Consider the following 55951-nt stretch of genomic DNA (forward strand, 5'->3'; position numbering starts at 1 on the left):
AGGATCAAACTCTCCAACAAAAACTTTGTCGAACAGCAATCAACCTGGCAACAAAAGTGTTGCCAAAGGAATCCCAACCAGCCAAACCAAACGGCCTGACCAGTCCGGGGTATAAAACAATTGGCACTGGCTTTACAAGCACCCTGTTGAGTTCTCAAAGAACAACCACACACCAACCAGAAGCACCGCTAACCAGCGGAACCCCCGTTTGGGGCAACCTCTCCAACCTACTCGGTCTTGCTTCCGTCGTCAACCTCGTGTTCGAGGTGATCAACTTGGCTCGACCAGACCCACGCTGACGCTCACCGTTTCCGGTGGTCGCTGCTCTCGTGGGTTTCGGCGGACCGGCCGGCGTCGCTCTCGCGACCACCCGCCCGGCTCCCTGCCGGCTTTCGAACTCTACCCGGTCGGCTTCGCGTTTGCAACTCCGTGTCCCGGAGTGCCGAGCACCGCCCGAATCTCAGTCTGGCTCGGCGTCACCGCCACCAGCCTGGCGCCCGTTCTCGGCCGGTTTGCCCGGCCTCCCGCGTGCAGAGAGAAAGTTACGCGGACCCGCCTCGGAAGGCAAATCAATGATCGTCATTGGGTGAACGTCGGCCGTTTCCGCGGCGAGCCACGGTCGAAGGGGTCGTCCGGTGCGGTGCCGTGCCAGAGTGGTCGGCATGGATGATCCGTCCCCGGTCCCGGCCGTCGCCGAGGACGCTCTGCTCGGCCTCCTGCTGCCGTTCTGGCAGTTGGTGATCGGGGCCGTCGTGCTCGCCGTACTGGTGCTGTCGATCAGGCGCCTGGCCCGGCGCGGCCCCTCCCGGATGACCACCGCTCTCCTGGTCACTGCGGCGGCGATCGCCGGGATCGCCGCCCTGGGCCTGCTCTTCGGGGGCTGACCTCGGGTCAGAGCCGGCGGTTGGCCAGGCTGGGCAGCTCGGCGCGGATCGTCCGCAGGCGCTCCAGGTCGATCTCGGTGACCGCCAGCCCGGGGCCGTCGGCGACCTGGCTCAGCACGGTCCCCCACGGGTCGACCACCATGCTGCGCCCGAAGCAGGTCCGGCCCGGGTCGTGGTCACCTGTCTGTCCGGCCGCCGCCACGAAACACTGGTTCTCGATCGCCCGGGCCCGCAGCAGCACCTCCCAGTGGTCCCGCCCGGTGTGCATCATGAACGCCGCCGGCACCACGAGCAGTTCGGCGCCGCCGTCGGTCGCGAGCTGCCGGTACAGCTCCGGGAACCGCAGGTCGTAACAGATGGACAGACCGACCCGCAGGCCCTCGACGTCGACCACCACGGGCTTCTCGCCCGGCGCGACGGTTGCCGACTCGAGGTAGGAGACGCGGCCGGGGATCTCCACGTCGTACAGGTGGATTTTGCGGTAGGTGGCGGCGAGCGCGCCCTCGCGGTCGAAGACCAGCGAGGTGTTCCAGGTGTGCGCCGGGTCCGGACCGGCCTCGTGGAACGAGCCGGCGATCACCCACATGCCCAGCCGGCGGGCGGTCTCCGCGAAGAACCGCCCCACGGTCCCGTCGACCGGCTCGGCGGGCGGCATCCGGTCGGCGTGACCGAGGTAGTCGACGTACTCCGGAAGGAGGGCGAGATCCGCGCCCGCCGCCGCGGCCCTGACCAGCAGGGCCTCGGCGGCGGCGAGGTTCGCCGCCCGGTCGTCGCGGGCGTTGAGCTGGCAGACGGCGACGCGCATGACCCGAGGGTACGGGCGGAAGCGGGCGCGCGACAGGGCTCAGACGCTGGACAGGACGAGCGCCGCCGCGGCGAAGCCGAGCCCGGCCACCTGTGCCGGCCGGAGCCGTTCCCGGTCGACGGCGAGCGCGAGCAGGACGGTGCTCGCCGGGTAGAGCGAGGCGATGGCGGCCACCACGCTCAGGTGCCCCCGGCCCGCCGCGGCGAGGAACAGCGCGTTCGCGGCGGAGTCGAGCAGGCCGGCGGTCGCGGCCCAGCCGAGGACGCGCCGCCCCAGTCGCAGGCGTGCGCCGGTGCGGACGGCGAGCGCGAGGCCGAACGCGATCGAGCTGACGCGTACCGCCAGAACCGGCCACATGCCGGCCGCCTCGTCGGCCTGGCCGAGCAGCGCGAAGAAGACGCCGAAGAGCAGCCCGGCGGCCAGTGCCATGCCGATCACGCGGCCGGAGACGCGGCGTGTCGCTCCGCGCTCTCCCAGGCTGACCAGGCCGATGGCGACCACGGCGAGCCCGGCGCCGCCGAGCGCTACGGCACCCGGCGAGTGCGCGAGGACCAGGCCGGCGACGATCGGCACGATCGCCGCGGTGATCGCGGTGACCGGCGCGACGACTGCCATCACGCCGGTGGCGAGCGCGCGGTAGAGCAGCATGACGCCGCCCGCGCCGGCTACCCCGGCGAGCAGGCCCCAGCCCAGGTCGAGTGGGCTCGGCGTGCCGGGCACCACGAGGACGAGGACGAGCAGCAGCGGAACGCTGAGGATCTGCGACACCACGGTCACGGCGATCGGGTCGGCGCGCCGGGACGCCTTGCCGCCGGCGAAGTCGGCGGTGCCGAAGGCGAGCGCGGAAACGGCGGCGAGGACAATGGGGAGCACCCCGCAGTCGTACCACAATAGTGACCGTGAAGGACAGTGTGATGACCGAGACCGGTGGACGGGTCGGCGCGGTGACCTCAGCCGTCGCCCGCCAGGTACGTGAGCTGCGAGCGGCGCGGGGCTGGTCGTTCGAGGAGCTGGCCGGCCGGTCCGGGGTCAGCAAGGGCATGCTGGTGCAGATCGAGGGGGCGCGCACCAATCCGAGCATCGGCACGCTCTGCCGGGTCGCCGACGCGTTCGGCGTCAGCATCGCCCGGCTGCTGGAGCCGGCGGAACAGAGCACGGTACGGGTCAGTGCGGCGGACGAGGCGCCGGTGCTGTGGCGCGGCCCGCACGGCGGCCTGGCGCGTCTGCTCAGCGGACTCGGCGAACCCGACCTGGTCGAGCTGTGGGACTGGCGGATGGAACCCGGGGAGGCGTTGCGCTCCTCGGACCACGCCCACGGCACCCGGGAGATCCTGCACGTGCTCGACGGCACCGCGACGGTCACCGTCGACGGTGTCGACCACGAGGTACGCGCCGGTGAGACGGTCGAGTTCCACGCCGACCGGGAGCACGGCTACCGCACTGCCGGTGACGGGCCGGTGCGCCTGATGATGGTGGTGGTCACCCCGTCGGGCGAGTGGGACCGGCGGACCCGTTCACGCGGACCGCGCCCGAGCTGACCCGGGCGCGGTCGCGACGGCGATCAGGCCGATTTCTCCTCGCGGTCCCGCCGGCGCCGGCCGGTGAACTCGCGGGGCACGATCGTCGGGTTGACGTTCTCCAGGACGACCTCGCGGGTGATCAGCACCCGGGCGGCGTCGGGGTTGCTCGGCACCTCGTACATCACGGAGAGGAGCACCTCTTCCATGATCGCCCGCAGGCCGCGGGCGCCGGTGCCGCGGAGCATGGCCTGGTCGGCGATGGCCTCCAGCGCGGGCTGCTCGAACTCCAGCTCGACGCCGTCGAGCTCGAACAGGCGCTGGTACTGCCGGACCAGCGCGTTGCGCGGCTCGGTCAGGATCCGCACCAGGGCCGAGCGGTCGAGGCTGCGCACGTTGGTGATCACCGGAAGCCGGCCGATGAACTCGGGGATGAGCCCGAACTTCAGCATGTCCTCCGGCATGACCTGGCTGAAGATGTCGTCGGTCGACCGCTCGGACACCGACCGGAGCCGCGCGCCGAAGCCGGTGCCGCCGGAGCCGGTGCGGGCCTCGATGATCTGGTCGAGCCCGGCGAACGCGCCACCGCAGATGAACAGCACGTTCGTGGTGTCGATCTGGATGAACTCCTGGTGCGGGTGCTTGCGCCCGCCCTGCGGCGGCACGTTGGCGACGGTGCCCTCGAGCATCTTCAGCAGCGCCTGCTGCACACCCTCCCCGGAGACGTCACGGGTGATCGACGGGTTCTCCGACTTGCGGGCGATCTTGTCGACCTCGTCGATGTAGATGATGCCGGTCTCGGCGCGCTTGATGTCGTAGTCGGCGGCCTGGATCAGCTTCAGCAGGATGTTCTCGACGTCCTCGCCGACGTAGCCCGCCTCGGTGAGCGCGGTGGCGTCCGCGATCGCGAACGGGACGTTGAGCATCCGGGCGAGCGTCTGCGCCAGGTGCGTCTTGCCGCAGCCCGTCGGGCCGAGCAGCAGGATGTTCGACTTGGCCAGCTCGACGCCGTCGGTGCCGGAGCCCGGCGCTCCAGCGGCCTCGGCCTGGATCCGCTTGTAGTGGTTGTAGACCGCGACGGCGAGCGCCTTCTTGGCCTGCTCCTGACCGACGACGTAGTTGTCGAGGAACTGGCAGATCTCCATCGGCTTGGGAAGCTCTTCCCACTTCACCTCGCCGGACTCGGCCAGCTCCTCTTCGATGATCTCGTTGCAGAGGTCGATGCACTCGTCGCAGATGTAGACACCAGGGCCCGCGATGAGCTTCTTGACCTGCTTCTGCGACTTGCCGCAGAACGAGCATTTCAGTAGGTCGCCGCCGTCACCGATCCGTGCCACCTACGTTCTCCCTGCACTCGTCGGCCGGAACGCCGGCCCTGACCTGCGAGCGCCGGAGCGCCCGTCCGTCCTGTCGTCCCACCATGCTGTCGGCTCCACCTGATCCGACCGGCGGAGCGGTACAGACCCGACGTTACCCGGTGGCCGGGTTTTCTCCGACCCCCAAAACGGGTGTGTCAGAGGTCGACCGGGAACGATACCCCGACCGACCTCCGACCACACGTTGCTCAGCCCGCGGCGTGTGACGCCAGCAGACCCTTCTTGCGGCTGGTCAGGATCGTGTCGACCAGCCCGTACTCCTTGGACTCCTCGGCCGTCATGATCTTGTCACGGTCGATGTCCTTGCGGACCTGCTCGATCGGGCGGTTGCAGTGCCGGGAGAGCATGTCCTCCAGCTGCGTCCGCATCCGCAGGATCTCCCGCGCCTGGATCTCGATGTCCGAGCCCTGGCCGTAACCGCCCTCGGTGGCCGGCTGGTGGATGATGATCCGCGAGTTCGGCAGCGCCATCCGCTTGCCCGGGGTGCCGGCCGAAAGCAGCACCGCCGCCGCGCTGGCCGCCTGCCCGAGGCAGACGGTCTGGATGTCCGGCCGGACGTACTGCATGGTGTCGTAGATCGCCGTCATGGCCGTGAAGGAGCCACCGGGCGAGTTGATGTACATGATGATGTCGCGGTCCGGGTCGGTGCCCTCCAGCGTCAGCAGCTGGGCCATCACGTCGTTCGCCGACGCGTCGTCCACCTGCACGCCGAGGAAGATGATCCGGTCCTCGAAGAGCTTGTTGTACGGGTTGGACTCCTTCATCCCGTACGACGTGCGCTCGACGAACGACGGAAGGACGTAGCGGTTGTGCACGGCCGCGAACTGGGGCGGCAGGCTCAGGTCGGTCATCGTCAGCTCCTCGCTCAGCTCAGGGTCCCGGCGCCATCCGGAACCTGGGCGGCTCCGATGATCACCTTGTCGATGAAGCCGTAGTCCATGGCCTCCTGGGCGGTGAACCAACGGTCGCGGTCCGAGTCGGCCTCGATCTGCTCCTGGGACTGGCCGGTGTGGAACGCGACCCGCTCCTGGAACATCCGCTTGGTGTAGAGCATCTGCTCGGCCTGGATCGCGATGTCCGACGCGGTGCCGCCGAGACCGCCCGAGGGCTGGTGCATCATGATCCGCGCGTGCGGCAGGGCGTAGCGCTTGCCCTTGGTGCCGGCGCAGAGCAGCAGCTGGCCCATGGAGGCCGCCATGCCCATCGCCACTGTCGAGACGTCGTTGTCGATGTACTGCATGGTGTCGTAGATCGCCATGCCGGAGTAGACCGAGCCACCCGGCGAGTTGATCCAGAGGAAGATGTCGCGGTCCGGGTCCTCCGCGGCGAGCAGCAGGAGCTGCGCGCAGATGCGGTTGGCCACCTGGTCGTTCACCTCGCTGCCGAGGAAGATGATCCGTTCCTTGAGCAACCGGTTGTAGACCGAGTCGTCGAGGTTGCCAATGGAGTCGCCACCGCGGGCCTCGTTCACCCGGAGCGACTTCTTGGGGATGTGCATGTCGGTCATGGCAGCCCTTCGCTCTCCGTACCGTCCTACCCGACACTAACCGCTCAGCCGGGAGGCGTACTCCCGGTCGGGGCACTGTTCGCTCTCAGCGCAGTCACCCGCACGGCGTACCCCGGAAAGGGTTTCGGCCGCCTCCCGGCGCGCAGCGCGGGACGGCGGCCGACACCCCCGATGATCAGTGCTGGTGGTCGTGCTCGGCCTCGTTCTGGGCCCGCAGCGCGTCGAGGGAGACCTCGTTGCCCGCCGAGTCCTTGATCTTGATCTTCTCCATCACCGCGGCGAGCGCCTTGCCCCGGCGGACGTCGCCGAAGACGGCCGCGGCGGCGCCGGAGCGGACCAGCTGGTCGTAGTACTGCTGCGGGGCCATGCCGGCGCGCTGGGCGCGGTGCACGATCTCGTGACCGAACTCGTCGTCGGAGACCTGCACGTCCTCGGCGTCGGCCAGGGTGTCCAGCAGGAGCTGGATCTTGACGCCGTCGGTCGCCGCCTCGGTCAGCTCGGTGTCGATCTGCTCCTCGGTCTTCTCCTCCGCCGCGAGGTATTCCTCCAGGGAGGCGCCGATGCGCTCGAGCTGGTCGACCATCGCGGCCTTGCGGCTCTCGACCTCCTCCTTGACGACGCCCTCGGGCGCCGGCACCTCGGCGGCGGCCACCATCTGCTCCAGGGCCTTGTCACGGGCGGCGTAGATCTGCTCGACCTGCTTGCCCCGGGTGACCCGCTCCCGCAGGTCGCCGCGCAGCTCGTCGATGGTGTCGAACTCGCTCGCCATCTGCGCGAAGTCGTCGTTGAGCTCGGGGAGCTCCTTCTCCTTGACCGTGCGGACGGTCACCGCCACGTCGGCGTCCCGGCCGGCGAAGTCGCCGCCGACGAGCTGCGTGGTGAAGGTGGTGCTGTCGCCGGCGGCCAGGCCGACCAGCGCCTCGTCCAGACCCGGCAGGAGCTGCTTGCTGCCCACCTCGTGCGAGATGTTGCTCGCCGAACCGCCCGGGACCTCCTCGCCGTCGACCGTGGCGTTCAGGTCGATCTGCACGAAGTCGCCCTCCTGGGCGGCCCGCTCGACGGTCTTCAGCGTGGCGAACCGCTCGCGCAGGCTGTTGATCTGCTCGTCGATCTCGCTGTCGGCGATCTCGATCTCGTCGACGGTCACCTCGATGGTGGCCGGGTCCGGCAGGGTGATCTCCGGCCGGACGTCCACCTCGGCGGTGAAGTTGAGCGAGTCGCCGTCGTTGAACTCGGTGATGTCGACCTCGGGACGGCCGAGCGTCTTCAGGTCGTGCTCCCGGACCGCGGCGAGGATGTTCTGCGGGATGGCCTCCTGGATCGCCTCGTTGAGGACGGTCCCCCGGCCCACCCGCTGGTCGATCACCGCGCTGGGAACCTTGCCCCGGCGGAAGCCGGGAACCTGGACCTGCTGGCCGATCTCCCGGTACGCCTTCTTGAGGCTCGGCTCGAGCTCGACGAACGGCACCTCGATGGCGAGCCGCACGCGCGTCGGGCTCAGAGTCTCGACGGTGCTCTTCACAGGCGTACTCCTTGACGGATCTGGGTGTTGAGTCTGGGGCGTGATTGCGCGCATCGAGTGTAGGCGAGCCGGCCGACGGCATCGGCAGGGCCCGGGCACCGCGCGGAGAAAACCGGCGGTTCCCGGGACGATCCGGTCGCGAACGACAGTCGGGGTGGCGGGATTTGAACCCACGGCCCCTCGCTCCCAAAGCGAGTGCGCTACCAAGCTGCGCCACACCCCGGTGGCGACGAAGAGTGTATGCCGTCCGGCCACCCGCGCGGGTGACGGGGCACGGCGCGGCGGTCGCCGGGCGCGGCCGGGCGGGCGGTGCCAGGCGCCAGTTCGGGGAAGTGGCTGGGTCCGAGGGCCCGGGAAGGCGCCACCTCGCCGAAGTGGCGTGGATCTTGAAGGTCGGCGGGAACCTCCGGGTACGCGCTGCGCGGTGGCCGTGGTTCATTGGGTACGCTGTCGGCGCGCCCTGCTGTGGTGGGGCGCTCGCGGGCGTAGCTCAATGGCAGAGCTTCAGTCTTCCAAACTGACGGTGCGGGTTCGATTCCCGTCGCCCGCTCCAACCACGAAGGCCCAGGCAGACCGCATGAACGCGGCACCTGGGCCATCTCACGGTCACGCCGATGGTGTGCTGATGGAGCAGGGCCGCCCGCATGGTGCTGTGACCCCTGCGCTAGCCGCCGCGTCTCCCCGAGTGACTGAGATGCGCGCACGGCATCTCCGCCTCCCGCTCCCAGGCGCTTCCTTTTACGGCGACGGGGTAGCTGACCTCTCTGACCTGCCGGTCGGCGGTCTCGACCGAGAACCGTATCGACAACGGCTCACTCTCGAACGCGGTGGCACCAGCGCACTCGACGCGCACCTCGACCTCGATCCAGCCGGTACCGCCAGGGCGTAGCAGCTTCGGCTGGCCGGTGTCACGGACCTGGATGCCGGGTCGTTGACCGACAGCCGCACCGACAGTGATCGGCGCGGGTCCCGTGTTGATCACCGCGAGCTGTCCGTTCAGCTGGATGACGCCCAGGGCTTCAGTACCCGAACCTCCGCTGACCCTGTCTTGAGGTAAGGCCACGAGCGCGACCGAGGCGTTCCGCTCCCGCTCGTCCCGCGAGACTCGCAGCTCGCTCACACCGACACCGCCGAGCACAGCGCCGATCACGAAGGCAGCAACGAGCCGTACGTTCATTGTTCGTCCGGACACGCGGCGACCGGGAACAGCGCCGCTCGAATCCGCCGGCCGGTGATCGCGTTCGTCCAGGTCGATCACTTCGTGCTCCGCCGACATGGCGTCAGCCTAGGGCTCTCCCCGGCCACGCATCGACCGGCCGTACAGCCGGGATCGCGATGAGTTTCGTTACCGCGTCCGGTCAGCATTCCTGTGCACCTATCTCCGGACACCGGGCAGAGCGTCATGACCGCTACGCGCAGGAGGCAAGCGTGAAACTTCTCCTCACATCCGCAGGCGTCCAGAACCCGAGCATCAACGATGCTCTGGTCGACCTGCTGGGCAAGCCGATCGCCGAATCCAGCGCACTCTGCATCCCCACTGCGGCGTACCCGATGGGCGGACCGGCCTCGGCCTGGCGCTTCATCACCGGTCAGACGCCGCTGCCCATGAGCGGCCTCGGCTGGAAGTCGCTGGGCGTACTCGAACTGTCAGCGCTACCCAGCATCGGCCAGGAGCACTGGGTCCCCTGGGTCCGGGAGACCGACGTCCTGCTCGTGCACGGCGGCGACGCGACGTACCTGTGCCACTGGATGCGGCAGTCCGGGCTGGCGGACCTCCTGCCGTCGCTGCGGGACACCGTCTGGGTGGGGCTGAGCGCCGGCAGCATGGTGCTCACCCCCCGGGTCGGCACGGAATTCGTCGAGTGGCAGTCCGCACCCGACGACCGCACGCTCGGGCTCGTCGACTTCTCGATCTTCCCGCACCTGGGCCTCGAACCGGACAACACCATGGCGGCTGCCGAGAAGTGGGCGGCCGAGATCGCCGGTCCGGCGTACGCGATCGACGACCAGACGGCCGTCAAGGTGACCGACGGCGCCGTCGAGGTCGTCTCCGAGGGGCAGTGGAGGTGGTTCCCCGCGTGAGCACCCGCCCATGCCGCGATCAGCGCGCCGCGTACCCCGGGTCGGTCGCCGGTAGACGGCGCTGCAGCCAGGTGACGACGAGTTCGTCGAAGCCCGGCGCCCGCTCGGCAGGGGTGTAGCGCCCCTCCCTGACCTGCGCGGGCCCTTCCCCCGTGTAGACGCGGATGCTGTGGTCGGCGCCGGGGAAGACCACGGTCGTGTGGTCGGCGTGGCGTGCGTCGTCGAGGGTGCCGCTGATGGCGCGCACGCTCGCCTCCACCGGCACCAGCAGGTCGTCCGCGCCGAAGATCGCCAGCAGCGGGCAGCGCAGAGCCGCCAGTGCCGGGGCGGGGTCGTAGTCCGCGATGCCCGCGATGAACGCGATGGACTCGGGTGTCGTCCCGGCGAGCATCGGATACCAGGGAGCGCCGTGCCAGTGCGCCTGCGCGGCGTGCACGCGCGCCGGGTCGTCGCCCGACTGGACCCGCCGGATCTGGTCGCGTAGCAGGAGAAGGGCCTGCTGGATGTCGGCGCCGCCGAAGCCCTCCGCAGCGAGTTGGTGGCGGAGCCGGTACTCCTCCTGGTCCCGTACGCGCACGCCCGGACCCGACACCGTCACCACCGCCGCGATCCTGTCGTCCGCTGCCGCCGCGAGGTGAGCCACCCAGCCGCCCTGGCTGCCGCCGATCAGCGCGACCGCGCCGGACAGCACGTCCTCGCGGCTCCGCACGGCCCGGACCGCGGCCACGGTCTCGGCGGCGCGGTCGGCCATGGTCTGACGGGTCCAGTCACCCGTCGACGCGCCGGAACCGGGCTTGTCATAGGCGAGGCTCGCGAAGCCGGCTGCGGCCAGCCTCGTCTGCCACGACCCCTGGTCGCGACCGCCCGGCCCGGAACCCTCGACGAAGACCACCGCCGGGTACGGCCCCGGCCAGGGCGGCCGGACGACGTCGCCGACCAGCTGGTTGCCGTCATCCTCGAACGAGAACTCCGCAGTCACCGGTTCGAACAACACCCCGTCGACCGTACGAGGCTCCTGCCACCTGCCCGCGTCCTCACGCATTGGCCCCGCATGCTCGCTCGATGTCGAGCAGGTCCTGGACGTTGTTCTCCCTGACGCAGGCGAGGAACCGTCGACGGGCGATGACCCGGCTGATCCGATGGATCGGTGAGCCACCGGTCAAGGTGTAGGTGAGCTGGAGGTCGGTGGTACCAACCGCGGCACCGGGAACCAGCCGGTACTCGGTCACACTGTGCCCGCCCGCGAAGCACTCGACGACGTAGCGGAACGGGGGCCGGCAGTCGGTCACGCGGAGTTCCACGGTGACGGGCCAGCCGTACGGCCTGCGGGTCTCCCGCCATCTCGTGCCCGTTCCGAACGCCTGGCTGTGGAGCAGCTCGGTCGCGTCGACCTTGGTCAGCAGCGCCGGATACCGCGCGACGTCGGCGAGGCACCGCCACACCTTCTCCGGCGGTGCGGAGATCGTGTGGCTGAATGTCATCGGCTGCAATGTCTGTCCTCTGCTGGGCGTACGGTCGAGTCGGAGGCCACCTTCGGAGTGCCGGCCGCCGACTACGACGCGATGTGTGACGTCCTCAACGACCCGGAGCGCTGGCCGGCGGTCTCGGTGCGGCTCGACGCAGACGTGTGGCTTCGGATCGTCTACCGCAACCTCGAGGACGAGGCGGGACTCGACTTCGTGGAGGACCGGCCGGGGCAGCCGGCGAAGGTTCTCGCCTCGGTCGGCGGCCACGGGTTCACGTCCGCGATGACCTGGGCGGAACTGCTCGCCGTGGCGGCACTGCCGGACGAGCGGCTGGGCGCAGCGGCTAATCCTGATACTGCCGATGCTCGGTCCGCGGGAACTGCCCGAGGACGCCGGGAACGTCATGCACCGGGCGCTGGAGGGATCGGCGCGGCGAATCGGTCGGCCCTGGTAGAGGTCCTGCTCGCCGCCATGGACTGGCGTACCCACCAGCTGGAACTCCGCTCTCATCGCCGAGAAACTGCCCGATGGCGCCGCGAAGACGCTGGTCCGGGTCACGAGGGCCCGGACCGGCGTCGGAGGACGGGCGACCGGCGACGAGCTCCGCCAGAACCGACCGCAGCCGCTCCCGTTCCGTTCGCAGGCCCGACCACGCCGGGCCGGGAAGCCGCAGCACGTTGGCGAGCAGGTCACCCGGGTAGTAGTCGCCCTCGGCCAACGGATCGCGGAGCAGGACCTGTACCGCGAGAGGCAGCAGAGCCGACACGCCGATCCCCTGCCCGAGCATGATGCGCAGGTCTTCCACGGTGAACTCGGCCAGCGGCTTGCGTCGTAGCTCCGAGCAGCGCCTCACGAGAGACGTGGCCTCCCGGCCGGGGTCCGGCCAGACGTCCCGTTCCAACTGCTCGATCGTCGTCACGGCGGTCAGGCTAGCCCGCATCCGGCGGCTGTCTTCCTCGTCCCGGGCCGCTTCCCGTCGTCGACGAAGCGCAGCCCCCGAAGAATGGACGAACCACCGAAGACCCATCGGCATCCGCTGGTGCCGAGCCAGGCCGAGCACGAACCCTGCGGCCACGAACGAGATGGGAGTGGCTGACTCATGACGAGCCCCTGGCATGTCCTGACCGAGGCAGAGCGAGAGCAGTGGACGTACACGCCGTCGGTCAGCGTGGAACCTCTGCGGTTCGGAATGAGCCCCGACGAGGCCGCCGAGGCGCTACCCGGGTTTACTGCATCGGTCTGTGTCGCACAACACGACTCTGACCAGCCGAAAAAGGCAGAGTTCCGCAAGGCCAGGGCCCGAGGGCCAGGCCGGCCGTGCCGAACAGCAGCGCGCCGAGCAGCGCCATCGCGACGTACCCAGCCGACGCCCCACCGGCCCACCCGCTGACGCCGTGCGGCAACAGCGCAGCCATCGCGCGCCATCCGCACTGCCCGGCTCGGAGCCCTCGCTCCGCAGGCACCAGGCGCAACTTCCCGCCGAGGGTCACTCGCTGATAGTTGTCCTCGGTCGGTCGTCACGCCTCGCCAGACAGCTTGGATCCGTCGTCCCGCGCTGCGGGGTGCCATGAGGTGCCCGGCTTCATCTCGGCGAACGGCTGGCCGGCGGTGCCGGCCAGCCGTTCGCACTGAGCTGATCAGGCCGCATGACCTAGTGCCCAACCACCGCCCGACCCCCCATAGCGAGGTCGGGTTGCTCAGGGTCGCTTGAGGAGCTGCGGCACGCCGCACTCGGGCGCGCAGAGATAAACGTGAACGCTCAGGATGCCACCGACAGGCCCTTCCTGGGTCCAGTTGAAACTGCGGCAGGCGCCATCAGGGGCCGTGCGACTCTCATAACTGTGCGGGGTGCCGGAGCCGGTGCGGTTGGTGTAGAAGTAGAACCACGCGGCGGTCGTGGTGCCGCCGCCATTGCAGACCTCGCCTTGCACGCCGACTGAGCGGTTGTACCAGGTGATTCCACCCTTTGTGTGGCCAAAGTCTGAACCGGCCGAGATACTGAAGGGAGTCGGGGATGCGGCATGCGCCGGCGCGGCCGCGAGCCCGACCGATGCCATAAGCGCGCTGACGGTGACAATGACACCGAGTTTTAGGCGATGCACGAGTCTCTACTCCTCTTCCTGGCAGCAAATGCCGATCTGGCAGGCCGCGAAAGCACGGCCGACCAAGTTGATCGTGGGAAGAAGCTATCAGGAGAAGTCGATGTCCGGGGCCCCTGCGGTAGGCCGACGGCCTAGTAGTGGTCCTCGATCGGCCGCCGCGCCTCGTCGAACAGCGCCGGCCCGTCGTACCGCACCGGACGCGGCGCGGGCGTCGCGGGCTTGACCTGCTCGAACTGCTCGGTGGACAGCGCGTACACGACCCGGCCGAGACCTGATGCGTTGATCGCGACCGTGCACATCGGGCAGGGTTGGCAACTGGTGTACATGGTGGTGGCGACAGCCGCCTCGGGGGCGAGCTGACGGGCGGCCCAGCGGGCCAGCTTCAGCTCCGGGTGGGCGGTGACGTCCCGGTCGGAGACCACAGTGTTGTGGTCCTCGATCAGGACGGTGCCGTCCGCGCCGACGAGCAGCGACGCGAACGGCCGCTCGCCGGACGCGCCCGCCCGGTCGGCGAGTTCCACGGCACGGCGCAGGAACGCCTCGTCGTCGGGTGTCATCAGCCCTCCACGTGTCGGCGGTACCGAGCCGAGGCCGTCAGTCGGCGGCGATCTGCTCGACGGATCGGGCGGCCACGGCGCGCAGGGCCGGGTCGCCGCTGCGGGCGTACGCGTCGCTCAGGGTGTCGATGAATTTGATCGCGTGCGCGTCCCCGGTGTCCAGCGCCCGCGCCATGACGTCGTCGAGTTCCGGCCCGGCGGCCGTCGGAAGGGCACGGGCCCCGGCCGGGGCGTAGGCGGCGGTGACGGCGGCGGTCGCCGCCCAGGCGGCGGCCAGGCTCGGCTGCCAGAGCACAGGCGGCAGGGCCGGCAGCGTACGCAGGACGGCATTCGGCGCGGTCGCCGCGTGCACGAGCATGACCGGGGCGGCGTACCCGTGCGTGCCGTGCCGCGCCACAGCGGCGTCGACGACGGCGGCGAGGCGGGCCGGCACCTCGGCGGCGGCGTCGCCGGGCACTGCGGCCGCGGCGGCCGGCCACCGGTCCAGGTCGGCGAGCTGCGCCAGGCGGGACCGGATGCCGAACCGCTGATCGGGTACGCGGGGCACGGCGTCGAGCGCGGACCGGGCGTCGGTTGCTGGGTACGCCCCGGTGCCGGGCGGGGCGAGCGGCTGCCAGCGGGCGGCCCAGTAGGCGAGCCCCTGGCCGAGTTCGGTCACCCGCGGTGCGGTCTCGGCGTCGAGCAGCGCGCGCACGGCGTGCCCGACCCGGATGACACCGTGCGTGGCCCCGGCGGCGATGCCCGGCAGCAGGCGCGGCCACCAGCGGGTCAGCACGTCGCGCCACGGCTCGCCGGCCAGCTCGCGGTCGAAGAGGTCGAGCCAGTCGCCGGTACGCACCGGGTCGCCCAGCGGGTCACGCCACTCGTCGACGGCGATACGCCGGATGCCGCGCGGGCGTTCCTCCAGCCGGCCGGCGTACGCGTCGATCCAGCGGTGCACCGCTCGCCCGTGGCCGTGGCGCGTCAGGGCCTCCGCCGCCATCGGTACGTGGTTGGACAGCCACCCGTTGCGCTCGGGACCGGTGTCGCGTACGCGCTCGTACGCCTCGTCGAGTACGGAGTTCAGCACACCGGGAAGCGTCCGACCTGAAGTGTGGTTCAGGTCAAGCGGCGGCGGATCCGCGCCATGTCCTCCTCCGGGAGCGCGTCGGCGACCAGCAGCCGGGGCAGCAGGTCCGTCTCCAGCGTGATGGCCCGGAACACCAGCGCCACCGTCACGTCGTGGTCGGGCCGGTGCACGACCTCGACCGGGTCTCCGGCGCCGACGCTGCCCGGTGTGACCACCCGCAGGTACGCCCCGGGTCGTACCTCCTCGGTGAACCGCTTGATCCAGCCGCGTTCGCCCAGCCACCCCTGGAACGTGCCGCAGGGGATGCGCGGGCAGGAGACCTCCAGCACCAGGTCCGGACCGATCCGCCACCGCTCGCCGACCAGCGCGCCGTTGACGTCCAGCCCGCTGGTGGTCAGGTTCTCGCCGAAGCTGCCGTCGGCGAGCGGGCGGCCCAGCTCGGCCTCCCAGTGGTCGAGGTCCTCCCGCGCGTACGCGTAGACCGCCTGGTCGGTGCCGCCGTGGTGGGCCACGTCGTAGACCCGGTCGCCGGCGAGCCCGACGTCGCCGTTGCCCTTGGGGCCGGGCGCGGTGACGGCGACCCGGCCGTCCACGGGCCGCTTGTCGATGCCGGTGGCCCCGATGCCCTTCCACGGGTTCGGTTGCGGTCGGCCCACGTTGACGGAGATCACCCTCATGACGGCGACGGTATGCGGCGCAGGGCCGGACGGGCCAGTCCATTCCCCGGGCCGGGGGAACGGCGAGGCGGCGCGGCCTGCGTACGATGCGGGCCGGACATCCTCGTCGGGTGGTGGAGGTAGCCGCGGATGGCAGGCCAGCAGGACGGTTTCGCCCTCGGCGTGGACCTCGGCACCTCGAACACGGTGGCGGTGCTGCGCTGGCCGGACGGGCGGACCCGGCCGGTGCTCGTCGACGGCCATCCGATCCTGCCGTCCGGCGTCTACGCCGACGCGGACGGTCACCTGCACGTCGGGCGGGACGCGCAGCGCCTCGCCCAGGCCGACCCGGCCGGCTACGAGCCGAACCCGAAGCGCCGGGTCGACGAGGAGACGGTGGAGCTGGGCGGGCGCGCGTACCGGCCGGCGGAGCTGCTGGCCGCGACGCTGCGCGCGGTCGCGGACGCGGCGGTGGCGGCGGTCGGGCTGCTGCCCCCGGCGGTGGTCACCCACCCGGCGGCCTGGACGCCGGCCCGCCGTCAGGTGCTGCACGACGCGCTGGAACTCGCCGGCTGGCCGGCCGCGGCCGAGCACACGCTGGCCGGGCCGATCGCGCCCGGCACCCGCCTGCTGCGGGAGCCGGTGGCCGCGGCCCGCTACTTCACGCAGGTGCTGCGCCGGCCGGTGCCGGTGGGCGGTGCGGTGGCGGTGTTCGACTTCGGCGGCGGCACGCTCGACGTGGCGGTGCTGCGCAACGAGGGCGCCGACCCGTGGGGCGACTCCGGTTTCCAGCTGGTCGCCACCGGCGGGATCCCCGACCTCGGCGGCCTCGACCTGGACGCGGCCCTGCTCGGACGGCTCGGCGAGCTGGTCGGCCCGGCCCACCCGCGCGAGTGGGCCCGGCTGACCGACCCGACGACCACCGCCGAGCGGCGGGACCGCCAGCAGTTGTGGGACAACGTGCGCGGCGCGAAGGAGATGCTGTCCCGGGCGATGGTCGCGCCGGTGGCCGTACCGGGGGTGGAGGCGGCGGTGCCGCTGTCCCGGGAGGACTTCGAACGCCTGGCCGCGCCGCTGCTGGCCCGGGCGGTGACGGAGACCCGCGAGGTGACCGCCGCCGCCGGGCTGCGCCCGGAGCAGCTCTCCGGTCTGTTCCTGGTCGGCGGGTCGACCCGGGTGCCGCTGGTGGCCCGGCTGCTGCACGCCGAGCTGGGCATCGCGCCGACGGTGCTGGAGCAGCCGGAGATGCCGGTCGCCGAGGGCGCGCTCACCGACCTGCCGCTGCCCCGGCGCTCCGGCCGTCCGGCCGTGCCGGTCCAGGCCGCGCCGGCACCACCCACGCCGACGCAACCCGAATCGACACGGCCCGCGCCGGCCGCGGGCGAGACCGCCGCCACGGTCCCGGCCGGTGGGACCAGGACGAACCCGACCGCGCCGCTCGGCGGTCCGGACGCGGCGTCCGCCGGACCGCACGGCACGCTGGTCGCCGACGGCCCCGCCCCGCAGACCGCCGCCACGAGGTACGACGGCACGCCCGGCCCGGTTCCGCCACAGCCCACGAGGTACGACCACATGCCGGCCACCCACGGGCCGGTTCCGCCTCACCCCGCCGGCTACGGCGTACCCGGACCGTCCGCTCCCCCGCCCGGCGGCTGGCAGCCCGGCGTACCCGGGACGCCTTTCTCCCCCGCTCCGGGCGGTGTCCGGCCCGGCGGCGGCCGGCCCCGGCGCGGCCGGTGGATCGCGCTCGGCGCGGGTCTCGTGGTCGTCGCCGTGGCGGCGTCGGTGCTGCTCTGGGTGTTCCGGGACCGGCATCCGGCGCTGGACTTCCACACCGCGGAGCTGGTGAAGACGGTGGCCGCCGGTGACACGCGGCCGGACCAGATGTTCACCGCGACGCTCGGGGAACGTGCCTACCTGGCCCGTTCGCTGCCCGACGGGCACCTCCACGTGACAGCCGTCGAGGCGGCCACCGGCAGGACGGTCTGGGAGAAGCGGACCGACGCGACGACGCAGCGGTGGGCGGGGATCCGGGCGCTGCCCGACGGGCTGCTCGTCCTCGGCGACGCCACCGGAAGCGACACCCCCCGCGTGCTCGCGGTGCTCGACGAGGACTCCGGGGACCAGCGCTGGCGGACCGACGTCGGCCGCGACGACACCCTGTACCTCGGGCCGGACACGATCGTCCGGCTGGACCGCACCGGCGAACGCCTGGTCGGGCTGCGGCTGAGCGACGGCGGGCAGCGGTGGGAACGGCCCAACCCGCGCACCGAGTACGGCGACGCGCGCACGAAGGTGGTCCCGGTCGGCACCGGCGCGGCACTGGACGGGCCCGGCAACGCCGAGGGCTCGCCGCTCGCCCCGTGGGCGGGGCAGGCGGACCGGCTCGTCCAGGTCGGCGCGGACCGGTCGGTCCGGGTGCTGGACATGCGCAGCGGCAAGGTCCTCAAGGACCGGGGCAACGTCGCCGGGCTCGACGATCCGGTGGCCGCCCGCGACGACCGGCTGTACGTGGCGGAGAACGAGCGCGGCCTGCGGCTGCTCGCCTACGACCTGGGCGGTCTCGGCACGCCCAGCATGCTGTACGAGGCGCCGGAGCAGGGCGGCCGGGTGAAGGATCTCGTCACCTGCGGAGAACGTCGCGTGTGTCTGCTGGAGACGCCGGGCAGTGGCGCCGACGACACCCGGGTGGTGGCGGCGACCGAGGGCGAGGGCACCCGGCAGTGGCCGGCGCCACGCGCCGAGTCGCTGGTGCCGGTCGGTGAGCACGTGCTGGCCGGGCAGGACTCGCCGGACGCGGTGACGCTGTTCGCGCCGGACGGCACGCCGGTGCTGCGCGACCGGGACGGCGTCGCGGTCCGGCTCGACGCCGGCAACCTGCTGATCTTCTCCGAGGCGCCCAGCGCGTACGAGGACGACCGCGTCCTCGCCGGGACGGCGGTGGACGGCAAGCCGGTCGAGATGGGGCAGCTCAAGCAGATCCGCAGCGAGTCCTGCTCGTGGAACACGGAGATGCTGGTGTGCGGCGCGGAGAAGGAGTTCCGGTTGTACCGGTTCGCCGGCTGACCGGAACTGAGCTTGACAGTGATCGATGTCTCGGCTGGTGTGAACGGCAGAGAGATCGACGTTCGTCAGGAGGCCCCGTGTTCGTCCGACGACGGTGGACCGCACTCGCCACCACCAGCATCCTGATCGCCGCGGCGCTGGCCCATCCCGGGCCGGGCGCCGCCGCACCATCCGCCCCCACGATCACGCTCGCCCCCGCCGAGACCGCGCTGGTCCGCGTCCGACTGGCCGACCGGGCGCAGCTCGACCGCCTGGTCGCAGGCGGTGCCGACCTGGCCAACCGCCCCCGATCCCGCGACGGCGAGTGGATCGCCGACCTGGTCCTCACCGGACGGCAGCTCACCGACCTCACCCGGCAGGGGGCCACCGCAGTGCAGGTGGTGCAGCGCGCCGGCGACGGGGACCGGCACCTGGCCGAGAGCCGCCGCGCCGCACAGGAGCGCACCCGCGCCGGGCTGCGCGCGAGCGGCGCTGCCACCGCTGTCGACACGCTCCAGTTCCTCCAGGCGTACTGGTGGACCACCAGCGGCCGGACGTTCCTCCAGGCCCAGGTCGCCACCACCGCCACCGACGACCCGGACGTGGAGATCACCGTCACCTGGCGGACCGCCGACGGCGCCACCGGCTCTTTCCCGCTGTACCGCTTCGAGGACTCGGGCGAGTACCAGTACCACTACGCTCTGCCGCAGCCGGTGCCGAGCCGGCCGGTGCAGCTCACCGCCACCTCCACGCTGGGCGGCACGAGCCGGCCGGTGACGCCGTCGCTGTGGCCGAACGCGACCCCGCCGCCGCAGCCGGCCGGCTACCAGAAGGACTTCATCGACGCGTACCTGACGCCGGTGGACATCAAGGCGCGCATCGCCCGGCTCGGCCGCCAGTACCGCGACCTGGTCGACGTGATCGACCTGCCGAACAAGACCCAGGGCTACCGGCGGAACGCCGCCGCCTACCTGGGCGACCCGGCGGCCGCCGCCGTGGTGGTGGAGTCGGTCCGCTTCGGTGACCAGGGCATGAACGGCGTGCAGGTACGCACCGTCGACCCGGGCCGGCCGAACCGGCCGCTGAGCATGCGCTACCGGGACCGGGTGCTCACCGTCTCGCTGGCCACCGACCGCGCGGGCAAGGTCACGAGCACCACCGACGACGTCGCCGCCCTGATCAACGCGCCGCGCGGCGCCCGCTTCCGGGCCACTGTGGAGGACGGCTCCGCCGGGCTGCCGATGCCGGTGGCCGGACCGGTACGCCTCGACGACGGGTTGCAGGGCACCGAGGTGCCGGCCCGGCCGTGGACGGTGCAGGCGCTGCGCATCGGCAAGCACCGCGACGGCTCCCGCATCGGTGTGCTGGCGTACTCGCAGGAGCACGCCCGCGAGTGGGCCACCCCGCTCGTCACGCTGGAGTTCGCCGAGCGGCTGCTGGCGAACGCGCGTACCGACGCGGCGACCCGCAGGCTGCTGGAGCAGGTGGACGTGTTCGTCATCCCGACGGTGAACCCGGACGGCGCGAACTACTCCTTCAACGACTACAACTTCCAGCGCAAGAACCTGGTCAACCACTGCACCGGCGCCTCCCGCGACCCGAAGTACCGCACCATGTGGGGCGTCGACGTCAACCGCAACTACACCGTCGGCTCCCTGTTCGACGGGTACGTGGGCGCGAGCGCGAACTGCCTGTCCGGCAACTACGCGGGCACGGCGGAGCTGTCCGAGCCGGAGAGCCGCAACGTGATCGACCTGGCCAAGGCCCACCCGAACATCAAGTTCGCGATGAACGTGCACTCGTACGGCGGCTACTTCATGTGGCCGCCCGGGGCGTACAAGGCCGACGGGCGGGTGACGCTGCCGCGCCCGTCGATCGACGAGTCGACGCTGTTCCTGGGCAGCGCGCGGCGCATCGTCGGCGCGATCGCGGCCGAGCGCGGCACCGTCACCTGGCCGTCGCAGACCGGCCCGGTCGCCGACGTGCTGTACTCGGCGGCCGGCAACTCGGCCGACCAGCTCTACTACGAGCTGGGCATCTTCGCCTGGGACTTCGAGGTCGGGAACGACAGGTGGAACGAGGCCACCGGCCAGTGGGAGGGCGTCGGCTTCCAGCCGCCGTTCGACGAGGCGCACGCCGAGGCGCAGGAGTACGCCGGCGGCCTGGTGGAACTGGTCCGCGTCGCCCGCGACTACGCCGCCGACAACCCGGTCCGGCGCTGACCGCAGGCGGTCCCCGGCCGGACTCCACCGGCCGGGGACCGCGTCAGTGCGTCCGGGGCGGGTCCGCCCGGCCGGCTCAGTCGGTGGTACCGAGGTCGCGGAAGACGGTGAGCGCGCCCGGGTCGTCGATGGTCGCCGGGACCGGCTCGTCGCGCCCCTCCACCAGGCCCCGCATGGTGCGCCGCAGGATCTTCCCGGAGCGCGTCTTGGGCAGCGCCGGCACCACAGTCACCCGGCGGAACGCCGCCACCGGGCCGATCCGCTGCCGGACCAGCGCGACCAGCTCGGCGGCGAGCGCGTCCGGGTCCACGTCGGCGCCGGCCTTGAGCACCACGTACCCGCTGGGCACCTGCCCCTTGAGCGCGTCGGCCACGCCGATCACGGCGCACTCGGCCACCGCCGGGTGCGTCGCCAGGACCTCCTCCATCGCGCCGGTGGACAGGCGGTGCCCGGCCACGTTTATGACGTCGTCGGTGCGGCCCATCACGTACAGGTAGCCGTCCTCGTCGAACCTGCCGCCGTCGCCGGTCAGGTAGTGACCCGGGAACGTGGACAGGTAGGAGCGGACGAACCGCTCGTCGTCGCCCCAGAGCGTGGGCAGGCAGCCGGGCGGCAGCGGCAGCCGGATCACGATCGAGCCGTCCGTGCCGGGCGGCACGTCCCGGCCCGCGCCGTCGACCACGCGCACGTCGTAGCCGGGCACCGGCACCGACGGCGACCCCGGCTTGATCGGCAGCGGCTCCAGGCCGCGCGGGTTGGCCGCCACCGGCCAGCCGGTCTCCGTCTGCCACCAGTTGTCGACCACCGGTACGCCGAGCCGCTCCCCCGCCCAGGCCCAGGTGTCCGGGTCCAGGCGCTCACCGGCGAGGAAGAGGGTACGCAGCGCACTCAGGTCGTACTGCTCGATGTGGCTGCCGTCCGGGTCCTGCCGGCGGATCGCCCGGATCGCGGTGGGCGCGGTGAACAGGGCCGCCACCCGGTGCTCGGCGGCGACCCGCCAGAACGCGCCGGGGTCGGGGGTGCCGACCGGCTTGCCCTCGTAGAGCACCGTCGTCGCGCCGGTGAGCAGCGGCGCGTACACGATGTAGGAGTGGCCGACCACCCAGCCCACGTCGGAGGCGGCCCAGAAGACCTCGCCCGGCTCGATGCCGTAGACGTTGCGCATCGACCAGCGCAACGCCACCGCGTGCCCGCCGTTGTCCCGCACCACGCCCTTGGGCCGGCCGGTGGTGCCGGAGGTGTAGAGGACGTAGAGCGGGTCGGTGGCGGCCACCGGCTCGCACGGCGCCGGTTCCGCGTCCGCCATCACCTCGGCCCAGGTCAGGTCGCGGCCCGGCACCAGCGGGGCCGGTTCCTGCGGGCGCTGCACCACCACGCAGCGCTCCGGCACGTGCGCGGCCTCGTCCAGCGCGGCGGCCAGGATCGGGTGGTACGGCACCACCCGGTCGGCCTCGATGCCGCAGGAGGTGGCCACCACCACCTTCGGCCGCGCGTCGTCGATCCGGACGGCCAGCTCGTGCGCGGCGAAGCCGCCGAAGACCACCGAGTGCACCGCGCCGATCCGGGCGCAGGCCAGCATGGCGATCACCGCCTCCGGGACCATCGCCAGGTAGAGCAGTACCCGGTCGCCCCGGCCGACGCCGAGCCGGCGCAGCGCACCGGCGAACCGGGCCGTCTCGTCGAGCAGCTCGGCGTAGGTGAGCGTCCGGACCGTGCCGGTCACCGGGCTGTCGTGGATCAGCGCGGGCTGGTCACCACGGCCGGCGGCGACGTGCCGGTCCAGCGCGTTGTGGCAGGTGTTCAGCACCCCGTCGGGGAACCAGCGGTAAAGCGGCGCCGTCTCCTCGTCGAGGATGCGTTCCGGCGGGATGACCCAGTCGATGTCGGCCGCCGCGTCCCGCCAGAAGCCGGCCGGGTCGGCGATGCTCCGCTCGTACGCTGATCGATACGCGCCCATACCGCCATGCTGCGCCCCGGCGCCACGCCGGCACGACGGCCGGACGGGTCCGGTGCGCCGGAAGCACGTCCCGGCTCGCTGAACGGCCGGTCACGGCGGTGGGCGGTGACCGCTCAGCCCAACGGGCGACGGATGAAGCCCGCGGGGCGGGGTAAGGCAACACGGTCCTGGTGGAGAGACGACCGGTGTCGCGGCGTACCGCGGCCGGGCACGCGGGCGGGCGGCGCGAATGCCGCCCGCCCGCGCATCCCGGGGCCGACCCGGGCAAACCGAGTTTGATCGATGACGACCGTCGACTAGCGTGCGCAGGCGTGAAAACCAATCGGATCTTGCCGATCCTCCTGACCTGTGCCGTGCTGGGGCTCACCGCGTGCGGCGACGAGAAGCCCTCGACCACGGCCGGGCCGGCGGCCACCTCGGCCTCCGCCGCCCCCTCCTCGGCTGCCCCCTCGCCGTCGGCGGCCGCGATGAGCGACAAGGAACTCTGCACCGCCGCCGAGAAGATCAACAAGGACATGCGGGCGAAGCTCATGACCGCCGTGCAGTCGGGCGGCGACCTGACGAAGCAGACCGGCGCGATCCTGACCGAACTCGGTGACCGGGTGACAGAGCTCGCCGGGACCGCCGGCGACGGCAAGGCGGCCACCGCCCTGAAGGAGTTCGGCGCGGAGGCCGGCAAGGCGGGCTCGGCCGCCGACCCGGGCACCGCCGCCGACAACCCCGCCATGGAGAAGGCCAGCAAGGACATCAACGCCGCCTGCAAGACGGCCGGCGCGCCGACCACCTTCTGACGCCGGCACCCCGGGTCGTCCCGTCCGGCGCGTACCGGACGGACGACCCGCCGGCTCAGTTGCCGGTCACCCAGTTCCAGGCGGAGACCACCCACTCGGTCTGCTGGAGATACGCCACCCCGACGCCGGCCAGGAACAACGCGGTGACCAGGTGAGCACCCTTGGCGCTGCGGCGCACCCGGCCGAGCTGCCGTTCCAGGATCAGCCGGCCGAGCAGCCGGGCCAGCGCGAACAGGCCGACCGCGGTGAGCAGGCTGAGCACGAACGTGAGCAGCGGAGCGACCAGGTTGCCCCGGCCGGAGATCGCCCAGATTCCCCAGCACACGAACGCGAACAGCGCGCCGGCGGCGCTCAGCTCCCCGCCCTTGCGCGCCTGGGCGAGATGCCAGCTCATCGGCCGGCGCGGCGCCGGCTCGGCCGCCCAGTCGCCGTGCTCGACAGTGGGGAACTGCTCGGTGCGGGGCGTACGCGAGTCGCGCGGCCGGCCGACCGCCGCCACCCCGCGCTGGAACGCGTCCCGCTGCGGGGGCACCACCCCAGGCTGGGGCGGCACCTCCACGGTGCGCTCGGCCCACGGCTGTGTCTGGTCCGCCATCTTCCGTCCTCCCCCTCGACCGATTCCGGCCTCGGTTCCGAGGGTAGCCAGCCCGCAAATAGGGTGCCGACCCCCATCGCGGTGCGATACACACGTGCCGTGGCTGACGTGCTGGTATCCCGGGCCGAGGACTTCGACGACATCGCGGCGCTGCTGGCGCTGGCCTTCCACGGCGATCTCGACCCCGACGTGCAGGCGCTCGAACGCCCGATCTTCGAGCCGGACCGGTCGTTACTGGTCCGCGACGGCGGGACGGTCGTGGCAAACGCCGCCGCGTTCAGCCGCGAGCTCGCGGTACCCGGCGCGAACGTGCCGGCCGCGCACGTGACGATGGTCGCGGTCGCGCCGACGCACCGGCGGCGCGGCCTGCTCACCACGCTGATGCGGCGCCAGCTGCGGGACGTCCGCGACGCCGGCCGGGAACCGATCGCGGTGCTCTGGGCCAGCGAGGGCCGCATCTACCCCCGGTTCGGCTACGGGTCGGCGGCCCCGCGCTACGTCCTGTCCGTGGACACCACCGGCCTGCGGCTGCCCGCCCCGGCGCCCGCCGAGGGCAGGCTGCGTCTGGACCGTCCGGACGCGCACCGGGACGAGCTGGCCCGGCTGTACGAGCGGGTCCGCGCCGAGCGTCCCGGCTGGTCCCGGCGGGACGAGCGCTGGTGGTCGTACGTGCTGGCGGACCTCAAGGCGCACCGGGGTGGCGCCACCGAGCGCCGGGTGCTGCTGCACGAGGGCGCCGACGGCCTCGACGGGTACGCGCTGTACCGGACGAAGGACAGCTCGACGGCTGTCGGGCCGCAGGCCGAGGTGCAGGTCGGCGAGGTGGTGGCGGCGACGCCGGAGGCGTACACGGCGCTGTGGCGGCTGCTGCTCTCGGTCGACCTGACCCGCCGGCTGTCGTTCGGCATCGCGGCCCTGGACGAGCCGCTGCTGCGGCTGGTGGACGAGCCCCGCCAGCTCTCCCCGCATCTCGCCGACGCGCTCTGGGTGCGGGTGGTGGACGTGCCGGCCGCGCTGGCCGCCCGGCGCTACGCCACCGACGTGGACGTGGTGATCGAGGTCGCCGACGAGCTGCTGAAGGAGAACACCGGCCGCTGGCGGCTGGTCGGCGGCCCCGACGGGGCGGAGTGCACGCCCACCACCGCACCGGCCGGGCTGGCGTGTGACGTACGTGCCCTCGGTGAGCTGTACCTCGGCGGCGCGAACCCGTACGCGCTGGCCGCCGCCGGCCGCGTGAAGGAGCTGATCCCCGACACGCTGACCGCGCTGACGCCCGCCTTCACCTGGCACCGCGCCCCCTCCCCCATGGAGGTCTTCTGACCGCCCCGCCCGCCCCGCACCCCTCCCCGCCCACCCCCGCGCACCCCCGCCCACCCCAGCCCAGCCCGGCTGGCCCGGCTGGCCCGCGCGATCATGAAGTTAGCGGCGCTGATCGTCCGATTTGTTCCGGCTAACTTCATGATCGCGCGGGGGCGGGGGCGGGGGCCGGGGGCATGGGGCGCGCACGCCCGTCGCGGGACTCGTCGGCGCGCGCCTCGTCGACCTTGGAGTTGTGGCACCTCACATACCTCGCTGACCGGGCACTCCGGGCGCCACAACTCCAAGATCGACGGAGGCTGGCGGGATCGGGTGTGCCGGGAGCGGGTATGGGACGGCTGGGTCAGCGGGCCGCGCGGGGTGCTAGCGGCGCGCGGGTGGGCTCGGGGACGGTACGGTCGGGGGATGGGTGAGGCGGAGCGACGGCGACGACGGCTGCGGCATCACGGCGAGGCCGCCCCGCCGACGGAGACCGCCGGAACCGGTGCCGACGGCACGGGCACCGGCGGCACCACCGCCAGCACCGCCCCCGTACACGACGACGTGGTGCCCCGGTCCCCGCGCGGCGGCCGGCCGGGCGAGCCGGAGCCCCGCGGACGCCGCGCCGCGCCGCCCGCCGAGGAGGGCGAGCGCGGGCTGCGTGGGCTGGTCGGCTCCGGCTCGTCGCAGGTGAGCGTGACGGCCGCGCTGCGGGCACGCGACGCCGCCCGCCCCACCGAGGACGACCTCGCCGAGGCCGAACAGCGGGTGGTGCTCATCCGTCGCAACTGGGTGCCGCGCGAGGACCTGCCCCGCAACGGGCGCTGAGCCCGGAGGTGTCCGCTCAGGCGGGCAGCTCGGGCAGGCGGCGGCTCTGCTCGTAGGCGGCCACCTGCTCGATGCGCCGGCTGTGCCGGGGGTTGCCGGAGAACGGCGTGGTCAGGAACGCCTCGACCAGCGCTGTCGCCTCGTCCAGCGTGTGCTGCCGGGCGCCGATCGCCACGACGTTCGCGTCGTTGTGCTCACGGGCCAGCTGGGCGGTGTCCACGTTCCAGGCGAGCGCCGCCCGGACGCCCGCGACCTTGTTCGAGGCGATCTGCTCGCCGTTGCCGGAACCGCCGATCACCACGCCGAGGCTGCCCGGGTCACCGACCACCCGGTCACCGGTGTGCAGGCAGAACGCCGGGTAGTCGTCGTCCGGGTCGAACACGTGCGGTCCCACGTCCACCACCTCGTAGCCCTGCTTGGCCAGGTGGTTGGCGAGGTGCACCTTCAACTCGAAACCGGCGTGGTCGGATCCCAGGTAGACGCGCATACCGCGCAGTCTGACAGGCCCGCCTCCGGGCCGGCGAACCGGCGGCGACCCGGAGGCGGATTCGTCACACGGTCAGTGCGGCAGCTCGGCCACGACCAGGCCGGCCCGCGCCTTCGGGGTGAACCAGGTGCTCTTGCGCGGCATCTTCTCCCGAGCCAGGTTCACCGCGACGAAGTCGTCGACGGTCACCGGCGCGACGAGCACCGCCAGCTCTGCCCGGCCGGCGTCGACCTCACCGACGAGCCAGTTCGCCGGGTAGTCGCCGCCCACGTACGTGATCCGCTTGTCGCCCGGGTCGAGGCCCAGCGCGTCGCGCAGCAGCAGGCGCTCGACGAGCGCGTGGTCGAGGTTCTCCAGCCGGCCGGCGCCGACGTGCGGCAGCGTCACCGCGTACCCCCGGCCGCCGAGATAGAGGTGCACGACGCCTCCGGTCGCCGGCACGTCGGCCGGCCCGTTCACCGGGGTGATCTCCGCGCCCGCCGCGCGCAGCCGGTCGAGCAGCTCGTCCGGCGTGGTGGTCAGCTCGCTGACCAGCCGGTTGTAGGGCTGGATGGCGACCGACGCGGGCGTGGTGACCACCGCGAGGAAGCGCGGGAAACCGCCGGTCTGCGCGGCCAGGCTGCGGTGGTTGCCGTCCGCTACCACCAGCTCCCCGCCACCGGCCAGCGCGGTCAGCTCGTCCTGCACCGGGCCCGGACCGAGCAGCCAGATCGCGTGCGTCCGGCCGGACTGGTCGACGTCCGTCGCGGCGGGCGCACCGGCCGCGTCGGTCGCCGCCGCGAGCGCGGCGTGCAGCTCGTCGCCCCTACCGGTCTGGAGCAGGAGTACGGGCGAGAGCAGGTGACCGAGCGCCTCGGCCAGCGCGACGCGCTCGCGCACCTTGGCGATGAACACGTCCTCGTTGCGGATCACCAGTCCCGGCTCGTCGGCGCGGGTGGAGATCTGGTCGGTGTCGACCATGACCCACAGCCCGTACGCGCTCTCCTCGCCCGGCGCGCTGATCCGGTAGAGCACCACCACCTGCTCGGCCGGCGTGTAGCTGCCGTCCGCCTTCGCCTCGGCCAGGCGCGCCACCGCGTCCGGCAGCGCGTCGAGGAAGGACTTCCCGAGACTGCCGGGCGCCCGGTGGGGCATCTCGATGCCCAGGGCGCTGTGCGGATTCGCTTCGACGATGGAGGTGATCTCCGCGTCGTCGGCGAACTCGTCGTAGTTCTGCGCGCCGGTGCCGCCAGTGGTGATCCAGGCCCGGGTGATCGGGTGCACGACCGTCATGTCCGCTGACGCTACCCGGGCCCCGATCACCCCCGCCGCCGGACTCACCCGCTTACCACCAGGTGAAAGGAAGGCGGCTCAGGCGGTGGGGTTGCGGTGCCGGCCCGGGGCGGGGCGGCGCACCGGCGGGGCCGGGCGGGAGCCGGCGTTGAGGCGTACCGTCGTCGCACCTGCGGCGGCCGGGTGGGCGGCGGGGCCGGACCGCGACGGCGCGCGGGCGGGCCGGACGGTCTCGGCCGGCGGTGTCATCCGCGAGGTGGCCACCACCCGGGCCACGCCGACCACGATCGGCGGGGCCAGCAGGTCGGCCACCTCGGCCGGGCCCGCCGGCCAGTCGCTCTCGGTCACCGACCAGTACGTCGCACCGGAGTCCTCGGTCGCCTGCTGCGGCGCGTCGTCGGACATGTGGCGGTGCTTGGCCATGGGAACGCCTCCAGGAGCTGCCGTGTTGCGGCCCCGCGGGCCGTCGGCTGGGACACCCGGTGAAACGAGCCCCGCACCGGCCCGGTGACGGGCGGTGCGGGGCTCGGGGCGCGCTGCCGGTGTTAAGAAGGGGCCCTTCCTTTCACCTCAGTCGAAGATCGGGCCCTGTTCGCGGGTGCGCTTCAGCTCGTAGAACCCGGGGGTGGCGGAGACCAGCAGTACGCCGTCCCAGAGCCGGCCGGCCGCCTCGCCCTTCGGTGCCGGCGTGATCACCGGGCCGAAGAAGGCGACCTGCTTGCCGTCCGGGCCGGGCGCGTGGATCACCGGGGTGCCCACGTCGGTGCCGACCGGCCGCATGCCCGCCTCGTGGCTGGCCCGCAGCGCCTCGTCGTACTGGGTGGATTCGGCCGCGTCGGCGAGCGCCGGGTCCAGCCCGACGTCGGTGAGCGCGCCCGCGAGCATGTCGCGGCCCAGTTCCTCCTTCTTGAGGTGGATCCGGTTGCCCATCGCGGTGTAGAGCTTCGCCAGCGCCTCGGCGCCGTGCGCCTGCTCGACGGCGATGCACACCCGTACCGGGCCCCAGCCCTTGACCATCAGGTCCTGGTACTCCGCCGGCAACTCCCGGCCCTCGTTGAGCACGGACAGGCTCATCACGTGGAACCGGATGTCCACGTCCCGGACCTGCTCGACCTCCAGCAGCCAACGGGAGGTGATCCACGCCCACGGGCACAGCGGGTCGAACCACATGTCCGCGGTGACACGTTCGGTCACTGTGTCTTCCCTTCACGACATCGTCGCGCCGGGGCTCCGGCGCGGTCACCTCCGATCCTCACCCCGTACCGCATCGACAGGTACCGGAATGAGAGCGTGACCTCGACCACCGAGAGCGGTCCGTGCATGGAAGACTCGGTTCTCGACGGGCCGTCACGAGCGGCCGGGCAGTACCGGCGCCGCGGGGCGCGGCGAGACGAGTGGGATGGAGACGAACAGTGCCGGGAGTGCGCAACCTGACCCAGGTCGAGGCTACCGAGCGGGCCCGCCTGCTCGAGGTGACCGGGTACGACATCAGCCTTGACCTGTCGACCGCGGTGCAGCCCACCGGTCGCACGTTCCGCTCGGTGACCGAGGTCCGGTTCCGCTGCGCCGAACCGGGGGCGACGACGTTCATCGAGACAGCCGCGGAATCGGTGCGGTCGGCCACGCTCAACGGCGAGCCGGTGGACCTGTCCGGCTGGTCCGCCGAGAAGGGACTCACGCTCAGCGGCCTGGCCGCCGAGAACGTGCTGGTGGTCGACGCCGACTTCGGTTACTCCAACAGCGGGCAGGGCCTGCACCGCACGGTCGACCCGGTGGACGGCGAGACCTACCTCTACAGCCAGTTCGAGACCGCCGACGCGCAGAAGGTCTACGCCTGCTTCGACCAGCCCGACCTGAAGAGCGTCTACACCTGGCACGCCACCGTCCCGGACCACTGGCGGGTCGTGTCGAACATGCCGGTGGAGCGCGAGGAGGCGGCCGGTGAGGGCCTGAAGACGGTGCACTTCACCGTCTCGGAGCGGATGAGCACCTACATCACCGCGCTCTGCGCGGGGCCGTACCACGAGGTGCGCCACAGCCACGACGGCATCGACATGGGCTACTTCTGCCGGGCCAGCATGGCCCCGCACATGGACGCCGACGACCTGCACCTGATCACCACGCAGGGCTTCGACTTCTTCCAGGAGAAGTTCGGCGTCCGCTACCCGCTGCCCAAGTACGACCAGCTCTGGGTGCCGGACTTCAACGCCGGCGCGATGGAGAACTTCGGCTGCGTCACGCACGCCGAGTCGCACTACATCTTCCGGTCGCAGGTCACCGACTTCGAGTACGAGCAGCGCGCCAACACGATCCTGCACGAGCTGGCGCACATGTGGTTCGGTGACCTGGTCACCATGCGCTGGTGGAACGACCTGTGGCTGAACGAGTCGTTCGCCGAGTGGGCCAGCCACTGGTGCAACACGCACGCCACCCGTTTCACCGACGCGTGGACCACGTTCCTGTCGATCCGCAAGAACTGGGGTTACCGGCAGGACCAGCTCTCCTCCACCCACCCGGTCTACTGCGAGATGCCGGACCTGGAGGCCGTCGAGGTCAACTTCGACGGCATCACGTACGCCAAGGGCGCGAGCGTGCTCAAGCAGCTCGTCGCGTACGTGGGTGAGGAGCCGTTCCTGGCCGGTCTGCGCGCCTACTTCGGCAAGTACGCCTGGGGCAACGCCACGTTCGACGACCTGCTGTCCGAGCTGGAGGCGGCCTCCGGCCGGGAGCTGCGCAAGTTCGCCGCCCAATGGCTGGAGACCGCGCAGGTGAACACGTTGCGCCCGGAGGTGACCATCGGCGCCGACGGCACGTACGAGCGGGTGGTGGTCCGCCAGGAGGCGCCGTCGGGCTACCCGACGCTGCGTACCCACCGCATCGGCGTCGGCCTGTACGACCTGACCGACGGCCGGCTGGTGCGCCGGGAGCTGATCGAGACGGACGTGACCGGCGAGCTGACCGAGCTGTCCGAGCTGCACGGCAAGCGGGCCGCCGACGTGCTGCTGCTCAACGACGAGGACCTGACGTACGCCAAGCTGCGGCTGGACGAGCGGTCGATGGCCACTGTGGTGCAGCACATCGCCGGCTTCGACTCGTCGCTGGCGCGGGCGCTGTGCTGGACCGCCGCGTGGGACATGACCCGTGACGCCGAGCTGTCGGCCCGCGACTACGTGGCGCTGGTGCTGGCCGGGCTGACCGCCGAGACCGACATCAACCTGGTGACGGCGACGCTGCGGCAGGCGACCACGGCCCTCACCTTCTACGCCGACCCGGCGTGGGCGCCGACCGGCTGGGCCGACCTGTCCCGTACCGCCCGGACCGCGCTCGCGGCGGCCGAGCCGGGCAGCGGCTTCCAGCTCGCCTGGGCCCGGGCGTACGCCTCGTCGGCCCGCTCCGGCGAGGACCTGGCGACGCTGCGCGGCTGGCTGGACGGCAACGGGGTGCCGGAGGGCCTGACCGTGGACACCGAGCTGCGCTGGGCGGTGCTCCAGTCGCTCGTCGCCAACGGTGCGGCGAGTGCTGCCGACGTTGACGCGGAGCTGGCCGCCGACCGTACCGCCAGCGGCGAGCGGGAGGCCGCGTACGCGCACGCGCTGGTGCCGACCGCCGAGAACAAGGCGGCGGTGTGGGCGCTGCTCACCGGCCCGGACGCGCTGCCCAACTGGCGCAACCGGGCGCTGCTGCAGGGCTTCACCCACCCGGCGCAGGTCGAGCTGACCGCGCCCTACCGGGAGCGGTACTTCGCCACGGTGGACCAGGTGTGGGCGCAGCGCGACAGCGAGCCGGCGCAGGAGTTCGTGCAGCTCGCCTACCCGGCGTACCTGGTCGAGGAGGACACGGTGGCGGCCACCGACGCGTGGCTGGCCCAGGACGGGCGGCCGGCGTCGCTGCGGCGGCTGGTGGCTGAGGGTCGCGACGGCGTGGTCCGCGCGCTGAAGGCCCGGGAACGGGACGCGCGCAGCGCCTGAGTGAGGCACGCCGGCCGGGGCCGGCGCGGGTGGCAGCCCGCGCCGGCCCCGGCCGCTGTCGTGGGGCCCGCCCCGCTGACACGAGAAAGCCCGGCCCGCGTATACGCGGGCCGGGCTTCGTCGTGTGTACGGGCGGGGATCAGCCCTTGCCGGCGTGGCTGGCGAGCTGGTCGAGGCCCTGGATGATGCCGCCGGCCAGGTCGCCGCCGCCGAAGGAAGCCACCATGGAGAGCGCGGCCAGCTTGGCGTACGTGTCCGGGATGCGCTTGCGCGCGTACTTGCCGGTGACGATCTCCAGCTGCCGCTGGTTGGGCGACACCGCGATCAGCACCGAGCGGTCCGGGTCGGCGAGCTGGCGGTGCAGCCGCTCGGCGTGTTCCCGGATCGGCTCGTCGAGGCCGCCGACGTAGACCGAGAAGACCAGGCCGGTGCCCTGGTCGGCGAGGCGAAGCGCCTCGTCGATGCGGAGCAGCTGACGGGTCGAGAACGGTCCGTCCAGCACGTCGGGCGGGGTGCCCGTCCCCGTCGTGGGCCGCGCTTCACCAACGGTCACTTGCGCCTCCGGTTCCACCGGCCGGCGCCTCCCGGCCGGCCTGTTCCTGCTTGCGGCTGGTCAACGCCGGCGCCTGCGCCCCGGCGGCCAGCGCCGTGCCGGCCGAGTCGGCCAGCTGCTCCGGACGGCCCAGGAACCAGACCGGAGTGAAGTCGAAGGGCCGGCCCGGCCGGTAGCGCTTGGCGCCGCCACCGTTGCCGCGGCTGCCGACGGCCGCCAGGGCGGCGATCAGCAGCACCGCGGCGGCCGGGATGCCGACGAAGACCACCAACGTCTCGGTAACAGACAATCCCAACGCCCCCAGGCGGAAAGAGAGACCAGGAATGGTGCGGGTCGGCCGGTCAGGACCGGTCGCGCCCCACGTCACTTGTGATGTTCACGTTAGCGGAGTCGGCGGCCCGCCAGATTGCGGGGTGCTGATCCCATCCGTCACTCCGGTGCTCCAGTTGCGCGGCAGTGGCGAGCAGTGTCGCGTCGTCGCCGTACCGGCCGGTGAGGAGCACCCCGACCGGAAGCCCGTCGGTGGTCCGTCCGAGAGGTAACGAAACGGACGGATCGCCCGTGACGTTGAAGACCGCGCAGTACGGCGAGATGCGCCGCTGCCGGTCGAAGTCCGCTGCCGGTTCGAGGGCGGCGAACGCGCCCACCGGCGCCTGCGGGGCCGCGAGCGTAGGGCAGAGCAGCAGGTCACACCCGGCGGTACGGCGTACGCCACGGCGTACCTGCGCCTGGAGCTCGCCGAGCGCGGCCATCAGCCGGGCCGCGCCGAGCGCCTCGCCGCGCTCGCGCAGGTACCGGGTCAGCGGCAGCAGGTCGCCCTCCCGCCCGGCCGGGACGGGGGTGACAGCCAGCGCGTACCAGACGGTCTCGAACAGCGGCCACGCCTCGGGGCCGAGCGGCGCGGGGACGTCGACCACCTCGTGGCCGGCGTCGCTGAGCAGCGCGGCGGCCCGGTCGACGGCGGCCACGCAGTCCGGGTGGACCGGTTCGTCGGCGAGCATCGGCGTGGTGAAGCGGCCGACGCGCAGCCGGCCGGGGCCGGTGACGCGGGCGGCGCGGGTGACGCCGAGGTAGCCGCCGGCGGGCGCGGCCGGCGGCAGGTACGGCTCGCCGGGTACCGGGCGGGCGAGCACGTCGAGCAGCGCGGCCACGTCGGCGACGGTACGGCCGATCGGCCCGTTCACCGGCAGCCCGAAGCCGCCGAAGCCGAGCGGCCCGCCGGAGACCATGCCCCGGCTGGGTTTGTAGCCGACCAGCCCGCAGAGCGCGGCCGGGATGCGCAGCGAGCCGCCACCGTCGGAGCCCTGCGCCACCGGCACCAGCCCGGCGGCGACCGCTGCGGCCGCGCCGCCGCTGGACCCGCCCGCGGTGTACGCGAGGTCCCACGGGTTGCGGGCCGGCGGCGCCACCAGTCCCTCCGAGTAGAGCGAGCAGCCCAGTTCGGAGGTGGTGGTCTTGCCGAGGCTGACCAGGCCGGCGTCGGCCATGAGGCGGACCACGTCGGCGTCGACGGGCGGGACGAAGTCGGCGAAGGCGGCCGAGCCGAATGTGGTGCGGACCCCGGCGGTGAGCGTGAGGTCCTTGATCGCGGTCGGAACGCCGTGCAGCGGGCACCGTTCCTCGGCCGCGAGCGCGTCGGCGGCGCGGGCGGCGGCACGGGCCTGTTCGGCGGTGACGGTGACGAACGCGCCGACGGTCTCGCCGAGTGCCTCGACCCGGCGCAGGTGGTGCTCGACCAGTTCCAGGCTGGACAGCTCGCCCCGGCGGATCGCGGCGGCCTGTTCCAGCGCGGTCAGGTCGTGCGGCTCGGCCATGCCGTCCATCCTGCCGGTACGGCGGCCGGGAGGCCCGGCGACACGTCCGGCCGGTCCTGAACAGCGCCGGGTGCGTCCGTCGACTCTAGGGCGACGACGGACGCACCCGCGCCGGCTTCAGCGGCGGCCGAGGAACCGCAGCGCGTTGCCGCCGAGCAGCGCGTCCCGCTGCGCGTCGGTGAGGAAGTCCGCCCGGTGCACCACGTCACCGACCGGCCGCTCCCCCAGCGGGTACGGGTAGTCGCTGCCGAGCAGCACCCGCTCGGTGCCCAGGGTGTCCACGAGCAGCCGCAGCGCCGCCGGTTCGAAGACCACCGAGTCGACGTGGAACCTGTCGACGTACGAGCTGGGCGGTGCGCTCGACGCGCCGCGTACCAGGTCGCCGCGGCGGTGCCAGGCGTTGTCGGCGCGGCCCAGCCAGAACGGGAAGCTGCCGCCGCCGTGCGCGAAGCAGATCCGCAGCGTGTCCGGCACCCGGTCGAACACGCCGCCGAGGATCAGCGCGAGCACCGAAAGGTGTGTCTCGGCCGGCATCCCGGTCAGCCAGCGGGCCATCCACCGGTCCAGCCGGGGGCCGCCGGGCATGTCCCACGGGTGCACGAACACCGGCGCGCCGACCTCGGCGCAGTGGGTCAGGAACTGCACGATGCCCTCGTCGTCCAGGTCCCGGTCACCGACGTGGTTGCCGATCTCCACCCCGGCGTGCCCGGCCGACAGGCAACGGTCCAGCTCGGCGCAGGCCGCGTCCGGGTCCTGCAACGGCACCTGGCAGAACGGCACCAGCCGGCCGCCACCGCCGGCGGTGACCTCCAGCGTGAGGTCGTTGAAGATCCGGGCCACCTTGGCCGCCTGGTCGGCCGGGCGGTCGTAGCTGAAGAACACCGGGGTGGGCGAGACGACCTGCACGTCCACGCCGTCGGCGTCCATGTCGGCCAGCCGGGTCGGCGCGTCCCAGCACTGCGCGCCGACCGGACGGAACTCCGTCTCCCCCACCATGATCATGGCGGCGCGCTCGGAGTCCACCCGCAGCCAGGGCCAGCCGGACCCGCCGCACGCCGCGGCGAGGTCCGGCCACCCCTTCGGTACGACGTGCGTGTGCACGTCCACGACCGGCACGCGTCAGCCCTTGCCCGGGTGCAGCGCGCCGCAGTTGTCGCAGGTGCGGGCCTTCTCGTCGGCGTAGAACGCGGCGAAGACCGGGGGCAGGTCGGCGGCGATGTCGCGGACCTGCAACTCGACCTCGTGCACCTTGTGGTCGCACTCGCCGCAGTACCACTGGAACTTCTCCAGTGTGCCCTCCTCGCGGACCCGCTCGATCACCATGCCGATCGAGCCGGCCTCGGGACGCTGCGGCGAGTGCGGGGTGTTGCGCGGCAGCATCCACATCTGCCCCTCGCGCACGTGCACCGTACGCGGGCCCTCGGGCAGCATCAGGTTGATGTGCATGTTGCCCTTGACCTGGTAGAAGAACTCCTCGTACGGGTCGACGTGGAAGTCCGTGCGCTGGTTCGGGCCGCCCACCACCATGACGATGAAGTCGTCGCTGCCGGGCAGCATCTCCTTGTTGCCCACCGGGGGCTTGAGCAGGTGCTGGTTCTCGCCGATCCAGCCGGAGAAGCTGAACGGCTCGGCGATCTCACTCATGGGAACCTCCCGACGGAAGTAGGGCGACGGCCTGCATCTCGATCAGCAGATGCGGGTGCGGAAGCTGGTGCACGGCGACTGTGGTCCGGGTCGGCCCGGTGGCGTCGAAGAACTCCGCCCACACCTCGTTGTAGCCGCCGAAGTCGTTCATGTTGACCAGGTAGCTGGTGACCTGCACCAGATCGCTCAGGTCGGCGCCGACCGAGCGGAGCAGGTCGCGGATGTTCTCGATCACGGCCCGGGTCTGCTCGCGGATGTCCAGGTCGGTGGTGCCGAACTCGTCCACCGACACCCCGGCGAACGTGTTGTCCGGCCGGCGCGACGACGTACCGGAGACGTAGACGAACCCGCCGGCCACCTTGACGTGCGGGAACGCGCCCCGCGGCACGGCCTTGCCGGCCACCACGCGGGCGGTCATGGGAGGGCCTTCAGGGAGGCGGAACCCAGCTTCTCCACAGTGGCGCGGACGTGCGCCCCGGGGCGCAGCGGCACCGCGGCGGTGGCCGCGCCGGCCAGGAACACCCAACCCTTGCGCAGCCGTACGCCGTGCCGGCCGGCCAGCCGCAGCCCCTCGTCCAGCGCGCGGCGCGGGTCGCCGAGGATGGCGGCGGTCGAGCCGACCTGCGCCACCCGCCCGTCGATCTCCAGCAGCACGCCGAGGTTGTCCAGCCCGTCCGGCACCGGCGACCACGGCCCGACCACGAACGCGGCGGCCGAGGTGTTGTCGGCGATCACGTCCGGCAGCGAGAAGGTGAAGTTCGCGTACCGCGAGTCGATCAGCTCGATCGCCGGGGCGACCGCGCGCACGGCACGGGTGAACGAGCCGACCGGTTCGCCCGGGTCGGGCAGCCGGTCCAGCAGGAACGCCACCTCCGGCTCGACCCGGGGGTGGATGAAGTCGCCGACGTCGACGCCGCCGCCGTCGGGCACCCGCATCACGTCGGTCAGCCGGCCCCAGATCACCTCGTCCACGCCGACCTGCGCCATCTTGGCCTTGCTGGTGAGCCCCATCTTGAGGCCGACCAGCCGCTCACCCCGGTCGAGGCGGCGCTGCACCAGCGCGGTCTGCACCGCGTACGCGGCGTCGACGTCGAGGCCGGTCTCGGCGGCGAGCTGCGGGATCGCGGTGGCGTCGTCGGCCGCCGCACCCAGCTTCTCCGCGATGCCGGCGATGTCCGGCCCGATCATGAGGTCTCCTTGCTCGCCAGGTCCAGTGCCACGTCCACGATCATGTCCTCCTGGCCGCCGACCATCCGGCGGCGGCCCAGCTCGACCAGGATCGAGCGGACGTCCACGCCGTACTTGGCCGAGGCCCGCTCGGCGTGCCGCAGGAAGCTGGAGTAGACGCCCGCGTACCCGAGGGAGAGCGTCTCCCGGTCGACCTGGACCGGCCGGTCCTGCAACGGGCGGACCAGGTCGTCGGCGGCGTCCATCAGCGCGAACACGTCGCAGCCGTGCTTCCAGCCGTGCAGCTCGGCGACCGCGACGAAGACCTCCAGCGGCGCGTTCCCCGCGCCCGCGCCCATGCCGGCCAGCGACGCGTCCACCCGGACGGTCCGCCCGGACGGCGAGCCGACCGGGCCGTCGCCGAGGATCCGGCCGTGCTCGACCGCGAGCACGCTGTTCGCCACACCCAGCGACAGGTTGTGGTGCGCGTGGATGCCGATCTGCGTCTCCGGTTCCAGCACCTGCCGGTACGCGTCGACGCGCTGCGCCACGTCCGACATCAGCAGCCGCCCGCCGGAGTCGGTGACGTAGACGCAGTGCGCGCCGTACGACTCCATGAGCTTGGCCTGCGCGGCCAGCCCGGCCGGGTCGTTGAGGTGCGACATCATCAGGAACCCGGAGACGTCCATGTCGTTCTCCCGGGCCCACGCGATGTGCTGGGCGGAGATGTCCGCCTCGGTGCAGTGCGTGGCGATCCGGACGCTTGTCACGCCGAGCGCCTTGGCCGCCTTCAGGTCGGCGATGGTGCCGATGCCCGGCAGCAGCAGCGTGGTGAGCCGCGCGGTGGTCAGCACCTCGGCGGCGGCGGCGATCCAGTCCGCGTCGGCGGCAGCGCCGTGCCCGTAGTTGACGCTGGAACCGGCCAGGCCGTCGCCGTGCGCCACCTCGACCGCCGCCACACCTGCGGCGTCGAGCGCGGCGGCGATGGTACGCACCTGGTCGACCGTGTAGCGGTGCCCGATGGCGTGCATGCCGTCGCGCAGCGTCACGTCCTGGATGTAGAGGTCGGTCATCGGGATGCCCCCTCCGGGGAACGCAGCGCCACCAGCCGCTCCGCGGTACGCAGCGCGGCCGACGTCATGATGTCCAGGTTCCCGGCGTACGCGGGCAGGTAGTGCCCGGCGCCGGAGACCTCCAGGAACACCGACACCTGGAGGCCGGTGAAGTGCCGGCCGAGCACCGGCGCGTACGTGTCCACGGCGTCGAACTGCACGTCCTGCTTGAGCCGGTAGCCGGGCACGTACTCCTGCACGGTCTTCACCATGTCGGCCACCGAGGCGGCGATCTTCACCCGGTCGGCGTCGGCGTCCGGGCACAGGCAGTAGACCGTGTCCCGCATCAGCAGCGGCGGGTCGGCCGGGTTCAGCACGATGATGGCCTTGCCGCGCTCGGCGCCGCCGACCACCTCGATGGCGCGGGCGGTCGTCTCGGTGAACTCGTCGATGTTGGCCCGGGTGCCCGGACCGGCCGACTTCGAGGCGATCGAGGCGACGATCTCGCCGTACGCGACGGGGGTGACCCGGCCGACCGCGTGCACGATCGGCACCGTCGCCTGTCCGCCGCAGGTCACCATGTTGACGTTCGGCTCACCCAGGTGCTCGTCGAGGTTCACCGGCGGCACCACGTACGGGCCGATAGCCGCAGGCGTCAGGTCGACGACGGTACGGCCGTGTGCCCGCAGCACCTCGTCGTGACGCTTGTGCGCGCCGGCCGAGGTGGCGTCGAAGACGAGCTGGACGTCCGCGAACTCGGGCAGCGCGACCAGGCCGTCGACGCCCTCGGCGGTGGTGGTCACGCCGAGCCGGCGGGCCCGGGCCAGACCGTCCGAGTCCGGGTCGATACCGGCCATCGCCACCATGCGCAGGCTCTCACTGAGCCGCAGCACCTTGATCATCAGGTCGGTGCCGATGTTGCCCGACCCGAGCACCGCCACTCCGACAGTCATGACGTTCCCTCCGAGGAGAAACAGGTACGCACCGAGCCGAGCCCGGAGATGCGCGCCTCGTACGCGGCGCCGGGCGTGACCGGCACCATCGGGCCGAGCGCGCCGGAGAGCACCACGTCGCCGGCCCGCAGCGGGTCACCGGCGCGGGCCATCGTGCCGGCCAGCCACTGCAGCGCGTGCAGCGGATTGCCGAGGCAGGCCGCGCCCGCGCCGACCGAGACCGGCTCACCGGCGTGCTCCAGTACCATGCCGCACAGCCGCAGGTCCACGTCGGCGAGCCGCCGGGGCGCGGTGCCGAGCACGAACAGCCCGCTGGAGGCGTTGTCCGCCACCGTGTCCACGATGGAGATGTCCCAGTCCGCGATCCGCGAGTCGACGATCTCGATGGCCGGCAGCACGTGGTCCACCGCCCGGATCAGGTCGACAGTGGTGACCCGCTCGTCCGGCAGGTCCGCGCCGAGCACGAAGGCGATCTCCGCCTCCACCCGCGGCTGGAGCAGCCGGTCGATCGGCACCTCGACGCCGTCACCGACGGCCATGTCGTCGAAGAGCACCCCGAAGTCGGGCTGGAAGACGCCGAAGCTCTCCTGGACGGTCCGCGACGTCAGGCCGATCTTCGCGCCGACGCGGCGGTGTCCCTTGCCCAGCCGCTGCCGGGTGTAGACCTGCTGCACCTGGTACGCGGCCTCGATGTCGCCCTCGGGCAGCAGCCGGCCGCGCAGCGGCGGGCAGGGCTTCCCGTCCTGCCGGGCCACTGCCAGTTCCCGGTTGGCGGCCTCGATGTCCACGGTCATGGCGGCTCCTCGCTTACGTCGCTGGGGATTCCGGCCATTCTGCCCACCACGCGCGCTCATGTGAGATCCACGCAGACGTTTGTCAGCTCGGAGTAGAAGTCGAGCGAGTGCACGCCGCCCTCGCGGCCGACACCCGACGCCTTCACCCCGCCGAACGGGGTACGCAGGTCGCGCAGGAACCAGGTGTTCACCCAGACGATGCCGGCGTCGAGCCGGGCGCCGGCCCGGTGCGCCCGGCCCACGTCCCGCGTCCACACCGTCGCCGCGAGGCCGTAGGCGGTGCCGTTCGCGAGCGCGAACGCCTCGTCCTCGTCGTCGAACGGCGCGACGTGCACCACCGGTCCGAAGATCTCCTCCTGGTTGGTGCGGGCGTCCGCGCCGAGGCCGGTGAGCACCGTCGGCTGCACGTACGCCCCGCCGTCGCGGGCGTCGCCGAAGCGCGGCGTGCCGCCACCGGCGCGCACCTCGGCGCCCTCGGTACGGGCCAGCGCGTAGTGGCCGAGCACCTTGTCCCGGTGGCCGTGCGAGATGAGCGGCATGTTCGCCGTCGCCTCGTCGTCCGGCCAGCCGTACGCCAGCTCGTCGGCACGCTTGGCCAGCCGCGCGGTGAACTCCTCGAACACCGGCCGCTGCACGTAGATGCGCTCGGTGCACAGGCACACCTGGCCGCCGTTTGTGAAGCTGGACCGCACCGAACCGGCGACCGCCGCGTCCAGGTCGGCGTCGGCGAACACCAGGCCGGCGTTCTTGCCGCCCAGCTCGAAGCTGACCGCCTTCACCCCGTCGGCGGCGGCGCGCATGATCGCGCTGCCGGTCGCCGACTCGCCGGTGAACGTGATCGCGTCCACGCCGGGGTGCCGGGTCAGGTGCTCGCCGGCCGAGCCGGGGCCGAAGCCGTGCACCAGGTTGAACACGCCGTCCGGCACGCCCGCCGCGGCCATCACCTCGGCCAGCAGCGTGGCGGAGGCGGGGGTCTCCTCGCTGGGCTTGACCACGACGGCGTTGCCGCAGGCCAGGGCCGGGGCGACCTTCCAGGTGAGCAGCAGCAGCGGCAGGTTCCACGGCACGATCACCGCGACCACGCCGACCGGCTTGCGGACCGCGTAGTTCAGCGCCCGGCCCCCGGCCGGGGTGACAGTGGTGAACGACTCGGTGGGCGCGGTCGCCACGATCTCGGCGAATGCCCGGAAGTTCGCCGCGCCGCGCGGGATGTCGAGCGTCCGGGCCTGCGAGATGGCCTTGCCGGTGTCCGCGACCTCGGCGGCGACCAGGTCGTCGAAGCGCCGTTCCAGCTCGTCGGCGACCCGGCGCAGCACCTCGGCGCGTTCCCGCTCCCCCATCCGGCCCCACGGGCCGCGCAGCGCCGCCCGGGCCGCGGCGACCGCGTCGTCCACTGTCGACTGCGACGCCTCGACCACCTCGAACACCGGCTCGCCGGTGACCGGGCTGCGCTTGGTGAACCGGGAACCGGCGTCGACGAACTCGCCGCCGACGAAGTTGCGCAGCAGGCCGGGGCCGTGCGGCGCGTGGCCGGTCATCAGCCGGGGATCCCAGAGCGTCATCGCCGCCTCCCCAGCGCCGCGCGGACACCACCGGCCAGCAGCGCGACCGCGCCGGCCGCGACCGCGCCGACCACCGCGTACTGCGCACGCACCCGGCGGCGCACCTGCGCGTACGGGGTGGTGGAGAAGGAGACGAGCTCGTACTGGGAGACGTAGCGGCCGGGCAGCGCGCGCTCCAGCGCGTGCTCGACCTGCTTGCGGGTGCGGAACACCGGCGAGGCGACCTTGTCCCGCATCTCCACGAAGTTCGCCAGCGCCATCCGGGCGATCGCCTCGGCGTTGTCCTGACGGCGGTGCTGGAACAGCGGCAGCGCGGCGGCCCACTCGTCGTCGCACTCGTCCAGGCAGCGGTCCAGCTCGACCACGTCCTCGAACGCGCAGTTCGCGCCCTGGCCGTAGAACGGCACGATGGCGTGCGCGGCGTCGCCGATCAGGCCGACCTTGCCTGCTACCTGCCACGGCGTGCAGCGCACAGTGCCGAGCACACCGACCGGGTTGTGCTGGTAGTCGTCGACCAGGTTCGGCGCGAGCGGGACCAGGTCCGGGTAGTGGGTGGCGAAGAACCGCTCGATCGCCGCCGGGCTGCTCAGCGACGCGAAGCTGCGGGTGCCGTGGGTGGGCCAGAACAGCGTGCAGGTGAAGGAGCGGTCCGGGTTCGGCAGCGCGATCATCATCGAGGTGCCGCGCGGCCAGATGTGCAGCGCGCCCGGGTCGAGCGCGAACTCCCCGCCCAGCGGCGGGATGGTCAGCTCCTTGTAGCCGTAGTCGAGGAAGTCCAGGCTCTCGGTCAGGCCCCCGTACGCGAGCAGTTGCCCGCGCACCGCGGAGCCGGCGCCGTCGGCGCCGAGGATGACCGAGGCGGTGGCGGTGACCTTGCCCTGCGGGGTCTCGAACGTCATCTCGCCGCCGAGCGGGTCGAGCCCGACCAGCCGGTGGTCGAACGCGACGCGCACGTTCGGCAGCGCGGCGGCGGCGTCGAGCAGCGCGTTGTTCAGCGCGCCCCGGCTGATCGAGTTGATCGCGCGGTCCCCGGAGCCGCTGTACGACTGGAACTCCGGCTCGCCCTCGACCGGGTGGATCATGCGGCCGCGCATCGGCAGCGCGTCCGTCATCACCTCGTCCTCCAGGCCGATGCGGCGCAGCGCGTCCAGGCCCCGCTCGGACAACGCCAGGTTGATCGACCGGCCCCGCTCGACGGTGCCGGTACGCGGGTCGGGCCGCCGCTCGTAGAGGGCCACCGGGTAGCCGCGGCGGGCCAGGTAGCAGGCCAGCAGACAGCCGGCCAGCCCGGCGCCGACCACAGCGATCTCGTCGCGCTCACTCGTCACGCTCACGAGCCCTCCTTGTCGAACGTCGCGGCCAGCGCCTCGGCGACCCGCCAGCAGTCGTGGTACGTGGAGTAGAGCGGCACCGGCGCGAACCGGACGATGTCCGGCTCCCGGGCGTCGGCGACCACGCCGTGCTCGTGCCGCAGCCGCTTGGTCAACTCGTTCGCGCTTCCCACGCCGATCCGGACGGAGAGCTGGCAGCCGCGCCGGGCCGGGTCGCGCGGGGTGACCACGCTCAGCGGACGACCGGGCGTCACCTCGTCGAGCAGCTGCTCCAGGAAGGCGGTGAGCCGCAGGCTGCGCTCGCGCAGCGCCGGCATGCCGACGGAGTCGAACAGCTCCAGCGAGGTACGCACCGGGCCCATCGCGAAGATCGGCGGGTTGGAGATCTGCCACGCCTCCACGGTGGCCGGCGGCCGGGACACCGGGGTCATCTCGAACCGGGTGGCCGCCTCGGTGCTCCACCAGCCCTCGAACCGCGGGATCGACGGGTCGCCGAGGTGCCGCTCGTGGACGAAGACACCGCCCAGCGCGCCCGGGCCGGAGTTGAGGTACTTGTACGAGCACCAGGCGGCGAAGTCCACGTCCCAGTCGTGCAGCGCCAGCGGCACGTTGCCCGCGGCGTGCGCCAGGTCCCAGCCGACGACGGCGCCCGCGGCGCGGCCGGCGGCGGTGATGGCGGGGATGTCCATCAGCTCGCCGGTCAGGTAGTTCACGCCGCCGAGCATCAGCAGCGCCACCGTGTGGCCCTCGCGGGCCAGGAAGTCCAGCACGTCCTCGGTGCCGAGCGTATCCGAGCCGGGACGCGGCTTGAGGCGTACCACAGTGGTGTCCGGGTCCAGGCCGTGGAAGCGGGCCTGGCTGCGCACCGCGTAGCTGTCCGAGGGGAACGCGCTGTCCTCGATGACGATGCGGGTGCGCTCGCCGGCCGGCCGGTAGAAGCTGACCATCAGCAGGTGCAGGTTCACCGTGAGGGAGTTCATCACCACGGTCTCCGCGGGCAGCGCGCCGACCAGGCGGGCGGCCGGTGCGGTCAGCAGCTCGTGGTACGGCAGCCAGGGCCGCTCCGACTCCAGGTGCCCCTCGACGCCCAGGCGCTGCCAGGCGTCCAGGTCGGCGAGGAGTTCGTCCCGGGTGGCCCGGGGCTGGAGACCGAGCGAGTTGCCCGCCAGGTACGCCGTGTCCGGGTAGCGCCCGCCGTCGGCGGGTGGGATGTGGAACAGGTGCCGGTGGCCGGGGTCTGCGGCGTCGCGGCGGAGGGCTTCGTTCTCGGGGGTGTGCATGCTGTTCTCTCTCGTCACATCGCGGTGCGGGCCGACCACAGCTCCGGGAAGACCACCCGGGCCATGCTGCGCTGCAACCATGCCAGTCCGGCGGACCCGCCGCTGCCGACCTTGGCGCCCATCGTGCGCTGGACGGCCTTGACGTGGTTCCAGCGCCAGTCGCCGAACTCCTCGGCGATCTCGGTCAGCGCGTCGCCGAGCAGGCGGAGGTGGTTGTCCGGCCCGTTGTCGCCGTAGATCCGGACCCAGGCCGCCTCGATCGCCGGGTGTCCCTCGTGCTCGACGTTCACGTCCCGCGACAGCAGCTCGGCCGGCACGTCGAAGCCCTTGCGGGCCAGCAGCGCCACCACCTCGTCCCAGAGGCTCGGCGTGGCGAGCGCGGCGGTCAGCTCGTCGTACACCTCGGTCTGCCGGCGGAACGGGCGGATCAGCGCCCGGTCGCGCAGGCCGAGCAGGAACTCCAGCTGCCGGTACATGGCGGACTGGAAGCCGGAGCCCTCGCCGAGCCGGTCGCGGAAGCGGTTGAAGTCGGCCGGGCTCATCCAGCGCAGGCCGTGCCAGGCGGCGTTGAGGCCCTCCAGGTGCAGGGCGGCGCGGCGCAGCGGGGGCAGGGCCTCCCAGATCCGGTCCTCGCGCAGCTCGCGCTTGGCGTGCCGCAACTCGTGGCAGGTAAGGCCGAAGTACAGCTCCATGATCTGGCTGACCATCAGGAAGGACATCTCGCCCGGGTCGTCGCTGAGTGGCTCCTGGAGCCGGTGCAGCGTGCTGGCCCGCACGTACGCGTCGTACGGCACGCGGTCGGCGAACTCCAGTGTCGGCTCGCCGCCGTTGCGCGCCGCCCGAGCCGCCCGTTCCTGGGGGGTTACCGGGCGCACCGCCGTCGTCTGTTCCACAGTCATTCTCCGTCCGTGCGCGGGGTAGACGTCATGATCCCGCTGGTGGGCGGCCGAATGGAATGCCTGTTCAACGGCGGTATGGTGGTCTCACTTCGCGAACCGAAACCATCTCGCGTCGCCGTCTTTACGGAAGGAAGGTCCGCGCGTGGACGACATGGACTGGGCGCTGCTGCGCGAGCTCCAAGCCGACGCCCGGCTGTCGTACAGCGAGTTGTCCCGCCGGGTCCACCTGTCGCCGCCCGCTGTGGCCGAGCGGGTCCGGCGGCTGGAGGAAGCCGGTGTGATCACCGGCTACCACGCCCACGTCGACCTCACCCGGGCCGGGCGGACGGTGCTCGCCCTGATCCGGATGTCCTGCTACGGCGCGCGCTGCATCCTCAACGACCCCGACGTCGCGGGCTGGCCGGAGATCATGGAGATCCACCGGATCACCGGTGACGCGTGCAGCATGCTCAAGGTCGCCGCCACCAACATGGGCGAGTTCGAGGAGGTCATCGACCGCCTCGCGCCGTACGGGCAGCCGTCCAGCACGATGGTGCTCTCCACCCCGCTGGCCTGGCACCCCGTGGTCAAGGCGCCCCGTTAGCTTCCCCCGCCCTCCGGGAAAGCAGGCGCCGCTGCCCGTCAGTGGTCCGGCGCACCGTCGCGCCGGAAGGGGGGAACCATGCGAGGGCTCCTGTCACATCGTGCGTTGTCGTCCCTGTTGGGCCTGTTCGGCCTGGTGGCGGCGTTCGTCCTGACCACCGCGCCGCCGGCACGGGCCGGCGAGAGCGTGTTCATCGAGGTGACGCCGAACAGCGTCCAGGCCGGTTCCCGGGTCAACCTGCGGGCCGGCTGCGACAACAGCAACAACCGTCAGGCGCAGGTCACCTCGGACGCCTTCGGGCGGGTGACGCTGCGGCCGGACAACGGCTTCCTCACCGGCTCGGTCACCGTGCCCGGCAACAAGGCGCCCGGCGACTACCCGGTGAACCTGGACTGCTCCAACGGCAACACCGCCTCGACCATGCTCACCGTGCTCAACATGGCGCAGCCGAGCAAGGGGCCGGCGACCGGCGGCGGTGGCACCGCGGGTAGCCGGGGCACCGGTTCGCTGCTGCTCGTCGGCGGTCTGGTCGCGGTGGCAGTGGTGGCCGGTGTGAGTGCCCGCCGCAAGACCGGCGGCCGTGCCTGACGAGAGGTGCCGCAATGGCCCGCTCATCGCGCCGCCGGGACCGTACCGGCCCGGCGGCGGACCGCAGACGCCGCGACGCCGCCCGTCCCGGCCGCCGGTCGCGACAGCGCGCCGGCCGGCTCCGGGCCGCGCTGCGGCTGACGTCCCGCGCCGCGCGCCGGTTCGCCCACGTCGCCGGGCACGCGTTCTCGGCCAGCGTCGCCACCGCCGACCCGCAGTCCCGGCCGGTACCGGCCCGCGCCGCCAGGACCACCACCCGCCGGTACGCCCCGAGCCGCAACCCGGGTGTCCCGGTGCTCGTGGTGGCGAGCGTGATGGCGCTGATCGTGGCCATGCTCGGTGTGGAACGGGTGACCGGCGTCAGCGTGCTGCCGGACCGGATCGTCGCCGGCCTGCGCCCGCCGCCGAAGAAGTTCCCGGTGCTGCCGGCCAGTCCACCGACCGGCCTGAGCATCGGCAAGCTCGACCTGCGCGCGCCGGTGCACCGGGTCGGCATCGCGCCGGACGGCAGCATCGCCGTGCCGGACGTGGAGCGGGCCGGCGAGGTCGGCTGGTACGACCAGGGCCCCACGCCCGGCCAGTACGGCCCGGCGGTGCTCGTCGGGCACGTCGACACCACCACCGGTCCGGCCGTCTTCCACGGGCTGAGGGAGCTGGACGACGGCGACCGGATCGAGGTGACCCGCGAGGACCGCTCGGTGGCGGTGTTCGAGGTGACGTCGATCGAGCGGTACGGCAAGGAGAAACTGCCGGTGGAGGACGTCTACGGCGACTTCAGCCGGCCCAACCTGCGGCTGATCACCTGCGGCGGGCGCTGGGTGGGCGGCGAGACCGGGTACGCGGACAACCTGGTCGTCTACGCCGCGCTGGTCAAGGCGCGCTGAGCGGGCGGGTCAGGCCGCCTCGGGCTCGGGCTCGCGCAGGTCGAGCCAGTCCGCCCAGCGCGGGTCGGGGGCGCGGTGCCCGAGCACCCGCCAGGCGGCTCCTTTGGGCGCGGCCGGCAGGTGGTGCAGCCGCCAGCCCAGCTCGGCCGGGGTCTTGTCGCCTTTGGTGTGGTTGCACCGCGCGCACGCGGCGACCACGTTCTCCCAGGCGTGCCGGCCGCCCCGGCTGCGCGGGAAGACGTGGTCGATGGTCTCGGCCGGCCCCCGGCAGTACGCGCACCGCCACCCGTCGCGGGCGAACACCGCCCGCCGGGACAACCCGACGTGGGTGCGGTACGGCACCCGGACGTAGCGGGTCAGGCGTACGACCGAGGGCACCGGTAACGCGTTGCGCGCGCTGTGCAGGATGCCCTCGCCGTCTTTGACGCAGACCGCCTTGGCGCTGAGGACGAGGATCGCGGCACGACGCACCGACACGACGCACAGGGGCTCGTAGGTGGCGTTGAGAACGAGTGCACCGGAGCCCGCCGTGGGTCGTATGTCAGGCATCGCGCTCACCCTCCCGGTCCAGTCGCTCCCGCCTCGTCTGCGCCGGAACCGCCCCGCGGACAGCGCGGAACGGCTCCGACGCCGGCCGGATCACCGACGTCCGTTGCGCCAATAGTCCCTGATCGCGCCCCGGATTGCACGTACTAATCCGGGCTACCCCCCGCCCGGCGGCCCTTCGCCGAGGTGGCGGTGTCCGTCGCCCGCCGGGCGTGCGGTACGAAAGCAGAGTGAACGTCTCCGACCTGATCTCCGCCGTGCTGGCCGCCGTCTCCGACCGGAAGCCGGACTGCCAGGGCAGCAGCTCCTGCGAGTGGGTGTACCGAGTGACGAACTCCGCCTGGTTCGCCGAGAGCAGCTACTGGATCCTGTTCAAGCCGCTGCGGGTGGCGCTGATCCTGCTGCTCGCGGTGGCCGCCCGGTGGGCGCTGCACCGGACCATCAACCGGCTGGTGCGGACCACCACCGACGGCGCGGTGCCGACCATGCTGCGCCCGCTGCGCGAGCGGATCCCCAGCGCCGCACTCGACCCGGACCAGTTCGTGCCGGAGCGGCGGCGGCAGCGGGCCGAGGCGATCGGGTCGGTGCTGCGCAGCATGGTCACCGCGTTCGTCTTCGGCATCGCGCTGCTGATGGTGCTCAAGGAGTTCAGCTTCGACCTGGCCCCGCTGCTGGCGAGCGCGGGCATCGCCGGCGTGGCGCTCGGCTTCGGCGCGCAGAGCCTGGTCAAGGACCTGATCGCCGGCCTGTTCATGCTGATCGAGGACCAGTACGGCGTCGGCGACACGGTCGACCTGGGCGAGGCGACAGGCGTGGTCGAGGCGGTCGGGCTGCGGGTCACCACGGTCCGGGACGGCCGGGGCGTGCTCTGGTACATCCGTAACGGCGAGATCGTCCGCGTCGGGAACAAGAGCCAGGGCTGGGCGCTCGTCGTGGTCGACCTGCCGATCGGGTTCGCCGGCACCGAGGAGGCCACCGCCGTGCTGCGTACCGCGGCGGCGTCGGTGGCGCTGGACCCGGAGCTGGCGCCGAGCATCGTGGAGCAGCCGGAGGTCCTGGGAGTCGAGCAGATGACCGTCGACGGCGCGGTGATCCGTACCGTCGTCAAGACCACCGCGGACGGGCAGTTCGCGGTCGGGCGTGAGCTGCGCCGCCGCCTCGCGGAGGCGCTTGAGAACTCGGGGATCGTCGCGCAGATCGCGGCTGCCCGGCTGTTCCCCGGCCTCCCGGTCCAGCCGCCGGCGCCGCCCGCCGCCGAGGGTACCGGTACCGGCGGACCCACCTGAGCCACCGGACGAGCCGGACGATTTCCGGGGTTCCGCACCGCGCGGCCCCTCGGGTATCGTCCGTTCGTTCAGTCGGAGATGCGACGATCAATCCGTTCGCCCTAGCCAGTTGTCAGACGATCGGGCAGAATCCGGTGCACACGCTCCACCGGGGGGCGTGCTCGTGTCCTCGCTGATCGATCGATCTGACGACGGTTCCCGGTCGGGCCATCACAAGTGGTCGACCAGGAACGATGGAGGCGACGGTGTCCGACGCGCGACCCGCCCGGGATGCCCCGGCCACCTTCCGGGACGTCTTCGGTCAGTCGGAGTTCCGCGCCATCTTCGCCGCCAACACCCTCTCCTGGGTGGGCGACTACCTGGCCCGCGCCGCGGTCACCGTGCTCGTGCTGCGCGAGACCGATTCGGTCGCGCTCTCCGCCGCCGCATTCGCCGCCAGCTACCTCCCCTGGCTGGTCGGCGGCCCGCTGCTCTCCGCGCTCGCCGAGCGGCACCACTACCGCCGGGTCATGGTCATCTGCGACCTGCTGCGGATGGCGCTGATGGCGCTGGTCGCGATGCCCTGGATGCCGACCTGGTCGATCTTCGCGCTGATCTTCCTGGCCACGCTCGCGAACCCGCCGAGCCAGGCGGCGCGGTCCGCGTTGATGCCGCACATCCTGACCGGGGACCGGCTGGTCGTGGGCCTGGCCGCGTTCACCAGCGCCGGCCAGGCCGCCCAGGTCGTCGGCTACCTGATCGGCGCCACGGTGGCGGCCCTCAACCCGAACACCGCCCTGCTCGTCAACGCCGTGACCTTCGCCGTGTCGGCCGCGATCGTCCGCTTCGGCGTACGCGAGCGGCCACCGGCGATGGCCGAGGTGCACCGTAGCCACCTGCTGCGGGAGACCGTCCAGGGCTTCCGGATCGTCTTCGAGCGGCCGGTGCTGCGCGCCATCGCGGTGCTGGTGTTCAGCGCGATGCTCTTCTCGATCGTCCCCGAAGGGCTGGCCGCGGGCTGGGCCGCCGACCGGACCGACGGCCGGATGGACGCCGGCACCGCCCAAGGTCTGATCATGGCCGCCGTCCCGGTCGGATACATCCTCGGCGGGCTGACCATCAGCCGGCTCGTCGGCCCGGAGCGGCGGCTGACGCTGATGCGACCGTTGATGATCATCGCGCCGGCGACGCTCGTACCCGCGCTGTTCAACCCGCCGCCGGCGGTGGTGGCGCTGCTGGCCGCCGGGTGCGGCTTCGCCGTCGCCGGGCTCGTCCCGGTCGCCAACGGCCTGTTCGTGCAGGCGCTCCCGGACGGCTTCCGGGCCCGGGCGTTCGGCGTCATGGCCAGCGGCACACAGATCATCCAGGGCGCCGCGGTGCTGGCCACGGGCGCGCTCGCCGAGCGCTTCTCGGTCCCGTCGGTGGTCGGCGTGTGGAGCGCCGCGGGGGTGCTGATCATGTCGGTGGCGGCGCTCGCCTGGCCCCGGCCACAGGTGATCCACGAGGCCGTCGCGGCCGCCCGCGCGGAGTCGGCGGCCGGCGGCGGACCGGCGCACGCCCACGCGCCCGGCCCCGCGTCCGGTGACCGGAACCGGGAGCACGGCCGACGCCGGCACGCGGTGACGTGATCCGCGCCGCCCGGCGGGCGGGCGCGGGTGCCGGGCGGCACCTGGCAGGATGGAAGCGTGACTTCCCCAGGCGAGTCGATGACCCTCTTCGAGGCGATCGGCGGCGAACCGGCCTTCCGCAAGCTGGTGGACGAGTTCTACGCCGGTGTGGCCGACGACCCGCTGCTGCGGCCGATGTACCCGGAGGAGGACCTGGGCCCGGCGGCGGACCGGCTGACCCTGTTCCTCATCCAGTACTGGGGTGGCCCGCACACCTACTCGGAGCAGCGCGGCCACCCTCGGCTGCGGATGCGGCACGCACCGTTCCGGATCGGCGCGGCCGAGCGGGACGCCTGGCTGCACCACATGCGCCGGGCGGTGGACACGCTGGGCCTGCCGCCGCAGCTCGCCGCTGCGCTCTGGGACTACCTGGAGCGGGCCGCCTACTTCATGGTGAACGTGATGGAGGACCCGGCCGGCTGAGCCCGGCTCAGAGCAGGGCGCCCTCGTCGTGCAGCCAGTCGACGAACGTCACCGCGACGGCGGCGCCGCAGTCGAGCATCTCGACCAGCAGCGCGTCGTGGGCGCCGGCGCCGAGCGGGACCTGCAACTCGGCGTAGATCGGGAGCTGACCGCGCTCGGTCGGGTCACCGATGTACGCCTTGCAGAAGCGCCGGGTGTGGTTCCACTCGTTCACGACGCGGTAGGCCCGGTCGGCCCAGTCCGGCGGGACCGTCGCGTGCGGGCGGGCCCGCATCACGAGGATCTCGTCCTCGGGGCCCTCCAGCGCGACGAGCACGGCGTGCCGCTCCCACATGGCCAGCAGGTTGCCGTCGCCGTCGGCCAGATAGCGCACGTCGAGCAGGTCGAGCGCGTCGCAGACCCGGCTCAGCGTGACCGGCGCGACGGTGGCCGGCATGTCCGTGAGGGCCGGCCGCTCGGGCGGCGCCACGTCGTCCCCCGGCTGGCGAGGGGTCGGTGGTCCGACCCGGATGGTGTCATCCACTGTGGTCCCGCTTCGAGTCTCCGGCTCCCCGCCAGCGGCGGGACCAGGGCGCCATGACCACCACGGCATCGCTCGCGCACCTCACTCCCCAGCGGATCCGGACGCCTACGGTGCGTTGGATCCGAGGATGGACGGTACCCGGACAGGCGGCCTGAGGCATCCCCCCAACGACCGCCCCAAACCGGAAGGACGACACGGGGTCATCCGTTCGGACGACCCGGCGTCGGCCTGAGTGCAAGATCGGCGACGGTCCGCGACCAGGCCGCCCCGAACGGTCCGACGAGTCCGACCCATCGACCGGCCGTCCGCACCTGAACGTCGTCCGCGCCGGTGCCGAGGAAACCCATCCGGACCAGCGCCTGCACCAGTCGCTGCGACACCTCCACCGGCGTCCGCGGCGCCTCGTCCGGGGTCACCACCACGGCGACGTGGTCCAGCAGCGCGTCCCGCAGCACCCGCTGCCCGACCGCGCGGCCCGCCACGCCCTGCGTGGCCGCCTCGCGCAGCGTCCCGGCCGCCGCCTCCGCGATCCGGCGCAGCTCGGCGCCGGGCAGCGCCTCCACCGCCCGGCTCGCCGCCGGTGGGAGCTGCCACCGCCAGCCGTCGTCCCGGCGTACCGGAAGCGCCTCGCCCTCGGCGGAGAGTTCGGCCAGCAGTTCCCCCGCCGCCACCGTGACGTCGCCGGGGGCGGTGCCGGGCACGGTACGGACCACGAGCACGCCCCACGGCAGCCGCCCCCAGAGGGCGGTACGGCCCGCACCCGGTACCGGCCGCAGCCGGACCACAGTGGCCGGGTCGAACCGGACCAGCCGGGCCAGGAAGGCCCCGGCGTCGGCCGTCCCGGTCAACCCGTGCCCGGTCATCCGCTCAGCCCCGGCGCGTAGCGGAGCAGGAACGCCCGCTCCTCCGGCGAGATCCGGCGCGGGCGCTGCGCCGTCAGGTCGAACGGCACCAGCAGCGACCGGGCGGTACCGGCCAGCGTGTCGCCGTCGTACAGCTCGTAGGCGACCGAGAAGGAGGCGGCCCTGATCTGGTCCACCCACAGCTCGATCCGTACCGTCGGGGCGGCCTCCGCGCTGGCCCGGCCGAGCGCGTAGTCGACCGGGCGCAGGTAGTCGACCTCGTGCCGGCGGATGACCACCCCGTCGGCGAACGAGCCCACTCCCCACGCCCGGCCGCCGGCGAACATCATCGCCACCCGGGCCTCCTCGTAGAGCGTGAGGAAGCGGGCGTTGTTGACGTGGCCGTACGCGTCCAGGTCGGACCAGCGCAGCGCGCAGTGGTAGACGAAGCGGTCAGTCACGGGTGAGCTTGCGGTAGGTCACCCGGTGCGGACGGGCCGCCTCGGCGCCGAGCCGGTCGACCTTGTTCTTCTCGTACGCCTCGAAGTTGCCCTCGAACCAGAACCACTTGGCCGGGTTCTGGTCGTCGCCCTCCCAGGCCAGGATGTGCGTGGCGACCCGGTCCAGGAACATCCGGTCGTGGGAGATGACGACGGCGCAGCCGGGGAACTCCAGCAGCGCGTTCTCCAGGCTGGACAGCGTCTCCACGTCCAGGTCGTTCGTCGGCTCGTCGAGCAGGATCACGTTGCCGCCGATCTTGAGCGTCAGCGCCAGGTTGAGCCGGTTGCGCTCGCCGCCGGAGAGCACCTTCGTCGGCTTCTGCTGGTCCGGCCCCTTGAAGCCGAACGCGGCGATGTACGCCCGGGACGGCATCTCGACCTTGCCGACCATGAGGTGGTCCAGCCCGTCGGAGACGACCTCCCAGACGGTCTTGTCGCCGTCCAGGCCCTGCCGGTTCTGGTCGACGTACGACAGCGAGACGGTCTCGCCGACCCGGACCGAGCCGCTGGTCGGCTGCTCCAGACCGACGATGGTCTTGAACAGCGTGGTCTTGCCGACGCCGTTCGGGCCGATGATGCCGACGATGCCGTTGCGGGGCAGCGAGAACGACAGGTCGTCGATCAGCACCCGGTCACCGAACGCCTTTGTGAGGTTCTGCGCCTCGATGACCGTGTTGCCCAGGCGCGGGCCCGGCGGGATCTGGATCTCCTCGAAGTCCAGCTTCCGGGTCTTCTCCGCCTCGGCGGCCATCTCGTCGTAGCGGTCCAGGCGGGCCTTGGACTTGGTCTGCCGCGCCTTGGCGTTCGAGCGGACCCACTCCAGTTCCTCGGAGAGGCGCTTCTTCATCTTGGCGTCGCGGCGTCCCTCGACGGAGAGCCGGGCGGCCTTCTTCTCCAGGTAGGTGGAGTAGTTGCCCTCGTACGGGTAGGCCCGGCCGCGGTCCAGCTCCAGGATCCAGTTGGCCACGTTGTCCAGGAAGTACCGGTCGTGGGTGATCGCCAGGACGGTGCCGGCGTACTTGGCCAGGTGCTGCTCCAGCCACTGCACGCTCTCCGCGTCCAGGTGGTTGGTGGGCTCGTCGAGCAGCAGCAGGTCCGGCGCCTCCAGCAGCAGCTTGCACAGCGCCACCCGGCGGCGCTCACCACCGGAGAGCTTGGTGACGTCGGCGTCCGGCGGCGGGCAGCGCAGCGCGTCCATCGCGAGTTCGAGCTTGGAGTCGATGTCCCACGCGTCGGAGGCGTCCAGCTCCTCCTGGAGCTTGCCCATCTCCTCCATCAGCTCGTCGGAGTAGTCGGTGGCCATCTGCTCGGCGATGGCGTTGAACCGCTCCAGCTTGGCCTTGGTCTCGGCGACCGCCTCCTCGACGTTGCCGAGGACCGTCTTCTCCTCGTTGAGCGGTGGCTCCTGCGCGAGCATGCCGACGGAGTAGCCGGGCATGAGCCGGGCCTCGCCGTTGCTCGGCCGGTCCAGCCCTGCCATGATCTTGAGGAGGCTGGACTTACCGGCGCCGTTCGGACCGACCACCCCGATCTTGACACCCGGCAGGAAGTTCAGCGTCACGTTGTCGAGCACGACCTTGTCGCCGTGCGCCTTGCGCGCCTTGTCCAGGACGTAGATGAACTGGGCCACGGTGCGGGCTACCTCCGTCGGTTGCGATCGCGGGCTTGTCGGGTGCGGGGCGCGGGCGTCGATCTCCGCCCGCCGCCGCCGGCCGGGAGCCGGCCGCACGCACGCCGCCGTCAATCCTGACAGGTACGGACCGCCACGCCCACATCACCCCACCCCAGGGGTACGGCGGCCTGCCGCGTTGCCGGCGCAGGTACTACTCGTTAACGTCGACGGTATGACCAAGAAGATCGCCATCAGCGTCCCCGACGACGTGGCCGAACGACTGGCCCAGGAGCCGAACGTCTCCGCGTTCATCACCGAGAGCGTGCGGCAGCGGATGACGGGAGAGCGCACCCGGCGCACGCTCCGGCAGGTCGGCTTCCGGCTGTCCGACGGCGGGCTCGCCGACGCGGGCCACGCGCTCGACGAGGCCCAGGCCAAGATCACCCCGGAACTGCGCGCCCGGGCCGCCGCACTGCTGAGCGAGTCGTCACGTGGACGGCTGACCCGTGACTGACCCCGGGCTGGTGCTCGACACCGCCTGCCTGCTGGCCTACTCGGAGGGCACCGAGGCGGTCGGGGAGCAGATCGCGTCGGTCGCGGACCGGGGGCAGACGGTGATCGTGCCGGCACTATGCCTCGCCGAGGCGTACCGGCAGGTGGCCGTCGACGGCTGGCGCCTGCTGGACATCCTCGGCGATCTCGACCACGTGGTCGTCAGCCCCGTGGCGCACGACATGTGCATGTTCCTCGGCGGCTGGTCGCGCACGCTCCTGAGCATGGACCTCGCCCAGGTGGCGCTGGAGGCCGCACGGGCCACCACGCCGATCATGAGTGACCGGCGGGAACTGCTCGGTGAGGTGCTCCCCAAGGAGTGGCCGATCATCGACCTCTGAGCCACCGGTGTCGACAAGATCACGCGGTGGGTTCGGCGGTTCTGGGACGGGTAGGTAACTCCGGCACGGGGGATCAGACGCCGCAGCTACGCTCAGTACGCTCATCGCGGTGGACCCGTCAGTACCCGGAGGTGGCCGATCGTGACCGTCCGTAGCTCCTTTGTCGTAGTGGCCAACCGTCTGCCGGTCGACGAGGTGAGCACACCCGAGGGACGGCAGTGGCGGCGCAGCCCGGGCGGGCTGGTGACCGCGCTGCACCCGGTGCTCGCCGAGCACCAGGGAACCTGGGTGGGGTGGGCCGGCGGCACCGGCGCCGCGCCCGAGCCGTTCGACCTGGAGGGCATCCGGCTGCACCCGGTGCCGCTGAGCGCCGAGGAACTGGAGCGCTACTACGAGGGCCAGTCGAACGCGACGATCTGGCCGCTCTACCACGACGCGGTGGAGACGCCTGCCTACAAGCGCCGCTGGCGCGAGGCGTACCGGCTGGTGAACGCCCGGTTCGCGGAGGCCGCCGCGGACGTGGCGGCCGAGGGCGCCACGGTCTGGGTCCAGGACTACCAACTCCAGCTCGT

General features: G+C 72.4%; 57 protein-coding genes, 2 tRNA genes and 1 rRNA gene (2 of these 60 only partly in view). 19 read left to right on the top strand and 41 right to left on the bottom strand.

The genetic code is table 11. From position 1 onward, the window contains the following. Positions 1-20, bottom strand: a 16S ribosomal RNA gene (locus O7546_RS22265); it reaches 1495 nt to the left of the window's first position. Positions 21-662: 642 nt separating this feature from the next. On the opposite strand from O7546_RS22265, the gene O7546_RS22270 reads away from it, so the two are divergent. Beyond that, positions 663-884, top strand: a complete 222-nt coding sequence (locus O7546_RS22270) for a hypothetical protein (protein ID WP_013288029.1) — start codon at positions 663-665, stop codon at positions 882-884. Between the two features lie 7 nt (positions 885-891). Here O7546_RS22270 and O7546_RS22275 read toward each other — a convergent pair whose 3' ends face one another. Next, the gene (locus O7546_RS22275) at positions 892-1689 is read right to left on the bottom strand and encodes a carbon-nitrogen hydrolase family protein (RefSeq protein WP_194803424.1); all 798 of its coding nucleotides are present in this window, start codon (positions 1687-1689) and stop codon (positions 892-894) included. Between the two features lie 39 nt (positions 1690-1728). Further along, entirely contained in the window at positions 1729-2562 is an 834-nt protein-coding gene (locus tag O7546_RS22280; RefSeq protein WP_281600008.1) for an EamA family transporter, read from the bottom strand. Between the two features lie 41 nt (positions 2563-2603). On the opposite strand from O7546_RS22280, the gene O7546_RS22285 reads away from it, so the two are divergent. After that, entirely contained in the window at positions 2604-3227 is a 624-nt protein-coding gene (locus O7546_RS22285) for an XRE family transcriptional regulator (protein ID WP_194803423.1), read from the top strand. Positions 3228-3250: 23 nt separating this feature from the next. Here O7546_RS22285 and clpX read toward each other — a convergent pair whose 3' ends face one another. From clpX to O7546_RS22310, 5 genes are all read right to left on the bottom strand, one after another. After that, a complete protein-coding gene (gene clpX / locus O7546_RS22290; RefSeq protein ID WP_013288033.1) occupies positions 3251-4543 on the bottom strand; it encodes an ATP-dependent Clp protease ATP-binding subunit ClpX in 1293 nt (430 codons plus the stop codon). A gap of 227 nt (positions 4544-4770) precedes the next feature. Beyond that, the gene (locus O7546_RS22295; RefSeq protein WP_013288034.1) at positions 4771-5433 is read right to left on the bottom strand and encodes an ATP-dependent Clp protease proteolytic subunit; all 663 of its coding nucleotides are present in this window, start codon (positions 5431-5433) and stop codon (positions 4771-4773) included. A 14-nt stretch (positions 5434-5447) separates the two neighbouring features. After that, positions 5448-6089, bottom strand: a complete 642-nt coding sequence (locus O7546_RS22300) for an ATP-dependent Clp protease proteolytic subunit (RefSeq protein WP_018786886.1) — start codon at positions 6087-6089, stop codon at positions 5448-5450. Positions 6090-6264: 175 nt separating this feature from the next. Further along, entirely contained in the window at positions 6265-7611 is a 1347-nt protein-coding gene (gene tig / locus O7546_RS22305; protein ID WP_120573609.1) for a trigger factor, read from the bottom strand. 149 nt (positions 7612-7760) lie between these two features. Next, positions 7761-7834, bottom strand: a tRNA-Pro gene (locus tag O7546_RS22310). A gap of 256 nt (positions 7835-8090) precedes the next feature. Here O7546_RS22310 and O7546_RS22315 point away from each other — a divergent pair. Continuing rightward, positions 8091-8164, top strand: a tRNA-Gly gene (locus O7546_RS22315). Between the two features lie 111 nt (positions 8165-8275). On the opposite strand, the gene O7546_RS22320 is transcribed toward O7546_RS22315, so the two are convergent. After that, positions 8276-8887, bottom strand: a complete 612-nt coding sequence (locus tag O7546_RS22320) for a hypothetical protein (RefSeq protein ID WP_269697495.1) — start codon at positions 8885-8887, stop codon at positions 8276-8278. A gap of 152 nt (positions 8888-9039) precedes the next feature. Between O7546_RS22320 and O7546_RS22325 the strand changes: the two genes are divergently transcribed. Then, positions 9040-9693, top strand: a complete 654-nt coding sequence (locus O7546_RS22325) for a Type 1 glutamine amidotransferase-like domain-containing protein (RefSeq protein WP_194803421.1) — start codon at positions 9040-9042, stop codon at positions 9691-9693. 19 nt (positions 9694-9712) lie between these two features. Here the strand turns inward: O7546_RS22325 and O7546_RS22330 are convergent, their stop codons facing one another. From O7546_RS22330 to O7546_RS22360, 7 genes are all read right to left on the bottom strand, one after another. Next, the gene (locus tag O7546_RS22330; RefSeq protein WP_194803420.1) at positions 9713-10687 is read right to left on the bottom strand and encodes an alpha/beta hydrolase; all 975 of its coding nucleotides are present in this window, start codon (positions 10685-10687) and stop codon (positions 9713-9715) included. A 40-nt stretch (positions 10688-10727) separates the two neighbouring features. Beyond that, positions 10728-11174 (bottom strand): SRPBCC family protein, encoded by a 447-nt coding sequence (locus tag O7546_RS22335; RefSeq protein ID WP_194803419.1) that lies wholly within the window; start codon positions 11172-11174, stop codon positions 10728-10730. Positions 11175-11502: 328 nt separating this feature from the next. Further along, a complete protein-coding gene (locus tag O7546_RS22340) occupies positions 11503-12078 on the bottom strand; it encodes a contact-dependent growth inhibition system immunity protein (RefSeq protein ID WP_269697497.1) in 576 nt (191 codons plus the stop codon). 778 nt (positions 12079-12856) lie between these two features. Further along, entirely contained in the window at positions 12857-13261 is a 405-nt protein-coding gene (locus O7546_RS22345; RefSeq protein WP_194803418.1) for a hypothetical protein, read from the bottom strand. 131 nt (positions 13262-13392) lie between these two features. Beyond that, a complete protein-coding gene (locus O7546_RS22350) occupies positions 13393-13818 on the bottom strand; it encodes a nucleoside deaminase (RefSeq protein WP_194803417.1) in 426 nt (141 codons plus the stop codon). 37 nt (positions 13819-13855) lie between these two features. Next, positions 13856-14887, bottom strand: coding sequence for a questin oxidase family protein (locus O7546_RS22355; RefSeq protein WP_194803416.1), 1032 nt, complete (start codon positions 14885-14887; stop codon positions 13856-13858). A 29-nt stretch (positions 14888-14916) separates the two neighbouring features. Then, a complete protein-coding gene (locus O7546_RS22360; RefSeq protein ID WP_281600009.1) occupies positions 14917-15564 on the bottom strand; it encodes an MOSC domain-containing protein in 648 nt (215 codons plus the stop codon). Between the two features lie 129 nt (positions 15565-15693). On the opposite strand from O7546_RS22360, the gene O7546_RS22365 reads away from it, so the two are divergent. Together O7546_RS22365 and O7546_RS22370 are read left to right on the top strand one after the other, a co-directional pair. Further along, a complete protein-coding gene (locus O7546_RS22365; protein WP_194803414.1) occupies positions 15694-18609 on the top strand; it encodes an Hsp70 family protein in 2916 nt (971 codons plus the stop codon). A gap of 77 nt (positions 18610-18686) precedes the next feature. After that, positions 18687-20810: a M14 family zinc carboxypeptidase gene (locus O7546_RS22370; RefSeq protein WP_194803413.1), complete on the top strand. Its 2124-nt coding sequence runs from the start codon at positions 18687-18689 to the stop codon at positions 20808-20810. A gap of 76 nt (positions 20811-20886) precedes the next feature. Here O7546_RS22370 and O7546_RS22375 read toward each other — a convergent pair whose 3' ends face one another. Then, positions 20887-22767, bottom strand: coding sequence for a propionyl-CoA synthetase (locus O7546_RS22375; RefSeq protein ID WP_269697498.1), 1881 nt, complete (start codon positions 22765-22767; stop codon positions 20887-20889). Between the two features lie 185 nt (positions 22768-22952). Here O7546_RS22375 and O7546_RS22380 point away from each other — a divergent pair, with 185 nt between their 5' ends. Beyond that, entirely contained in the window at positions 22953-23558 is a 606-nt protein-coding gene (locus O7546_RS22380) for a hypothetical protein (protein WP_269697499.1), read from the top strand. A gap of 55 nt (positions 23559-23613) precedes the next feature. Here the strand turns inward: O7546_RS22380 and O7546_RS22385 are convergent, their stop codons facing one another. Further along, positions 23614-24153, bottom strand: a complete 540-nt coding sequence (locus O7546_RS22385) for a hypothetical protein (protein ID WP_194803411.1) — start codon at positions 24151-24153, stop codon at positions 23614-23616. Positions 24154-24252: 99 nt separating this feature from the next. Here O7546_RS22385 and O7546_RS22390 point away from each other — a divergent pair, with 99 nt between their 5' ends. Further along, positions 24253-25473 (top strand): GNAT family N-acetyltransferase, encoded by a 1221-nt coding sequence (locus O7546_RS22390; protein ID WP_269697500.1) that lies wholly within the window; start codon positions 24253-24255, stop codon positions 25471-25473. Between the two features lie 402 nt (positions 25474-25875). Further along, a complete protein-coding gene (locus O7546_RS22395; RefSeq protein WP_194803409.1) occupies positions 25876-26277 on the top strand; it encodes a hypothetical protein in 402 nt (133 codons plus the stop codon). Positions 26278-26293: 16 nt separating this feature from the next. Here O7546_RS22395 and O7546_RS22400 read toward each other — a convergent pair whose 3' ends face one another. From O7546_RS22400 to O7546_RS22415, 4 genes are all read right to left on the bottom strand, one after another. Further along, on the bottom strand, positions 26294-26764 hold the full coding sequence (locus tag O7546_RS22400) for a ribose-5-phosphate isomerase (RefSeq protein WP_013288048.1): 471 nt from the start codon (positions 26762-26764) through the stop codon (positions 26294-26296). 72 nt (positions 26765-26836) lie between these two features. Then, a complete protein-coding gene (locus O7546_RS22405) occupies positions 26837-28036 on the bottom strand; it encodes a DUF1015 family protein (protein ID WP_194803408.1) in 1200 nt (399 codons plus the stop codon). A gap of 78 nt (positions 28037-28114) precedes the next feature. Then, positions 28115-28459 carry a hypothetical protein gene (locus O7546_RS22410; protein ID WP_194803407.1) on the bottom strand — a complete coding sequence of 115 codons (345 nt, stop codon included), beginning with the start codon at positions 28457-28459 and terminating at the stop codon, positions 28115-28117. A 147-nt stretch (positions 28460-28606) separates the two neighbouring features. After that, positions 28607-29230 carry a disulfide bond formation protein DsbA gene (locus O7546_RS22415; RefSeq protein WP_135241648.1) on the bottom strand — a complete coding sequence of 208 codons (624 nt, stop codon included), beginning with the start codon at positions 29228-29230 and terminating at the stop codon, positions 28607-28609. A gap of 227 nt (positions 29231-29457) precedes the next feature. Between O7546_RS22415 and pepN the strand changes: the two genes are divergently transcribed. Beyond that, a complete protein-coding gene (gene pepN / locus O7546_RS22420) occupies positions 29458-32004 on the top strand; it encodes an aminopeptidase N (RefSeq protein WP_194803406.1) in 2547 nt (848 codons plus the stop codon). 139 nt (positions 32005-32143) lie between these two features. Here the strand turns inward: pepN and O7546_RS22425 are convergent, their stop codons facing one another. From O7546_RS22425 to O7546_RS22490, 14 genes are all read right to left on the bottom strand, one after another. Then, the gene (locus O7546_RS22425) at positions 32144-32557 is read right to left on the bottom strand and encodes a DUF5130 family protein (protein ID WP_091423148.1); all 414 of its coding nucleotides are present in this window, start codon (positions 32555-32557) and stop codon (positions 32144-32146) included. Then, positions 32544-32828 (bottom strand): hypothetical protein, encoded by a 285-nt coding sequence (locus tag O7546_RS22430; protein ID WP_026268244.1) that lies wholly within the window; start codon positions 32826-32828, stop codon positions 32544-32546. The genes O7546_RS22425 and O7546_RS22430 overlap by 14 nt, the downstream gene beginning before the upstream one ends. 70 nt (positions 32829-32898) lie before the next feature. Further along, positions 32899-34371 (bottom strand): amidase, encoded by a 1473-nt coding sequence (locus tag O7546_RS22435; RefSeq protein ID WP_281600010.1) that lies wholly within the window; start codon positions 34369-34371, stop codon positions 32899-32901. Positions 34372-34488: 117 nt separating this feature from the next. Beyond that, the gene (locus O7546_RS22440) at positions 34489-35487 is read right to left on the bottom strand and encodes an amidohydrolase family protein (protein WP_194803404.1); all 999 of its coding nucleotides are present in this window, start codon (positions 35485-35487) and stop codon (positions 34489-34491) included. A gap of 3 nt (positions 35488-35490) precedes the next feature. Beyond that, positions 35491-36015 carry a 3-hydroxyanthranilate 3,4-dioxygenase gene (locus O7546_RS22445; RefSeq protein WP_194803403.1) on the bottom strand — a complete coding sequence of 175 codons (525 nt, stop codon included), beginning with the start codon at positions 36013-36015 and terminating at the stop codon, positions 35491-35493. Continuing rightward, positions 36008-36433 carry a RidA family protein gene (locus O7546_RS22450; protein ID WP_194803402.1) on the bottom strand — a complete coding sequence of 142 codons (426 nt, stop codon included), beginning with the start codon at positions 36431-36433 and terminating at the stop codon, positions 36008-36010. The genes O7546_RS22445 and O7546_RS22450 overlap by 8 nt, the downstream gene beginning before the upstream one ends. Then, the gene (locus O7546_RS22455) at positions 36430-37203 is read right to left on the bottom strand and encodes a 4-oxalocrotonate decarboxylase (RefSeq protein ID WP_091423125.1); all 774 of its coding nucleotides are present in this window, start codon (positions 37201-37203) and stop codon (positions 36430-36432) included. The genes O7546_RS22450 and O7546_RS22455 overlap by 4 nt, the downstream gene beginning before the upstream one ends. Further along, positions 37200-38255, bottom strand: coding sequence for a 4-hydroxy-2-oxovalerate aldolase (dmpG, locus tag O7546_RS22460; RefSeq protein ID WP_194803401.1), 1056 nt, complete (start codon positions 38253-38255; stop codon positions 37200-37202). The genes O7546_RS22455 and dmpG overlap by 4 nt, the downstream gene beginning before the upstream one ends. Then, positions 38252-39187 (bottom strand): acetaldehyde dehydrogenase (acetylating), encoded by a 936-nt coding sequence (locus O7546_RS22465; protein ID WP_194803400.1) that lies wholly within the window; start codon positions 39185-39187, stop codon positions 38252-38254. The genes dmpG and O7546_RS22465 overlap by 4 nt, the downstream gene beginning before the upstream one ends. After that, positions 39184-39981, bottom strand: a complete 798-nt coding sequence (locus O7546_RS22470) for a fumarylacetoacetate hydrolase family protein (RefSeq protein WP_120573580.1) — start codon at positions 39979-39981, stop codon at positions 39184-39186. The genes O7546_RS22465 and O7546_RS22470 overlap by 4 nt, the downstream gene beginning before the upstream one ends. A gap of 56 nt (positions 39982-40037) precedes the next feature. Next, positions 40038-41519 (bottom strand): 2-hydroxymuconic semialdehyde dehydrogenase, encoded by a 1482-nt coding sequence (locus tag O7546_RS22475; protein ID WP_194803426.1) that lies wholly within the window; start codon positions 41517-41519, stop codon positions 40038-40040. Positions 41520-41539: 20 nt separating this feature from the next. Further along, entirely contained in the window at positions 41540-42871 is a 1332-nt protein-coding gene (locus O7546_RS22480; RefSeq protein ID WP_194803427.1) for an NAD(P)/FAD-dependent oxidoreductase, read from the bottom strand. 2 nt (positions 42872-42873) lie between these two features. After that, a complete protein-coding gene (kynU, locus tag O7546_RS22485; protein WP_194803399.1) occupies positions 42874-44154 on the bottom strand; it encodes a kynureninase in 1281 nt (426 codons plus the stop codon). 14 nt (positions 44155-44168) lie between these two features. Then, on the bottom strand, positions 44169-45053 hold the full coding sequence (locus O7546_RS22490) for a tryptophan 2,3-dioxygenase family protein (RefSeq protein ID WP_194803398.1): 885 nt from the start codon (positions 45051-45053) through the stop codon (positions 44169-44171). Positions 45054-45195: 142 nt separating this feature from the next. On the opposite strand from O7546_RS22490, the gene O7546_RS22495 reads away from it, so the two are divergent. The 3 genes from O7546_RS22495 to O7546_RS22505 all read left to right on the top strand — a co-directional run bounded on the left by O7546_RS22495 (position 45196) and on the right by O7546_RS22505 (position 47108). Next, a complete protein-coding gene (locus O7546_RS22495) occupies positions 45196-45636 on the top strand; it encodes an Lrp/AsnC family transcriptional regulator (protein WP_013288068.1) in 441 nt (146 codons plus the stop codon). A 78-nt stretch (positions 45637-45714) separates the two neighbouring features. Next, on the top strand, positions 45715-46224 hold the full coding sequence (locus O7546_RS22500; RefSeq protein WP_135241659.1) for a hypothetical protein: 510 nt from the start codon (positions 45715-45717) through the stop codon (positions 46222-46224). Between the two features lie 14 nt (positions 46225-46238). Beyond that, positions 46239-47108 (top strand): class F sortase, encoded by an 870-nt coding sequence (locus O7546_RS22505; protein ID WP_194803397.1) that lies wholly within the window; start codon positions 46239-46241, stop codon positions 47106-47108. A 9-nt stretch (positions 47109-47117) separates the two neighbouring features. Here O7546_RS22505 and O7546_RS22510 read toward each other — a convergent pair whose 3' ends face one another. Then, positions 47118-47657 carry an HNH endonuclease gene (locus O7546_RS22510; RefSeq protein ID WP_194803396.1) on the bottom strand — a complete coding sequence of 180 codons (540 nt, stop codon included), beginning with the start codon at positions 47655-47657 and terminating at the stop codon, positions 47118-47120. 209 nt (positions 47658-47866) lie between these two features. Here O7546_RS22510 and O7546_RS22515 point away from each other — a divergent pair, with 209 nt between their 5' ends. From O7546_RS22515 to O7546_RS22525, 3 genes are all read left to right on the top strand, one after another. Then, the gene (locus O7546_RS22515) at positions 47867-48940 is read left to right on the top strand and encodes a mechanosensitive ion channel family protein (RefSeq protein ID WP_194803395.1); all 1074 of its coding nucleotides are present in this window, start codon (positions 47867-47869) and stop codon (positions 48938-48940) included. A gap of 233 nt (positions 48941-49173) precedes the next feature. Beyond that, positions 49174-50547, top strand: a complete 1374-nt coding sequence (locus O7546_RS22520) for an MFS transporter (protein ID WP_194803394.1) — start codon at positions 49174-49176, stop codon at positions 50545-50547. A gap of 78 nt (positions 50548-50625) precedes the next feature. Further along, the gene (locus O7546_RS22525; protein WP_194803425.1) at positions 50626-51009 is read left to right on the top strand and encodes a globin; all 384 of its coding nucleotides are present in this window, start codon (positions 50626-50628) and stop codon (positions 51007-51009) included. Between the two features lie 7 nt (positions 51010-51016). Here the strand turns inward: O7546_RS22525 and O7546_RS22530 are convergent, their stop codons facing one another. The 4 genes from O7546_RS22530 to ettA all read right to left on the bottom strand — a co-directional run bounded on the left by O7546_RS22530 (position 51017) and on the right by ettA (position 54504). After that, a complete protein-coding gene (locus tag O7546_RS22530) occupies positions 51017-51601 on the bottom strand; it encodes a YbjN domain-containing protein (RefSeq protein WP_194803393.1) in 585 nt (194 codons plus the stop codon). Positions 51602-51732: 131 nt separating this feature from the next. After that, on the bottom strand, positions 51733-52395 hold the full coding sequence (locus tag O7546_RS22535) for a hypothetical protein (protein WP_269697503.1): 663 nt from the start codon (positions 52393-52395) through the stop codon (positions 51733-51735). Beyond that, complete coding sequence (locus O7546_RS22540; protein ID WP_135241665.1) at positions 52392-52835, bottom strand: thioesterase family protein; 444 nt, start codon at positions 52833-52835, stop codon at positions 52392-52394. The genes O7546_RS22535 and O7546_RS22540 overlap by 4 nt, the downstream gene beginning before the upstream one ends. Then, positions 52828-54504 carry an energy-dependent translational throttle protein EttA gene (gene ettA / locus O7546_RS22545; protein WP_194803391.1) on the bottom strand — a complete coding sequence of 559 codons (1677 nt, stop codon included), beginning with the start codon at positions 54502-54504 and terminating at the stop codon, positions 52828-52830. Before ettA ends, O7546_RS22540 begins: the two co-directional genes overlap by 8 nt. A 214-nt stretch (positions 54505-54718) precedes the next feature. Between ettA and O7546_RS22550 the strand changes: the two genes are divergently transcribed. The 3 genes from O7546_RS22550 to O7546_RS22560 form a co-directional block, all read left to right on the top strand. After that, positions 54719-55000, top strand: coding sequence for a hypothetical protein (locus tag O7546_RS22550; RefSeq protein WP_194803390.1), 282 nt, complete (start codon positions 54719-54721; stop codon positions 54998-55000). Continuing rightward, on the top strand, positions 54993-55379 hold the full coding sequence (locus O7546_RS22555; RefSeq protein WP_269697504.1) for a hypothetical protein: 387 nt from the start codon (positions 54993-54995) through the stop codon (positions 55377-55379). The genes O7546_RS22550 and O7546_RS22555 overlap by 8 nt, the downstream gene beginning before the upstream one ends. A gap of 141 nt (positions 55380-55520) precedes the next feature. Continuing rightward, positions 55521-55951, top strand: partial view of a trehalose-6-phosphate synthase gene (locus O7546_RS22560; RefSeq protein WP_043328887.1) — the 5' portion only. Its footprint extends 970 nt past the window's final position; the window shows 431 of its 1401 coding nt (coding positions 1-431); it begins with the start codon at positions 55521-55523; the stop codon falls past the right edge of the window.

Source organism: Micromonospora sp. WMMA1976 (assembly GCF_027497335.1).
GTDB classification, from domain to species: domain Bacteria; phylum Actinomycetota; class Actinomycetes; order Mycobacteriales; family Micromonosporaceae; genus Micromonospora; species Micromonospora aurantiaca.

Excerpts from the sequence above, each read along its gene's own strand:
- O7546_RS22385 (WP_194803411.1), bottom strand. The coding sequence starts at position 24,153 with ATGGCGGACCAGACACAGCCGTGGGCCGAGCGCACCGTGGAGGTGCCG.
- O7546_RS22350 (WP_194803417.1), bottom strand. The coding sequence starts at position 13,818 with ATGACACCCGACGACGAGGCGTTCCTGCGCCGTGCCGTGGAACTCGCC.
- O7546_RS22285 (WP_194803423.1), top strand. The coding sequence starts at position 2,604 with ATGACCGAGACCGGTGGACGGGTCGGCGCGGTGACCTCAGCCGTCGCC.
- kynU (WP_194803399.1), bottom strand. The coding sequence starts at position 44,154 with ATGCACACCCCCGAGAACGAAGCCCTCCGCCGCGACGCCGCAGACCCC.
- O7546_RS22445 (WP_194803403.1), bottom strand. The coding sequence starts at position 36,015 with ATGAGTGAGATCGCCGAGCCGTTCAGCTTCTCCGGCTGGATCGGCGAG.
- O7546_RS22395 (WP_194803409.1), top strand. The coding sequence starts at position 25,876 with ATGGGTGAGGCGGAGCGACGGCGACGACGGCTGCGGCATCACGGCGAG.
- O7546_RS22455 (WP_091423125.1), bottom strand. The coding sequence starts at position 37,203 with ATGATCGGGCCGGACATCGCCGGCATCGCGGAGAAGCTGGGTGCGGCG.
- O7546_RS22490 (WP_194803398.1), bottom strand. The coding sequence starts at position 45,053 with ATGACTGTGGAACAGACGACGGCGGTGCGCCCGGTAACCCCCCAGGAA.
- O7546_RS22320 (WP_269697495.1), bottom strand. The coding sequence starts at position 8,887 with ATGTCGGCGGAGCACGAAGTGATCGACCTGGACGAACGCGATCACCGG.
- O7546_RS22470 (WP_120573580.1), bottom strand. The coding sequence starts at position 39,981 with ATGACCGTGGACATCGAGGCCGCCAACCGGGAACTGGCAGTGGCCCGG.
- O7546_RS22510 (WP_194803396.1), bottom strand. The coding sequence starts at position 47,657 with ATGCCTGACATACGACCCACGGCGGGCTCCGGTGCACTCGTTCTCAAC.
- O7546_RS22435 (WP_281600010.1), bottom strand. The coding sequence starts at position 34,371 with ATGGCCGAGCCGCACGACCTGACCGCGCTGGAACAGGCCGCCGCGATC.
- O7546_RS22335 (WP_194803419.1), bottom strand. The coding sequence starts at position 11,174 with ATGACATTCAGCCACACGATCTCCGCACCGCCGGAGAAGGTGTGGCGG.
- O7546_RS22530 (WP_194803393.1), bottom strand. The coding sequence starts at position 51,601 with ATGCCGTGGTGGTCATGGCGCCCTGGTCCCGCCGCTGGCGGGGAGCCG.
- O7546_RS22550 (WP_194803390.1), top strand. The coding sequence starts at position 54,719 with ATGACCAAGAAGATCGCCATCAGCGTCCCCGACGACGTGGCCGAACGA.
- O7546_RS22520 (WP_194803394.1), top strand. The coding sequence starts at position 49,174 with ATGGAGGCGACGGTGTCCGACGCGCGACCCGCCCGGGATGCCCCGGCC.
- O7546_RS22375 (WP_269697498.1), bottom strand. The coding sequence starts at position 22,767 with ATGGGCGCGTATCGATCAGCGTACGAGCGGAGCATCGCCGACCCGGCC.
- O7546_RS22400 (WP_013288048.1), bottom strand. The coding sequence starts at position 26,764 with ATGCGCGTCTACCTGGGATCCGACCACGCCGGTTTCGAGTTGAAGGTG.
- O7546_RS22525 (WP_194803425.1), top strand. The coding sequence starts at position 50,626 with ATGACCCTCTTCGAGGCGATCGGCGGCGAACCGGCCTTCCGCAAGCTG.
- O7546_RS22465 (WP_194803400.1), bottom strand. The coding sequence starts at position 39,187 with ATGACTGTCGGAGTGGCGGTGCTCGGGTCGGGCAACATCGGCACCGAC.
- O7546_RS22505 (WP_194803397.1), top strand. The coding sequence starts at position 46,239 with ATGGCCCGCTCATCGCGCCGCCGGGACCGTACCGGCCCGGCGGCGGAC.
- O7546_RS22300 (WP_018786886.1), bottom strand. The coding sequence starts at position 6,089 with ATGACCGACATGCACATCCCCAAGAAGTCGCTCCGGGTGAACGAGGCC.
- O7546_RS22270 (WP_013288029.1), top strand. The coding sequence starts at position 663 with ATGGATGATCCGTCCCCGGTCCCGGCCGTCGCCGAGGACGCTCTGCTC.
- O7546_RS22295 (WP_013288034.1), bottom strand. The coding sequence starts at position 5,433 with ATGACCGACCTGAGCCTGCCGCCCCAGTTCGCGGCCGTGCACAACCGC.
- O7546_RS22475 (WP_194803426.1), bottom strand. The coding sequence starts at position 41,519 with ATGACCGGCCACGCGCCGCACGGCCCCGGCCTGCTGCGCAACTTCGTC.
- dmpG (WP_194803401.1), bottom strand. The coding sequence starts at position 38,255 with ATGACCGACCTCTACATCCAGGACGTGACGCTGCGCGACGGCATGCAC.
- O7546_RS22500 (WP_135241659.1), top strand. The coding sequence starts at position 45,715 with ATGCGAGGGCTCCTGTCACATCGTGCGTTGTCGTCCCTGTTGGGCCTG.
- O7546_RS22405 (WP_194803408.1), bottom strand. The coding sequence starts at position 28,036 with ATGACGGTCGTGCACCCGATCACCCGGGCCTGGATCACCACTGGCGGC.
- O7546_RS22275 (WP_194803424.1), bottom strand. The coding sequence starts at position 1,689 with ATGCGCGTCGCCGTCTGCCAGCTCAACGCCCGCGACGACCGGGCGGCG.
- O7546_RS22360 (WP_281600009.1), bottom strand. The coding sequence starts at position 15,564 with ATGAGGGTGATCTCCGTCAACGTGGGCCGACCGCAACCGAACCCGTGG.
- O7546_RS22450 (WP_194803402.1), bottom strand. The coding sequence starts at position 36,433 with ATGACCGCCCGCGTGGTGGCCGGCAAGGCCGTGCCGCGGGGCGCGTTC.
- O7546_RS22410 (WP_194803407.1), bottom strand. The coding sequence starts at position 28,459 with ATGGCCAAGCACCGCCACATGTCCGACGACGCGCCGCAGCAGGCGACC.
- O7546_RS22365 (WP_194803414.1), top strand. The coding sequence starts at position 15,694 with ATGGCAGGCCAGCAGGACGGTTTCGCCCTCGGCGTGGACCTCGGCACC.
- O7546_RS22535 (WP_269697503.1), bottom strand. The coding sequence starts at position 52,395 with ATGACCGGGCACGGGTTGACCGGGACGGCCGACGCCGGGGCCTTCCTG.